General features: G+C 68.9%; 58 protein-coding genes (2 of these 58 cut by a window edge). 26 read left to right on the top strand and 32 right to left on the bottom strand.

Annotated features, from left to right (window positions below):
• On the bottom strand, positions 1–289 hold the 5' end (the start) of the coding sequence (locus NOCYR_RS13635; protein ID WP_148280630.1) for a GDSL-type esterase/lipase family protein. 1,010 nt of this gene lie to the left of the window's left edge; only the first 289 of its 1,299 coding nucleotides appear in the window; its start codon is at positions 287–289; its stop codon lies off the left edge, out of view.
• 778 nt (positions 290–1,067) lie between these two features.
• Here NOCYR_RS13635 and NOCYR_RS13640 point away from each other — a divergent pair.
• Positions 1,068–2,036 (top strand): hypothetical protein, encoded by a 969-nt coding sequence (locus NOCYR_RS13640; RefSeq protein ID WP_048833333.1) that lies wholly within the window; start codon positions 1,068–1,070, stop codon positions 2,034–2,036.
• Here NOCYR_RS13640 and NOCYR_RS13645 read toward each other — a convergent pair whose 3' ends face one another.
• Together NOCYR_RS13645 and NOCYR_RS13650 are read right to left on the bottom strand one after the other, a co-directional pair.
• Entirely contained in the window at positions 2,037–2,504 is a 468-nt protein-coding gene (locus NOCYR_RS13645; protein ID WP_014350965.1) for a YybH family protein, read from the bottom strand. It lies immediately after the preceding gene.
• Positions 2,505–2,514: 10 nt separating this feature from the next.
• Positions 2,515–3,099, bottom strand: a complete 585-nt coding sequence (locus NOCYR_RS13650; protein ID WP_014350966.1) for an NADPH-dependent FMN reductase — start codon at positions 3,097–3,099, stop codon at positions 2,515–2,517.
• A gap of 127 nt (positions 3,100–3,226) precedes the next feature.
• Between NOCYR_RS13650 and sigJ the strand changes: the two genes are divergently transcribed.
• Positions 3,227–4,117, top strand: coding sequence for an RNA polymerase sigma factor SigJ (sigJ, locus tag NOCYR_RS13655; RefSeq protein ID WP_014350967.1), 891 nt, complete (start codon positions 3,227–3,229; stop codon positions 4,115–4,117).
• A 126-nt stretch (positions 4,118–4,243) separates the two neighbouring features.
• Here sigJ and NOCYR_RS13660 read toward each other — a convergent pair whose 3' ends face one another.
• A complete protein-coding gene (locus NOCYR_RS13660; protein WP_048833334.1) occupies positions 4,244–4,510 on the bottom strand; it encodes a hypothetical protein in 267 nt (88 codons plus the stop codon).
• A gap of 389 nt (positions 4,511–4,899) precedes the next feature.
• On the opposite strand from NOCYR_RS13660, the gene NOCYR_RS13665 reads away from it, so the two are divergent.
• The 4 genes from NOCYR_RS13665 to NOCYR_RS13680 all read left to right on the top strand — a co-directional run bounded on the left by NOCYR_RS13665 (position 4,900) and on the right by NOCYR_RS13680 (position 8,883).
• A complete protein-coding gene (locus tag NOCYR_RS13665; protein ID WP_014350969.1) occupies positions 4,900–5,559 on the top strand; it encodes an HdeD family acid-resistance protein in 660 nt (219 codons plus the stop codon).
• Positions 5,560–5,609: 50 nt separating this feature from the next.
• Positions 5,610–7,088, top strand: a complete 1,479-nt coding sequence (locus tag NOCYR_RS13670) for a S8 family serine peptidase (RefSeq protein WP_014350970.1) — start codon at positions 5,610–5,612, stop codon at positions 7,086–7,088.
• Positions 7,089–7,197: 109 nt separating this feature from the next.
• Positions 7,198–7,743 carry a hypothetical protein gene (locus NOCYR_RS13675; RefSeq protein ID WP_014350971.1) on the top strand — a complete coding sequence of 182 codons (546 nt, stop codon included), beginning with the start codon at positions 7,198–7,200 and terminating at the stop codon, positions 7,741–7,743.
• Positions 7,744–7,842: 99 nt separating this feature from the next.
• Entirely contained in the window at positions 7,843–8,883 is a 1,041-nt protein-coding gene (locus NOCYR_RS13680) for an NAD(P)-dependent alcohol dehydrogenase (protein WP_014350972.1), read from the top strand.
• A gap of 57 nt (positions 8,884–8,940) precedes the next feature.
• On the opposite strand, the gene katG is transcribed toward NOCYR_RS13680, so the two are convergent.
• From katG to glpK (NOCYR_RS13735), 11 genes are all read right to left on the bottom strand, one after another.
• Entirely contained in the window at positions 8,941–11,166 is a 2,226-nt protein-coding gene (gene katG / locus NOCYR_RS13685; RefSeq protein ID WP_048833335.1) for a catalase/peroxidase HPI, read from the bottom strand.
• Between the two features lie 36 nt (positions 11,167–11,202).
• Positions 11,203–11,643, bottom strand: a complete 441-nt coding sequence (locus tag NOCYR_RS13690; protein WP_014350974.1) for a Fur family transcriptional regulator — start codon at positions 11,641–11,643, stop codon at positions 11,203–11,205.
• A 583-nt stretch (positions 11,644–12,226) separates the two neighbouring features.
• On the bottom strand, positions 12,227–12,658 hold the full coding sequence (locus tag NOCYR_RS13695; protein WP_014350975.1) for a hypothetical protein: 432 nt from the start codon (positions 12,656–12,658) through the stop codon (positions 12,227–12,229).
• 137 nt (positions 12,659–12,795) lie between these two features.
• A complete protein-coding gene (locus NOCYR_RS13700) occupies positions 12,796–13,035 on the bottom strand; it encodes a hypothetical protein (RefSeq protein WP_014350976.1) in 240 nt (79 codons plus the stop codon).
• Positions 13,032–13,688 (bottom strand): RNA polymerase sigma factor, encoded by a 657-nt coding sequence (locus NOCYR_RS13705; RefSeq protein ID WP_014350977.1) that lies wholly within the window; start codon positions 13,686–13,688, stop codon positions 13,032–13,034. Before NOCYR_RS13705 ends, NOCYR_RS13700 begins: the two co-directional genes overlap by 4 nt.
• The gene (locus tag NOCYR_RS13710; RefSeq protein WP_048833336.1) at positions 13,685–13,918 is read right to left on the bottom strand and encodes a hypothetical protein; all 234 of its coding nucleotides are present in this window, start codon (positions 13,916–13,918) and stop codon (positions 13,685–13,687) included. Before NOCYR_RS13710 ends, NOCYR_RS13705 begins: the two co-directional genes overlap by 4 nt.
• A gap of 83 nt (positions 13,919–14,001) precedes the next feature.
• The gene (locus tag NOCYR_RS13715) at positions 14,002–16,392 is read right to left on the bottom strand and encodes an ATP-binding cassette domain-containing protein (RefSeq protein ID WP_014350979.1); all 2,391 of its coding nucleotides are present in this window, start codon (positions 16,390–16,392) and stop codon (positions 14,002–14,004) included.
• 145 nt (positions 16,393–16,537) lie between these two features.
• Positions 16,538–16,948 (bottom strand): VOC family protein, encoded by a 411-nt coding sequence (locus tag NOCYR_RS13720; protein WP_014350980.1) that lies wholly within the window; start codon positions 16,946–16,948, stop codon positions 16,538–16,540.
• A 5-nt stretch (positions 16,949–16,953) separates the two neighbouring features.
• Positions 16,954–17,400 (bottom strand): helix-turn-helix transcriptional regulator, encoded by a 447-nt coding sequence (locus NOCYR_RS13725; protein ID WP_014350981.1) that lies wholly within the window; start codon positions 17,398–17,400, stop codon positions 16,954–16,956.
• 174 nt (positions 17,401–17,574) lie between these two features.
• Positions 17,575–19,311, bottom strand: coding sequence for a glycerol-3-phosphate dehydrogenase/oxidase (locus NOCYR_RS13730; protein WP_014350982.1), 1,737 nt, complete (start codon positions 19,309–19,311; stop codon positions 17,575–17,577).
• Positions 19,312–19,337: 26 nt separating this feature from the next.
• Positions 19,338–20,849 carry a glycerol kinase GlpK gene (gene glpK / locus NOCYR_RS13735; RefSeq protein ID WP_014350983.1) on the bottom strand — a complete coding sequence of 504 codons (1,512 nt, stop codon included), beginning with the start codon at positions 20,847–20,849 and terminating at the stop codon, positions 19,338–19,340.
• 127 nt (positions 20,850–20,976) lie between these two features.
• Between glpK (NOCYR_RS13735) and NOCYR_RS13740 the strand changes: the two genes are divergently transcribed.
• Both NOCYR_RS13740 and glpK (NOCYR_RS13745) read left to right on the top strand, forming a co-directional pair.
• Positions 20,977–21,738, top strand: a complete 762-nt coding sequence (locus NOCYR_RS13740; RefSeq protein ID WP_014350984.1) for an IclR family transcriptional regulator — start codon at positions 20,977–20,979, stop codon at positions 21,736–21,738.
• A complete protein-coding gene (gene glpK / locus NOCYR_RS13745; RefSeq protein WP_014350985.1) occupies positions 21,735–23,252 on the top strand; it encodes a glycerol kinase GlpK in 1,518 nt (505 codons plus the stop codon). Before NOCYR_RS13740 ends, glpK (NOCYR_RS13745) begins: the two co-directional genes overlap by 4 nt.
• On the opposite strand, the gene NOCYR_RS13750 is transcribed toward glpK (NOCYR_RS13745), so the two are convergent.
• Positions 23,249–24,376, bottom strand: a complete 1,128-nt coding sequence (locus NOCYR_RS13750; RefSeq protein WP_014350986.1) for an esterase/lipase family protein — start codon at positions 24,374–24,376, stop codon at positions 23,249–23,251. The genes glpK (NOCYR_RS13745) and NOCYR_RS13750 overlap by 4 nt on opposite strands.
• Before the next feature lie 249 nt (positions 24,377–24,625).
• Here NOCYR_RS13750 and NOCYR_RS13755 point away from each other — a divergent pair, with 249 nt between their 5' ends.
• The 3 genes from NOCYR_RS13755 to NOCYR_RS13765 all read left to right on the top strand — a co-directional run bounded on the left by NOCYR_RS13755 (position 24,626) and on the right by NOCYR_RS13765 (position 27,469).
• Entirely contained in the window at positions 24,626–25,840 is a 1,215-nt protein-coding gene (locus tag NOCYR_RS13755; protein ID WP_014350987.1) for a cytochrome P450, read from the top strand.
• Between the two features lie 329 nt (positions 25,841–26,169).
• Entirely contained in the window at positions 26,170–26,898 is a 729-nt protein-coding gene (locus tag NOCYR_RS13760; RefSeq protein WP_148280631.1) for a hypothetical protein, read from the top strand.
• A gap of 28 nt (positions 26,899–26,926) precedes the next feature.
• Positions 26,927–27,469 (top strand): hypothetical protein, encoded by a 543-nt coding sequence (locus tag NOCYR_RS13765; protein ID WP_148280632.1) that lies wholly within the window; start codon positions 26,927–26,929, stop codon positions 27,467–27,469.
• Between the two features lie 123 nt (positions 27,470–27,592).
• On the opposite strand, the gene NOCYR_RS30790 is transcribed toward NOCYR_RS13765, so the two are convergent.
• The 3 genes from NOCYR_RS30790 to NOCYR_RS13780 form a co-directional block, all read right to left on the bottom strand.
• Complete coding sequence (locus NOCYR_RS30790; RefSeq protein ID WP_014350990.1) at positions 27,593–27,844, bottom strand: DivIVA domain-containing protein; 252 nt, start codon at positions 27,842–27,844, stop codon at positions 27,593–27,595.
• A 153-nt stretch (positions 27,845–27,997) separates the two neighbouring features.
• Positions 27,998–29,065, bottom strand: a complete 1,068-nt coding sequence (locus tag NOCYR_RS13775; protein WP_014350991.1) for a DNA glycosylase AlkZ-like family protein — start codon at positions 29,063–29,065, stop codon at positions 27,998–28,000.
• 9 nt (positions 29,066–29,074) lie between these two features.
• On the bottom strand, positions 29,075–29,638 hold the full coding sequence (locus NOCYR_RS13780) for a TetR/AcrR family transcriptional regulator (RefSeq protein ID WP_048833337.1): 564 nt from the start codon (positions 29,636–29,638) through the stop codon (positions 29,075–29,077).
• A 245-nt stretch (positions 29,639–29,883) separates the two neighbouring features.
• Here NOCYR_RS13780 and NOCYR_RS13785 point away from each other — a divergent pair, with 245 nt between their 5' ends.
• A complete protein-coding gene (locus NOCYR_RS13785; protein ID WP_014350993.1) occupies positions 29,884–30,504 on the top strand; it encodes a TetR/AcrR family transcriptional regulator in 621 nt (206 codons plus the stop codon).
• A 24-nt stretch (positions 30,505–30,528) separates the two neighbouring features.
• On the top strand, positions 30,529–31,176 hold the full coding sequence (locus NOCYR_RS13790) for an enoyl-CoA hydratase-related protein (RefSeq protein WP_014350994.1): 648 nt from the start codon (positions 30,529–30,531) through the stop codon (positions 31,174–31,176).
• Between the two features lie 113 nt (positions 31,177–31,289).
• Here the strand turns inward: NOCYR_RS13790 and NOCYR_RS13795 are convergent, their stop codons facing one another.
• The 5 genes from NOCYR_RS13795 to NOCYR_RS13815 form a co-directional block, all read right to left on the bottom strand.
• Positions 31,290–31,940: a LysE family translocator gene (locus tag NOCYR_RS13795; RefSeq protein WP_014350995.1), complete on the bottom strand. Its 651-nt coding sequence runs from the start codon at positions 31,938–31,940 to the stop codon at positions 31,290–31,292.
• 79 nt (positions 31,941–32,019) lie between these two features.
• Entirely contained in the window at positions 32,020–32,892 is an 873-nt protein-coding gene (locus NOCYR_RS13800) for a heme ABC transporter ATP-binding protein (RefSeq protein WP_014350996.1), read from the bottom strand.
• A gap of 88 nt (positions 32,893–32,980) precedes the next feature.
• Entirely contained in the window at positions 32,981–34,060 is a 1,080-nt protein-coding gene (locus NOCYR_RS13805) for a FecCD family ABC transporter permease (RefSeq protein WP_014350997.1), read from the bottom strand.
• A complete protein-coding gene (locus tag NOCYR_RS13810) occupies positions 34,057–35,094 on the bottom strand; it encodes a heme/hemin ABC transporter substrate-binding protein (RefSeq protein WP_014350998.1) in 1,038 nt (345 codons plus the stop codon). Before NOCYR_RS13810 ends, NOCYR_RS13805 begins: the two co-directional genes overlap by 4 nt.
• 103 nt (positions 35,095–35,197) lie before the next feature.
• Positions 35,198–36,172 carry an aldo/keto reductase gene (locus tag NOCYR_RS13815; protein WP_014350999.1) on the bottom strand — a complete coding sequence of 325 codons (975 nt, stop codon included), beginning with the start codon at positions 36,170–36,172 and terminating at the stop codon, positions 35,198–35,200.
• Between the two features lie 256 nt (positions 36,173–36,428).
• Between NOCYR_RS13815 and NOCYR_RS13820 the strand changes: the two genes are divergently transcribed.
• The 5 genes from NOCYR_RS13820 (at position 36,429) to mshC (ending at position 40,985) form a co-directional block, all read left to right on the top strand.
• Entirely contained in the window at positions 36,429–37,364 is a 936-nt protein-coding gene (locus NOCYR_RS13820) for an undecaprenyl-diphosphate phosphatase (RefSeq protein ID WP_014351000.1), read from the top strand.
• Between the two features lie 16 nt (positions 37,365–37,380).
• The gene (locus NOCYR_RS13825) at positions 37,381–38,115 is read left to right on the top strand and encodes a histidine phosphatase family protein (protein ID WP_014351001.1); all 735 of its coding nucleotides are present in this window, start codon (positions 37,381–37,383) and stop codon (positions 38,113–38,115) included.
• An 87-nt stretch (positions 38,116–38,202) separates the two neighbouring features.
• A complete protein-coding gene (locus NOCYR_RS13830; protein ID WP_014351002.1) occupies positions 38,203–38,787 on the top strand; it encodes a DUF3090 domain-containing protein in 585 nt (194 codons plus the stop codon).
• A 3-nt stretch (positions 38,788–38,790) separates the two neighbouring features.
• The gene (locus NOCYR_RS13835) at positions 38,791–39,591 is read left to right on the top strand and encodes an SCO1664 family protein (RefSeq protein ID WP_014351003.1); all 801 of its coding nucleotides are present in this window, start codon (positions 38,791–38,793) and stop codon (positions 39,589–39,591) included.
• A 155-nt stretch (positions 39,592–39,746) separates the two neighbouring features.
• Complete coding sequence (mshC, locus tag NOCYR_RS13840; protein WP_048833339.1) at positions 39,747–40,985, top strand: cysteine--1-D-myo-inosityl 2-amino-2-deoxy-alpha-D-glucopyranoside ligase; 1,239 nt, start codon at positions 39,747–39,749, stop codon at positions 40,983–40,985.
• A 25-nt stretch (positions 40,986–41,010) separates the two neighbouring features.
• On the opposite strand, the gene NOCYR_RS27925 is transcribed toward mshC, so the two are convergent.
• On the bottom strand, positions 41,011–41,424 hold the full coding sequence (locus NOCYR_RS27925) for a nitroreductase/quinone reductase family protein (protein WP_081505397.1): 414 nt from the start codon (positions 41,422–41,424) through the stop codon (positions 41,011–41,013).
• A 184-nt stretch (positions 41,425–41,608) separates the two neighbouring features.
• Between NOCYR_RS27925 and NOCYR_RS13850 the strand changes: the two genes are divergently transcribed.
• The 4 genes from NOCYR_RS13850 (at position 41,609) to NOCYR_RS13865 (ending at position 45,237) form a co-directional block, all read left to right on the top strand.
• Positions 41,609–42,898, top strand: coding sequence for a hypothetical protein (locus tag NOCYR_RS13850; protein WP_048833340.1), 1,290 nt, complete (start codon positions 41,609–41,611; stop codon positions 42,896–42,898).
• Entirely contained in the window at positions 42,895–43,497 is a 603-nt protein-coding gene (locus NOCYR_RS13855; protein ID WP_014351007.1) for a 2'-5' RNA ligase family protein, read from the top strand. Before NOCYR_RS13850 ends, NOCYR_RS13855 begins: the two co-directional genes overlap by 4 nt.
• A gap of 213 nt (positions 43,498–43,710) precedes the next feature.
• The gene (locus NOCYR_RS13860) at positions 43,711–44,001 is read left to right on the top strand and encodes a hypothetical protein (RefSeq protein WP_048833341.1); all 291 of its coding nucleotides are present in this window, start codon (positions 43,711–43,713) and stop codon (positions 43,999–44,001) included.
• Positions 44,002–44,349: 348 nt separating this feature from the next.
• Positions 44,350–45,237 (top strand): MBL fold metallo-hydrolase, encoded by an 888-nt coding sequence (locus NOCYR_RS13865; RefSeq protein WP_231856080.1) that lies wholly within the window; start codon positions 44,350–44,352, stop codon positions 45,235–45,237.
• 167 nt (positions 45,238–45,404) lie between these two features.
• On the opposite strand, the gene NOCYR_RS13870 is transcribed toward NOCYR_RS13865, so the two are convergent.
• The 6 genes from NOCYR_RS13870 to NOCYR_RS13895 all read right to left on the bottom strand — a co-directional run bounded on the left by NOCYR_RS13870 (position 45,405) and on the right by NOCYR_RS13895 (position 51,978).
• On the bottom strand, positions 45,405–46,427 hold the full coding sequence (locus tag NOCYR_RS13870) for a fused (3R)-hydroxyacyl-ACP dehydratase subunits HadA/HadB (protein ID WP_014351010.1): 1,023 nt from the start codon (positions 46,425–46,427) through the stop codon (positions 45,405–45,407).
• Between the two features lie 98 nt (positions 46,428–46,525).
• The gene (locus NOCYR_RS13875; RefSeq protein ID WP_014351011.1) at positions 46,526–47,689 is read right to left on the bottom strand and encodes a hypothetical protein; all 1,164 of its coding nucleotides are present in this window, start codon (positions 47,687–47,689) and stop codon (positions 46,526–46,528) included.
• Between the two features lie 86 nt (positions 47,690–47,775).
• The gene (locus NOCYR_RS13880; protein WP_014351012.1) at positions 47,776–48,762 is read right to left on the bottom strand and encodes a BtrH N-terminal domain-containing protein; all 987 of its coding nucleotides are present in this window, start codon (positions 48,760–48,762) and stop codon (positions 47,776–47,778) included.
• 116 nt (positions 48,763–48,878) lie between these two features.
• A complete protein-coding gene (locus NOCYR_RS13885; RefSeq protein ID WP_014351013.1) occupies positions 48,879–51,044 on the bottom strand; it encodes an MMPL family transporter in 2,166 nt (721 codons plus the stop codon).
• A gap of 22 nt (positions 51,045–51,066) precedes the next feature.
• The gene (locus NOCYR_RS13890; protein WP_014351014.1) at positions 51,067–51,621 is read right to left on the bottom strand and encodes a hypothetical protein; all 555 of its coding nucleotides are present in this window, start codon (positions 51,619–51,621) and stop codon (positions 51,067–51,069) included.
• Between the two features lie 6 nt (positions 51,622–51,627).
• Positions 51,628–51,978 (bottom strand): hypothetical protein, encoded by a 351-nt coding sequence (locus NOCYR_RS13895; RefSeq protein WP_014351015.1) that lies wholly within the window; start codon positions 51,976–51,978, stop codon positions 51,628–51,630.
• Between the two features lie 160 nt (positions 51,979–52,138).
• Between NOCYR_RS13895 and NOCYR_RS13900 the strand changes: the two genes are divergently transcribed.
• Genes NOCYR_RS13900 through NOCYR_RS13910 form a run of 3 tightly spaced genes read left to right on the top strand, consistent with a single transcriptional unit; the run spans position 52,139 to position 54,509 of the window.
• The gene (locus tag NOCYR_RS13900; protein ID WP_048833343.1) at positions 52,139–53,170 is read left to right on the top strand and encodes a YncE family protein; all 1,032 of its coding nucleotides are present in this window, start codon (positions 52,139–52,141) and stop codon (positions 53,168–53,170) included.
• Entirely contained in the window at positions 53,170–53,421 is a 252-nt protein-coding gene (locus NOCYR_RS13905; RefSeq protein ID WP_014351017.1) for a DUF5703 family protein, read from the top strand. The genes NOCYR_RS13900 and NOCYR_RS13905 overlap by 1 nt, the downstream gene beginning before the upstream one ends.
• Before the next feature lie 8 nt (positions 53,422–53,429).
• Positions 53,430–54,509: a quinone-dependent dihydroorotate dehydrogenase gene (locus NOCYR_RS13910; RefSeq protein WP_048834162.1), complete on the top strand. Its 1,080-nt coding sequence runs from the start codon at positions 53,430–53,432 to the stop codon at positions 54,507–54,509.
• 10 nt (positions 54,510–54,519) lie between these two features.
• Here NOCYR_RS13910 and NOCYR_RS13915 read toward each other — a convergent pair whose 3' ends face one another.
• On the bottom strand, positions 54,520–54,885 hold the full coding sequence (locus NOCYR_RS13915; RefSeq protein WP_014351019.1) for a hypothetical protein: 366 nt from the start codon (positions 54,883–54,885) through the stop codon (positions 54,520–54,522).
• Between the two features lie 351 nt (positions 54,886–55,236).
• Here NOCYR_RS13915 and NOCYR_RS13920 point away from each other — a divergent pair, with 351 nt between their 5' ends.
• Positions 55,237–56,334: the 5' portion of a PfkB family carbohydrate kinase gene (locus NOCYR_RS13920; RefSeq protein ID WP_014351020.1), read on the top strand. 384 nt of this gene lie beyond the right edge of the window; the window shows 1,098 of its 1,482 coding nt (coding positions 1–1,098); it begins with the start codon at positions 55,237–55,239; the stop codon falls past the right edge of the window.

Here is a 56,334-nt window from a genome sequence, read left to right on the forward strand (position 1 = left end):
CATGACCGACCTCCATCGGCACCGGCCGTGTCCGGTTCGTCAGATGAATACGCACCACCGAACCACCGCGATGCGGCGTGATCACCACCCGATAGGTCTGATTCGACACCGACAGCTGCGGGATCAGACTGGGATCCGCGGCGCCGAAGGAATCCGACGGTGCGGCCATCCAACTACCCACCCACGGCGAATCGCCACACGCCGCGGCTCCGGCAGGTGCCACGGTCACCCCCGTCGACAGCGACCCTGCCAGCACCGCGACACCGACTGCCGTCCACCACTTTCGCATCAACTGTTCCTCGCAGCGGGAAGTAGTTACCGCGAGGAACAGTAACTATTACGGTGATTTCTCGGGCATATATGCCGAAATTCCCGCGAACGCTGTGGATCCGACGGTGCGGCGGCCGAGCGCGGACCCGCGATCGAATCGACGGTGGAACCTGCCCTCAGGCACCGATTCCGGAATCCGCGACGGAATCCGGATGGGCCGGCTCAGGCATGCCCACCCGGTCAGCGGTGGGGTGGAAGGAATCCGGCGCAGCGGACTGCGCGGTTGACCCAGCACGAGAGAAGCCGTGAACCGCGACACATCGCCCAGCGCCCCAGTGATGCAGCCACCCCCGGCCGGTGAACGTTCGTCGGCAAATAGACCGCGAACGCCGTCGCGATTCTGGGACAGGCGTACCAGCGACCCCAGTTTTTCGTAGTCCGCCGACGGGGAGTCCGGCACTGCGAGTTGCTCTTGACCCGGCGTCGGTGCCCGGCTGTCCTCACCCACCCTGACCGCCGATAATGTTCACTTATCGGCGGTCAGGACACGATCGATTTCAAGCCGCTCCAACGGATTGCGTTGCGTGTCATAACGTCACAACCAACGAAACCAACGCTACGATTTGCCGGTGGCGAACGTATGCAACTACCCGGGCTGTGCGCGACCGATCACCAAAGCCAATGGGCCGGGGAGGCCCTCGGAATACTGCGACCTTCCCGAGCACACGCGATGGCGGGCGTGGCGGGAACGTCAACGACAACAACAAGAATCGACCACACCGGGGGATAACGTCACTGTGACGGCGCCGGGTCCGGCGACGGCAGCGCGGGTGCGCGCGGATGAGCTGCTCGAACAGTTCCGTGGCCTGGCACAACAATTGGGCACCACCCTCAACGCCGCGGTCGCCGAACTCGCCACCCTGGCCGACCCCTCGGTTGCCGAGGCGCAGATCCAGCAGATCCAGGCCGACGCCGCCCGCCGTATCGCCGAAGCCGAAGTGGCCGCCGCCGACGCCGAACAGGCCCGCCGCCGCGCCGACGAGCAGCGAGCGCGCGCCGAAGAAGCCGCCGAGGACGCCGCCGCGGCAGCAGAAGCGGCCGAGGCACGCATCGCCGCCGCCGAAGCCGACGCGACCCGGGCGCGCACAGCCCGCGACGATGCGCTGCGTGAGGTCGAAGCCATAACCAAACAAGCCGCCGCCGACGTCTTCGCTGCCCGCAACGCCGCCGAGACCGAGATCCGCACGGCGCGCGCCGACGCCGCCACCGATATCGCCCGCGCCCGCGACCAGGCCGCCGAAGACATCGAACGCGTCCGCGCCGACGCCGCCGCCCAGGTCGAGCGGATCCGCCGCGAATCCGCGCAACAGGTCAGCGCCGCTGCCGCCGAACGCGACCTCGCCGTGCAGCGTGCCGCCGACGCCGAACGCGCCGTCGAACGCGCCGAACGCCTGGCCACCGAACGTGGCCAGGCCGTCGCCGAAGCCCGCGACGACCTCACCCAGCTGCGCACCGAACTCGACCACGCCCGAACCGAACTCGCCGACCTGCGCCGCAGCGCGGCCGCCGAGGCCGAAGCCCGCCGCGCGGAAACCGCCGCCGCCGTGGCCGAAGCACGCCGCGACGCCGCCGAACGCCTCGCCGCCCTCGACGAGACCCGCGCCCAGGTACTGGCCCGCGCCGAACGCGCCGAACGCCACCTCGACCAGCTGCTCGCCGAACGCCGCACCGCCCGGCCCGACGCCGACCCGCAACCGCGGCAGTGATCAGGGTTCGAGATCGACCACGCCGCGGCCACCGGCGATGTCGAGCGGCACCGAAACCTGGTCGTGCGCGATCAACCACACGCCGTCGACCCGGCGCATGCCGTAGCTGACCCGGACCCACATGCCATCGGTGGCGGCACCGTGGGTGAGCGTTCCGTGCAGCCGGGCGAAGGCGTGCCCGAAAGCCACCTCGTCGCCGATGGTGAATCGCAGTTCGCGCATCTCGTAGCGCACCGTGTCGAACACGGAGAACACGCGCTTCCAGTTGTCGAGTTTGGCCGCGATCCCGGCGTGTTGGAGTGGCGGTTCGATGTCGAAGGACACGACGTCGCGGGTGTAGCAGCGGGCGATGGTGTCGAGATCCTTGGCGTGCAACGCCTCGATCAGGGTGTCGATACGGCGGCGGATCTCCGCGTGCGCGGTTACGTCGCGATCGGTGGGGGCAGGGGAGACCTCCGATGAACTCATGGCCGGCTCCTCAGGCTTCGACGAGTGCGGTGTCGGCATGCGTGCGCAGCGGGGCGAGCGCGTTGCTCCAGGCCACCACTTGATCGAGAGTCTTGTCCAGGGCGGCGACCTGCTGCTCGCCTGGGGTGAAGGTGGTGTGGTCGGTGAAATCGGTGTGCAGCGAGAGCGCGACCTGATAGCCGACATCGGCCATGCCGAGGGTGCCGCAGACGGTGCGCAGCTGCACCACAGAACGCGCGCCGCCGCTCACGCCGTAGGAGACGAACCCGACCGCCTTGTTCGCCCATTCCGCGCACAGGTGGTCGATCGCGTTCTTCAGCACTCCGGGAACGCCGCCGTTGTATTCCGGGGTGACGATCACGAACCCGTCGAACGGCGCGACCCGCTCGGCCCAGGCGCGGGTGTGCTCGTGCGGCGAGGGCCCGAACAGCGGCGGGGCGGGCTCGTCGAGGTGCGGCAGCGGGTGCTCGCGCAGGTCGATGAGGTCGAATTCGGCGTCGTCGCGCCGGGATGCGGTGTCGAGCACCCACTGGGCGACCTGCGCGCCGTTGCGGTTGGGTCGGGTGCTGCCGAGGATGATGCCGATCGTGGTCATATGCGGGACTCCTGCGTCGGTGGACGGTGTCACCAGTTCCGACGACACAGCCCATTCCGATGTCAGCACCTGACATTCCGGTGCGCTGATTCGTCGAGTTCAATGACACCCGAACCGAAGGAGCATCATGGCCGACCCGCACCTGCCCGCGGTGATCAGCGAACGCCGGCAACTGATCAACCTCGCCTACCGGCTGCTCGGCTCGCTGGCCGAAGCCGAGGACGTGGTGCAGGAAACCTACACGCGCTGGTATGCCCTGACCGAATCGCAGCGGCAGGACATCGCCGCGCCAGGCGCGTGGTTGACCACGGTCGCCAGCCGCATCTGCCTGGATCTGCTCGGCTCGGCCCGCGCCCGCCGGGAACGGTATGTGGGCGAATGGCTTCCCGAGCCGGTCCCGGGACGCTCGGAATTCTTCGGTGCACCGGCCCCGGCCGATCCCGCCGACCGGGTCACCCTCGACGAGTCGATCAGCATGGCGTTCCTGGTGGTGCTCGATTCCATGACCCCGGCCGAACGGGTGGCGTTCGTGCTGCACGATGTGTTCCGGTATTCCTTCGCCGAGGTCGCCGAAATCGTCGGCCGCACCCCCGCGGCGTGCCGTCAACTCGCCTCCAGTGCCCGCCGCCGCGTCGACAGCTCACGACGTCCGTCGAGCACCGAACACGCCGAGGTGGTGCGCGATTTCCGGCGCGCCTGGGAGGCCGGCGATATCGAGGCGTTGATCGGGCTGCTCGACCCGCAGGCGATCGCCACCGCCGACAGCGGCGGCCGGGCCCTGGCTTTCCGCGAACCGATCGTCGGCGGCGAGCAGATCGCTCACCTCTGGACCGTGATCGCCGCCCGCAACCCGAACCTCACCCTGCTCGAACGCACCGTCAACGGACAACCCGGCCTGATCGCCGAAAGCGACGGCACCGTCGTCTCCGTCTACGCCTTCGACATCGCCGACGGCCGCATCACCCACATCTGGGCGATCCGCAACCCGGAAAAACTGCGGCCCTGGATCTCGAACTAGCTCATCCGGTGTGAGCGGCAGGCCGTGGAGGAAGCCGAGGATGTGCCCGGCCACGTCGCCGGCCTGCTCGACCGGCGGCAGACCGGGGTGGTCTTCGAGTCGGCGCGGACCAGTCGGTCGTCGGGGCTACCCTTGCTCGCCGCGGCAGCGAAAGCCTCCGTTGCGGCGATCGGCCGCGATCGCGCAACCGAACGCGGCGCCAATGGAACCACCGGCGAGTGCTCCCGCCAGCAAGCATCCACCGATGAGCGCGCCCAGGAACAACGGGTCGTCGCCGAAGGTCGCCGATAGCACCAAGGCGGGCGCCATGTAGTAGGCGGCGACAGGGGAGAGCAGGAGTGCGCCGACCAGGCCGCCGATGACGGCGCCGAGGGTCACGGGCGAAGCCTTCACTCCCACAGCGTAGCCCGCCGTGCCGACACAACAAGGACGTTCGGCCGCGCCGCCCCCGACAGGAAAAGCGCGGCGCGCATGTATCCGATTCGGCACCGAAACGGCTCGTCGGTCCCGGCCCAACCTCCGCACCGGCCTCCGCTGCTAGCCCGCTGACGGCCGACGACGGCATGCGACGGAGGGCGTAGATGCCCAGAGCGAGCATCAGCACCCCTTCGATGGTGTGCACGATGTTGCCGAAGGTGTCCACGGACATCATGTGCAGCACGGTGGCCGCCGACAATGCCCCTCGCAGCGACACCGGTGCGCCCTGAGCGCTGATCGTGTCCTGACCGGGCGATTGTGGCAATCGTTCGGCAAACGGCAGGGGTTGGCCATATCATGTCGCTATGCCCACCTACGAGGATTCGGGTCCGGTGTCGGTGTTGGGTCGCGGTGTGCGGCAGACGGTCCTGGTTGTCGGCATCTGCTCGGTGCTGCTCGGGGTCGCGATCATGATGTGGCCGGGCAAGACGGTGGCGACCCTGGCCACGCTGGCGGGGGTGTATCTGCTGCTGAACGCGGTGCTGCAACTGAGCATCGCCTTCGGCTCCCGGTTGGGTCGTTTTCCCCGCGTACTGATGTTTCTCGCGGGCGTGGTGTCGGCGGTTCTCGCCCTGCTGGCCTTCCGCAGCGGGGATTGGGTGCTGCTGGTGGCGATGTGGCTCGGCGTCGCATGGGCGGTGCGCGGAGTGGTGCATGCGATCGCCGCGGTCTGGGACGACGAGGACACCCCCGGACGTGGTGTGCAGGAGATGATCGGGCTCGCGACATTGATCGCCGGGATCGTCGTCGCGATCGTGCCGTTCGATTCCGCCGACATCCTGGCCGCCACCGCCGGTTGCTGCATGATCGCTCTGGGCATCACCGAAATCCTCACCGCCCGAAAGGCTCCCGCCGAACAACCGCCACAACCCGAGCCCACCCCACCCCGGCCCGCGCCGCCGCGGCCCACCGTCGACACCACCATCGTCATGCCACCCGGCAGCGGACACGCCCTAGGACGCTGAAACGCCGAAGCGCTGGCGGCGCGGCCATCCAGTCGGGTTGACTTGCTCGCATGGGATCACCAGATCAGCGTCGGAACTCGCTCGGCCCGACCGGCTTCCGGCCGCCCAGAACCCCGGCCGAACTCGTCGTCGTCACCCACGGCGCCACCACCGCCATCGACCGCGCCGCCCTACGCGAGAACGCCGCGGTCGAATCGCATCTGACGCAGCTGCTGCCGAGCGCGGCGCTGTCGCGAGTGTTCGGGCCCGCACGCAGACTCGAACACCGCCTGGCCGGCACCCCAGCCGAACCCGACGGCGCGCAACTGCTGAACTACTTCACCGTCACCGGCCTCGCCGAAGACCTGGAGTCCGAAGCCGACCGGCTGCGCGCCGACGACACCGTCGCCACCGCCTACGTGAAACCGCCCGCCGAACCACCACTGGCCCCGCCGCTGACCGGTGCCGTCGCCGACGTCGCCGCCCGCGCCCTCACCGAACCACCCGCCGTGACACCGGATTTCCTGGCCCGCCAGGGATACCTCGGTGCCGCACCCGACGGCGTCAACGCCCAGTGGGCCTGGACCCAGCCCGGTGGCCGCGGCACCGGAGTCCGCGTCATCGACATCGAAGGCGCCTGGCGGTTCACCCACGAAGACCTGCTCGACAACCAAGGCGGCGTCATCGGCGGCAGCCCGTCACCGGATCTGGGGTGGCGCAATCACGGCACCGCCGTCGCCGGACAGATCAGCGGCGACGTCAACGGATTCGGCATCACCGGCATCGCACCGGAAGCCGGCATCCGCGCGGTCTCGGTATTCGGCGGCGGCGGATCCGCTGCGGCGATCCGCTCGGCCGCCGACGCACTCAGCGCCGGCGACCTCCTGCTGATCGAATTGCACCGCCCCGGACCGCGATTCAACTACTCCGGACGCCCCGACCAGCGCGGCTACATCGCCATCGAATGGTGGCCCGACGACTGGGCCGCCATCCGCTACGCCGTCGGCCGCGGCGTGGTGGTCGTGGAAGCTGCCGGCAACGGCGGCGAAGACCTCGACGCCGCACTCTACGACCGCAAACCCGCCGAATTCCCGTCCACCTGGCGCAACCCGTTCCGCGGCGGAGCAGGCGACTCGGGGGCGATCGTGGTGGGCGCGGGCGCACCACCGCCGGGCACCCACGGCCGCGACCACGGTCCCGCACGTTCGCGACTGGACTTCTCCAACTACGGCTCCCGCCTCGACGCCCAAGGCTGGGGGCGTGAGGTCACCACCACCGGCTACGGCGACCTGCAAGGCGGCGACGACGAAGACCTCTGGTACTCCGACACCTTCAGCGGAACCTCGAGCGCCTCACCCATCGTCGTCGGCGCCATCGCCTGCTACCAGGGCATCCTCACCGCAGGCCCCGGCCGCAGCACCCCCGACCAGATCCGGACCCGGTTGCGCGGCACCGGAAGCGCGCAAACCGATGCACCCGGGCGGCCGGTGAGCCAGCGGATCGGGAACCTGCCCGATGTGCGCGCGATGCTCGGCAGCACAGACACCTGATTCGCTCGTGGGGGCCGGCCGGGCGCCCGGCCCCCACACACCACCCGCCGAACGCGCCACCCCGCCAGCATTACCCGCCTGATCAGGCCCGTTCCGATACCCTGCGCACATGGCGACCAGTGCAACCTTGCGGATCTCCCGCCTGCGCGCGCTCATCGAGCACCCCAACACCGGCGACGGCGAACGCGCCACCGCCCAACGCATGCTCGATCGCATCCTCACCAGAACCGGCACCGAACCCGTCGTCGGCGACCGCACCTACGGCAACCGCCACCACCGCGTCGGCCGCCACGCCGACCTGCACCGCATCGCCGACATGATCCGCGACGACATCGTCCTGGCCCGCGCCACCTTCGCACCCCGCCCCGCCCACCCCGGCGAACCCGCCCTGCGTGACCCCATCGGCGACGCCCCACCTCAGATCACCTACACCGTCGACACACCCCACCACGGCTGCATCGACATCACCATCGACAACGTCCCACCCGAATGGGGTTGGGTGCGCGAGGACGGCATCGACCTCATCAGCCCCGCCCTGCAAGCCCTCGCCGACGAACTCGCCGACCTCATGAACGGCTACAACCACGACGGCAGCGACATCGACAAACGCTTCTTCGGCCGCGTCCGCATCCCCGACCTCACCCTGGTCTGGTAACCACCGCAGGTTGCGCGGCCGCCGTGCGGCGATTCGCCCGACAGCCGGCACGCCCGCATGCGATCGTGGAGACAACCAGCATCGAACGGAGGACGTGCGATGAAGGCTCTCCAATACGCGACCGTCGGCGCCGAGCCCGAAGTTCGCGACATCCCCACACCCGAACCCGGGCCCGGGCAAGTCCTGCTGAAAATCACCGCCGCCGGCGTCTGCCATTCCGACGACTTCGTCATGTCACTACCCGCCGACGCCCTCACCTTCCCGCTGCCGCTCACCCTCGGCCACGAAGGCGCGGGCACTGTCGCCGCCCTCGGCGCCGGCGTCAGCGGGCTCGAACTGGGGGAGTCGGTCGTCGTCTACGGCCCCTGGGGCTGCGGCACCTGCCGGCAGTGCTCCCAAGGCGCCGAGAACTACTGCTCCCGCGCCGCCGAACTCGGCATCTACCCACCCGGCCTCGGCGCACCCGGCGCCATCGCCGAATACATGATCGTCGACTCCGCACGCCACCTGGTGCCCATCGGCGATCTCGACCCGGTCGCCACCGTGCCCCTCACCGACGCCGGCCTCACCCCGTACCACGCCATCAAACGATCACTACCGAAACTGGTCCCCGGCAGCTATGCGGTCGTCATCGGCAGCGGCGGCCTCGGCCACGTCGCCATCCAACTGCTGCGCCACCTCGCACCGGCCCGGGTCATCGCCCTCGACGTCAACGACGACAAACTCGCCTTCGCCCGATCCGTCGGCGCCCACGAAGCAGTCCTGTCCGACGCCGCGGCCGCCGACAACGTCCGCGCCATCACCGGGCCGGACGGGGCGAGCCTGGTCCTGGACTTCGTCGGCTACCAACCCACCGTCGACACCGCCATGGCCGTCGCCGGCGTCGGCGCCGACGTCACCATCGTCGGCCTCGGCGACGGGCAATCGGCCGCCCGCGTCGGCTTCGGCATCAGCCCCTACGAAGCCGCCGTCACCGCCCCCTACTGGGGCAGCCGAGCCGAACTGATCGAACTCATCGACCTCGCCCACGCCGGGGTCCTCGACATCGCCGTCGAACGCTTCACCCTCGACGACGCACCACAGGCCTACCGCCGACTCGCCGACGGAACCCTGCGCGGCCGCGCCGTCATCGTGCCCTGAACCGCCAGGGCGGGGGGAGTCGGCGACCGGCCCGAACGACCGGCCGCCGACCACCCATCACTTCACGTCGAAGCGATCGGCGTTCATCACCTTGTTCCACGCCGCCACGAAATCGGTGGCGAACTTCTCCTTCGCGTCATCGGTGGCATACACCTCCGCCAACGCCCGCAACTGCGAATTCGACCCAAACACCAGATCCACCCGGCTCGCGGTCCACTTCGGTGCACCCGTGACCCGGTCCTTACCGACATAGGTGCCGTCATCGGCGGCCGAGGCCTCCCACTTCGTGCCCATATCCAGCAGATTCACGAAGAAATCGTTGGTCAGCAGACCCGCCGCCGAACTCAGCACACCCAACTGCGACTGCTGATAGTTCGCGCCAAGCATGCGCAACCCGCCGACCAACACCGTCATCTCCGGCGCCGTCAAACCCAGCAGATTCGCCTTATCGATCAACAGATGCTCCGCCGAGAGCAGATTGCCCTTGCCGTAATAGTTGCGGAACCCATCAGCACTGGGCTCGAGCACCGCGAACGACTCGACATCGGTCTGCTCCTGGGTGGCATCGGTGCGCCCCGGCGTGAACGGCACCGTCACCGCAACCCCGGCGTTCTGGGCCGCCAACTCGATCGCCGCACCGCCACCCAGCACCACCAGATCGGCGAACGACACCTTCTTGTTGCCGCCCTGGGCGGCATTGAACGACTCCTGAATCCCTTCGAGCACGCGCACCACCTGCGCCAACTCATCGGGCTCGTTGACCTCCCAGCCACGCTGCGGCTGCAACCGGATCCGCCCGCCATTGGCACCACCACGCTTATCGGTGCCACGGAACGACGACGCCGCCGCCCACGCCGTCGACACCAACTGCGCCACCGACAGCCCCGACGACAAGATCTGCGACTTCAACGTCGCGATATCCTCGGCGTCGATCAACTCGTGATCGACCTCCGGCACCGGGTCCTGCCACAACTGCGGCTCCGGAACCCACGGACCCAGATACCGCGACACCGGACCCATATCGCGGTGCAGCAGCTTGTACCAGGCCTTGGCGAACTCCTCGGTCAGCTCCTCCGGATGCTCCAACCAGCGGCGCGTGATCTGCTCGTACACCGGATCCATCCGCAACGACAGATCCGTCGTCAACATCACCGGCGGATGCGACTTCGACGAATCATGAGCATCCGGCACCGCATCCGCGGACGCACCATCCTTCGGAATCCACTGCCACGCACCGGCCGGGCTCTTGGTCATCTCCCACTCATGGCCGTAGAGCGTCTCCAGGAAACTGTTGTCCCAGCGGGTCGGGGTCGGCGTCCACGTACCCTCCAGACCACTGGTGATCGCATCCGCGCCCACACCCGTGCCGAAGGTGCTCTTCCAGCCCAGACCCTGATCCTCGAGCGGCGCCGCCTCCGGCTCCGGACCCACATGCCCCTCCGCCGGACCCGCACCATGGGTCTTACCAAAGGTGTGACCACCCACGATCAGCGCCGCGGTCTCCACATCGTTCATCGCCATTCGGCCGAAGGTCTCGCGGATATCGCGCGCGGCCGCCACCGGATCCGGGACCCCGTTGGGGCCCTCGGGGTTCACATAGATCAGGCCCATCTGCACCGCCGCATACGGTTTGGCCAGCTGCCGGTCACCGCTGTAGCGCTCATCGCCGAGCCAGGTGTCCTCCGGACCCCAGAACACCTGATCCGGCTCCCAGATGTCCTCGCGGCCGAACGCGAAACCGAAGGTCGGCAAACCCATCGACTCCAACGCGCAGTTGCCGGCGAACACCAGCAGGTCCGCCCACGACAACTTGCGGCCGTACTTCTGCTTGATCGGCCACAGCAACCGCCGCGCCTTGTCCAGGCTGGCGTTGTCAGGCCAGCTGTTGAGGGGAGCGAACCGCTGCGCGCCCTCACCGCCGCCACCGCGGCCATCGGCGATCCGGTAGGTGCCGGCCGCATGCCAGCTCATCCGGATGAACAGCGGGCCGTAGTGGCCGAAATCGGCCGGCCACCAATCCTGCGAGGTCGTCATGACCTCGAAGACATCACGTTTGACCGCCTCCACATCCAATGACGCGAACTCGCGGGCGTAGTCGAAATCGGGGCCGAACGGATTCGACAACTCCGAATGCTGGTGCAGCACCTGCAGATCCACCTGATCCGGCCACCAGTCACGATTGGACCGCGGCCGGCTCGCCTTCGGGGTGGGCGAGGGGATTACCGGGTTCTCGCTCTCACTGACACTGGCAGTGTTCTCACTGGTAGGTGGCTTGTCAGACACGACGTTCCTTTCGAGGAGGGGTGAATCGGGCTGTGATCACCCGGGGGAGGGCATGGACTGCGACGAACATTCGGGGCACACACCCCAGTAGATGACCTCGGCTTCGTCGAGGACGAAACCGTTGTCGTCGGAAGCGGTCAGGCATGGCGCTTCGCCGACAGCGCACTCCACATCGGCGATCGCGCCGCAGCGACGGCACACGACATGATGATGGTTGTCACCGACCCGCGTCTCATACCGCGCGACCGACCCCATCGGCTGAATCCGGCGCACCAAACCCGCCGCCGTCAACGCGCGCAGCACGTCATAGACCGCCTGATGCGACACCGCGCCCAACGTCTGGCGCACCAACCCCAGAATCGAGTCGGTATCGGAATGCGGATGGTCGTGCACGGCCGACAGCACCGCCACTCGCGGCGCCGTCACACGCAGTGCAGCACCACGGAGCATGCGCTCGAAGTCCGAGGTGGTGGACACGTTCAGAAGTATTACTCATTCAAGTGGGTGCTGGGAGGGGTTTGCGAGACCGGGCGCGATTGAGGTCAGGGGACAGCCGAAACCGCCGATTAGTTGACATAATGTTGATTATCGGTAGAAATACGGCGCCGGTGGAAGTGGTGGGTTCTCGCTCCAGATGTGTGCAGAGTATGCCGCTGAGGGTCGGTGACCTCCGAAGTTCGCCGCCGAGAAGGTCATGGCCCGGCGCGGCGTCTGTAGCAGTCGCATGTTTGCAGTCGCTGTCATCGTGTTCATTCCTGACTTGCGCCAGCGTTATGTCAGGTCGAAGCTTTCGCGCGGTCCACCCGGATGTTCGTCGCTGAACTTGTCGGACGACGACGCGAGATCGAGCGCCCCTCGGCATGGTGTGCCGAGATGCGTGAGGTGCTCCCTGGGGCGGCTCGCGGTTACTGGGCAGTGGTGCTGATCGGTGGGTTGGGGCGCAATTCGGGCATGACCCGGTGTGGTCCGCTCCCCTGTCCAGTCGAAACCCCTTCCTCTATTCGTCACAGTGACGAATAGAGGAAGGGGTTTCCTCTGCGTTACTCGCGGCTGCCGGGGTTCACTGTCGGGTGGGCAGTCCGTTCGGGTACGCCCATGCCAGGCGGGTCAAAACCAAGGCCGCGGCCATGAGTCCGAAGTCGCGCAGGGCGATGTCGCCGTAGCCGCCGACGATCAGCAGGTTGATGATGATGCCGCCGAGCCAGGCCGCGACGAGCGGTGCGCCGAGGCGCGGGAGTACGAGGACGGCGATGCCGGCGACGATTTCGATGACGCCGACGATGTTCATCGCGGTGTGCGCGTCGCCGGGAACGATGTCGTTGACGAATCCGGCCAGATAGCGGGTCCAGTCGTCGGTGAGGACGTTGGCGAATTTGTCGAGGCCGAACAGGATGGGCAGGACACCGAAGCCGAGCCGCAAGGCCCAGAACGCTTGGTAACCGGGTTCGGCGAGGCCGGCGGTGTGCTGGGTGCTGGTGGCGTGCACAGTCATTCGTTTCTCCTACTAACAATGTGAGGGGCGCCGGCCCAGTGAGGTGCGCTCGCGATGCTGCCGAGCGGGACCGGTTCACACTGTTAGTGGCGGCAACCGGGCGAGTCTTACCCACGGGCAGCGAAGTTTTCGCGTCGCTACTGCCGTGGCTCGTGGCTCGCGTCGAGTAGCTCACGCAAGGTTGCGGCTTCTTCGGCGCAGGCGCCGCAACCGGCTAGGTGCACACGCATGGCGAGGTCGTCGTAGTGCGGGTCGGCGAGGCAATGTTCGACGTATTCGTCGATGCGGTCGAAGCATTCGTCACAGGACAGATAGGGGCTGGTGTCGGCCAGCAGCCCGGCGAGGATGTCGGCGCCGGGGGTGTGCGGATCGGTCATGAGATGCTCCGATCGGTGCGGGTTTCGAGATGTCCGCCGGCGATGAGGGCGGTGCGCAACCTGCGACGGGCGTCGTGCAGGGTTTTGTAGAGGGCGTTGCGGGTGCTGCCGAGCCGTTCGGCGAGCACGTCGATCGGGACCTGCTCGACGACCAGTGCCAGCAGGATGCGCCGCTGGTGCGGGGTGAGATCGCGGGCGATGGCGGCGGCTACCGCACAGCCGAGTTCGGTGGCGGCGAATACTGCCTCGGGGGTTGGCGATCGGTCCGCGACCGAGGTCAAGGCTTCGGGTAGCAGGATTTCGCGGTGCCGCCAGGCTTGCCGGCGGACGGCGACTCCGGCGTGGTGGACGCCGAATTTGTAGGCCCAGGTGGTGAATCGGCTGCGGCCCTGGAAGGTGGGCAGTTGCCGGAGGACGGCGATCACGGCGTCGTCGGCGCATTGCTGGGCGAGGTCTTCGAGTTCGCCGGCGCCCGCGCCGGGCAGCAGGTCGCGTAGCCGCCAGATCTGGTGGCGGGTGGCGCGCAGCAGGACCTCGCGCAGCCGGGCTGTCGCGTGGTGTCCGGCGGGGCCGTCGTCGGTCAGGTCCGCCAGCCATTGCTGGTCGGTGTGCGGGCGGGTGGCGTCGGCGGTGGTGGGGTTGACGGTGCTCACGGCGGGGTCTCGATTCCGGGCAGAGGCGCGAGGATGCGCACCGCCAGTTCGGGTGCGCATCCTCGGTCGACGAGCTGTGCGAGCGCGAGCAGGTCGAAGGCCGGATCGGATGCCACGGCTTCAGCCAACCACGGCGGGAATCCCGACGCCATCAGCCAGCGTCTGCGCCAGTCCCGGATGTCGGTCGTGGCGGGTGGTGGCTCGGTGTGTGGGCGCGTAGGAGTGACCATGCCCTATTGGTGTCGTTGGGTCGCCGTTTCTTACCCGCCGCCCGCCGCGCTGGTCGATGGTCGCGCGACGGGCGGCGGGTGGTTCAGGCGCCGACGTATTCGGCGAGGTGTTCGCCGGTGAGGGTGGAGCGGTCGGCGACGAGGTCGGCGGGGGTGCCTTCGAAAACGACCTTGCCGCCGTCGTGGCCGGCGCCGGGGCCGAGGTCGATGATCCAGTCGGCGTGGGCCATGACGGCTTGGTGGTGTTCGATGACGATGACGGTTTTGCCGGCGTCGACGAGCCGGTCGAGCAGGCCGAGCAGGTTTTCCACGTCGGCCAGGTGCAGGCCGGTGGTGGGTTCGTCGAGGATGTAGACCCCGCCCTTCTCCCCCATGTGGGTGGCCAGCTTGAGGCGTTGGCGTTCGCCGCCGGACAGGGTGGTCAGTGGTTGTCCGATGGTGAGGTAGCCGAGGCCGACGTCGGCGAGGCGTTGCAGGATCTTGTGCGCGGCGGGGGTGCGGGCCTCCCCTGCGCCGAAGAACTCCTCGGCCTCGGTGACGGGCATGGCGAGGACTTCGCTGATGTCGCGGCCGCCGAGTTTGTAGTCGAGCACTTCGGCGAGGAAACGCTTGCCCTCGCATTCCTCGCAGGGGGTTTCCATGGTGGCCATCATGCCGAGGTCGGTGTAGATGACGCCGGCGCCGTTGCAGGCGGGGCAGGCGCCCTCGGAGTTGGCCGAGAACAGAGCGGGTTTGACGCCGTTGGCTTTGGCGAAGGCTTTGCGGATGGGGTCGAGCAGGCCGGTGTAGGTGGCGGGGTTGGAGCGGCGCGAGCCCTTGATGGCGCCTTGGTCGACGACGACGACGCCGTCGCGTTTGGCGAGGTTGCCGTGGATGAGCGAGCTCTTGCCGGAGCCTGCGACACCGGTGACGACGGTGAGGACGCCGGTAGGGATGTCGACGTCGACGTCGACGAGGTTGTTCTGGTTCGCGCCGCGGATCTCGAGGGCGCCGTCGGCTTTGCGTACCGTCTTCTTGAGTGCGGCGCGGTAGCCGAGGTGGCGTCCGGTGAGAGTGTCGCTGGCGCGCAGGCCGTCGATATCGCCTTCGTAGCAGACGGTTCCGCCGCCGGTGCCCGCGCCGGGGCCGAGGTCGATGACGTGGTCGGCGATGGCGATGGCTTCGGGTTTGTGTTCGACGACGAGCACGGTGTTGCCTTTGTCGCGCAGCCGCAGCAGCAGGTCGTTCATGCGCTGGATGTCGTGCGGGTGCAGGCCGATGGTGGGTTCGTCGAAGACGTAGGTGACGTCGGTGAGGGCGGAGCCGAGGTGGCGGATCATCTTGGTGCGCTGGGCTTCACCACCGGAGAGGGTGCCTGCGGGCCGGTCCAGCGACAGGTAGCCGAGGCCGATTTCGACGAAGCCTTCGAGGGTGTGGCGCAGGGTGGTGAGCAGCGGTGCGACCGAGGGTTCGTCGAGGTCGCGGACCCAGTCGGCGAGGTCGCTGATCTGCATGGCGCAGGCGTCGGCGATGCTGATGCCGTTGATCTTGGAGGAGCGGGCGGCTTCGCTGAGGCGGGTGCCGTCGCATTCGGGGCAGGTGGTGAAGGTGATGGCGCGGTCGACGAAGGCGCGGATGTGGGGTTGCATCGCTTCGCGGTCCTTGGACAGGAACGATTTCTGGATGCGTGGGATGAGGCCTTCGTAGGTGACGTTGACGTTGTCGACCTTGATGCGGGTGGGTTCTTTGTAGAGCAGGTCGTTGAGTTCGCGTTTGGTGTACTTGCGGATGGGCTTGTCGGGGTCGAGGAAGCCCGAGCCCATGAAGATGCGCCCGTACCAGCCGTCCATGCTGTAGCCGGGGATGGTGAGGGCGCCTTCGCGCAGGGATTTGCTGTCGTTGTAGAGCTGGGTGAGGTCGAAGTCGGAGACCTTGCCCATGCCTTCGCAGCGTGGGCACATGCCGCCGGTGATGCTGAAGCTGCGGCGCTCTTTGACGGTGTGGCCGGCTTTTTCGATGGTGACCGCGCCTGCGCCGCTGATGGAGGCGACGTTGAAGGAGAACGCTTGGGGTGAGCCGATGTGCGGTTGTCCGAGTCGGCTGAAGAGGATGCGCAGCAAGGCATTGGCGTCGGTGGCGGTGCCGACGGTGGAGCGGACGTTGGCGCCCATGCGTTCCTGGTCGACGATGATGGCGGTGGTGAGGCCGTCGAGGGCGTCGACGTCGGGGCGGGCGAGGTTGGGCATGAACCCTTGGACGAAGGCGCTGTAGGTTTCGTTGATCATCCGCTGGGATTCGGCGGCGATGGTGGAGAAGACCAGGGAGCTCTTGCCGGAGCCGGAGACGCCGGTGAAGACGGTGAGGCGGCGTTTGGGGATGTCGACGCTGATGTCTTTGAGGTTGTTCTCGCGGGCGCCTTGGACGCGGATGGTGTCGTGGCTGTCGGCCAGGGGCAGGGCGGCCGGTGCGGTGTCCTTGGTCTTGGCCGGGCTCATGGTGGGTTCTCCATCGGTTGTGGTGCGGGCTGTCGGGTCTTGTGCGCGATGTTATTCGGCGGGCGGGGTGGTGCGCGGGCGAACGGGTCCCCGCCGGCGGTGGTGGGGACCGGTCGCGGTGGTGGTTTGCCGGTGGGTGGCTGGGTCAGGCGGCCTGTTGGATGCGCAGCAGGTTGCCCGAGGGGTCGCGGAAGGCGCAGTCGCGGACGCCGTAGGGCTGGTCGGTGGGTTCTTGGACGACTTCGGCGTCGCCGGCTTGCAGGCGTTCGAAGGTGCCGTCGACGTCTTTGCTGGCGAGCACGATGCTGGCGTAGGTGCCTTTGGCCATCATTTCGGCGATGGTGGCGCGTTCGTCGTCGGTGAGGCCGGGGCTGGCTTCGGGTGGGTAGAGGACGATGGCGGTGTCGTTTTGGTCGGGCGGCCCGACGGTGATCCAGTGCAGGCCGTTGTAGCCGACGTCGTTGCGGACTTCGAAGCCGAGGATGTCGCGGTAGAAGGCGATCGAGGCTTCGTGGTCGGTGTGCGGCAGGAAGCTGGCGCTGATGGTGATATCCATGCTGATCAGGCTAATTGCGCGTCGGCGGGCTGCGCTTCTCGATTCCTGATCGGTCTGGTGACCTGTTTGGCGACGCAGGAGGGCATGCCCGCGGTGGCTTCGGCGGCTTCGCGGCGGTAGACGCTGGGTGGCATGCCGACCAGTTCGGTGAAGCGGGTGCTGAAGGTGCCAAGGGATTGACAGCCGACAGCGAAGCACACCTCGGTGACGCTGAGTTCCCCGACGCGCAGCAGCGCCATGGCGCGTTCGATGCGGCGGGTCATCAGGTAGGAGTACGGGGATTCGCCGTAGGCCTGTTTGAACTGGCGGCTGAGGTGGCCTGCGGACATGTGGGCGTCGCGGGCGAGGGCTTCGACGTCGAGGGGTTGGGCGTATTCGCGGTCGATGCGGTCGCGGACGCGTCGGAGCCGGGCCAGGTCGCGCAGGTGTTGCTCGGTGGCGGGTGTGCTCACTCTGGTGATGCTGCCATGTGTTGGCGGTACTGCCCAGCTTCGTGCGGTGCGTGCTGGGTGGACGTGGCGCCGATCCGTCGGCCGAACCGCCCGTCACCGGGTGTGGCGACAGATGCGCCGGATCGCACCGCACACACCCCTCCCCCTGCGTGCGGTGCAGTAGGCGTGCGCGGGTCAGGCGCCGACGGGTGTGGCCGGGGTGTCGCGGGAGTCGGGGGCGGTGCGGCGGATGGCGTCGGCGGTGGCGTCGTCGGGTTGGTGCTGGGCGCGTAGTTCGGCGGCGACGCGGCTGGTGTAGCACTCGATTTCGCGGGCGATGTCGGTGTCGTCCCAGCCGAGGTGGGGTGCGGCCAGCGCGGCGGCTTCGGCGGCGACGGCGGTGCCGCGGTCGAGGGTTTCGATGGACAGGTGGGTGCGGCGGGTGAGGATGTCGTCGAGGTGCAGGGCGCCTTCGTGGGTGACGGCGTAGACGATTTCGGCGCGCAGGTAGGCGGTCGTGCCGAGGGGGCGGGCCAGCTGCGGGTCGGTGGTGATGAGGTCGCGGATTTCGGTGATGGCGCTGCCGTAGCGGCCGAGCAGGTGGTCGATGGTGGCCGGGGGTAGCTGCAGGTCGTCGGCGAGGCGGGCGCGTGCGAGTGACAGTTCGGTGTAGCCGTGGGCGCCGACGAGCGGGACCTGGTGGGTACGGGTGGGGCCGATGCGCTGGGGCAGGCCGGCGATGGCGGCGTCGACGGCGTCGGCGGCCATGACGCGGTAGGTGGTGTATTTGCCGCCGGCGACGAGGACGAGTCCGGGCACGGGGGTGATGACGGCGTGTTCGCGGGAGAGGGTGGTGGTCTGGTCGGTGTTGCCGGCGAGCAGGGGCCGCAGGCCGGTGTAGACGCCGACGATGTCGTCGTGGCCGATGGGGTTGTCCAGCAGCCGGTTGGCCTGGTCGAGGATGTAGTCGATGTCGGTGCGGGTGGCGGCGGGGTGGGCCAGGTCGTGGTCCCAGGGGGTGTCGGTGGTGCCGATGACCCAGTGCTGGTCGCTCCACGGGCACGGGATGACGAACAGCAGGCTCTTGTCGGTTTCGGTGATGAGTCCGGTGGTGGCGTCGATGCAGTCGCGGGGGACGACGATGTGCACGCCTTTGGAGGTGCGGATCCGGAATTGCGGGGTGGCGTCGAGCATGGCTTGGATCTCGTCGGTCCAGGGGCCTGCGGCGTTGATGACGCGGGTGGCGCGGATGTCGAAGCGTTGCCCGGTTTCGAGGTCTTCGACGGTGGCGCCGGTGATGCGTTCGCCGTCGCGGAGGAAGTCGATGACGCGGGTGCTGGAGGCGCACAGGGCGCCGTGGGTGGCGGCGGTGCGGGCCAGCATCATGGTGTGGCGGGCGTCGTCGATCTGGCCTTCGTAGAAGCTGATGCCGCCGCGGATGCGGGCGCCGGCGCCGGGGAACCGGTCACGGGTGGCGTGGCGGCCGAGGTGGCGGTGGTGGGCGGGGACGCCGCGGCCCGCGCCGAGGATGTCGTAGACGCCGATACCTGCGCCGGCCCAGGCGCGGTCGAGCACGGGTCGTTCGAGCGGGTAGAGGAATTCGACGGGTTTGGCCAGGTGTGGGGCGAGGGTGTCGAGGATGAGGGAGCGTTCGCGCAGCGCTTCGAAGACGAGGCCGAAGTTGAGTTGTTTGAGGTAGCGCAGGCCGCCGTGGATGAGTTTGGAGGAGCGGCTGGAGGTGCCGGAGGCGTAGTCGCGGGCTTCGACGAGGCCGACGCGCAGTCCGCGGGTGACGGCGTCGAGGGCGGTGCCTGCGCCGACGACGCCCGCGCCGATGACCAGGACGTCGAGTTCGGTGGTGGCCATGGTGTGCAGGGCGTGGGCGCGGGTGGTGGGGTTGAGTGGGCGTGGTGCGAGTGGGTGGCCGGTCATCAGGTGTCCTTGTGATCGTGGGGTGGTCAGGGGGTGGCCCAGTCGAGGGTGCGGCCGAGGGCTTTGGTCCAGCCGCGATAGCCGTGGGCGCGTTGGTGTTCGGTCCAGGTGGGTTGCCAGCGGGTGTCTTCGCGCCAGTGCCGGCGTAGTTCGTCGGTGTCGTGCCAGTAGCAGGTGGCCAGGCCCGCGGCGTAGGCGGCGCCGAGGGCGGTGGTTTCGGTGATGACGGGGCGGCTGACGGGGACGCCGAGGATGTCGGCTTGGATCTGCATGCACAGGTTGTTGGCGGTGACGCCGCCGTCGACGCGCAGCACTTGCAGGGCGACGCCGGAGTCGTCGGTCATGGCGTCGATGACGTCGCGGGTTTGGTAGCAGATGGCTTCGAGGGTGGCGCGGGCGATGTGGGCGTTGGTGGCGTAGCGGGTGAGGCCGACGATGGCGCCGCGGGCGTCGGAGCGCCAGTGCGGTGCGAACAGTCCGGAGAAGGCGGGCACGAAGTAGACGCCGCCGTTGTCGGCGACTTCGGCGGCGAGGGATTCGCTGTGGGCGGCGCCGGAGATGATGCCGAGTTGGTCGCGCAGCCATTGCACGGCGGATCCGGTGACGGCGATGGAGCCTTCTAGGGCGTAGACGGGTGATTGGTCGCCGAGTTGGTAGCAGACGGTGGTGAGCAGGCCGTTGGTGGAGCGCACGGGGGTGGTGCCGGTATTGAGGAGCAGGAAGTTGCCGGTGCCGTAGGTGTTTTTGGCTTGGCCGGGTTCGAAGCAGACCTGGCCGATCATGGCGGCCTGCTGGTCCCCCACCGCGGCGGTGATGGGGACGGCGGCGGCGAAGGGGCCGTCGGGGCTGGTGTGGCCGTAGTGGGTGGGGTGGGCGGAGGCGGTGATGGCGGGCAGCATGGCGCGTGGGATGTCGAACAGGGTGAGAAGTTCGTCGTCCCAGTCGAGGGTGTCGAGGTCCATGAGCATGGTGCGGGCGGCGTTGGTGACGTCGGTGCGGTGGATGCCGCCGCGGGTGCCGCCGGTGAGGTTCCACAGCAGCCAGGTGTCGATGGTGCCGAACAGGGCGTCGCCGCGTTCGGCGGCGGCGCGCAGACCCGGTTGGGTGTCGAGCAGCCAGCGGATCTTGCCGCCGGAGAAGTAGGTGGCCGGTGGTAGTCCGGTGCGGTGGCGGATGAGTGGGCCTGCGGTGGCGTCGAGTTCGGCGGCGATGCGGTCGGTGCGGGTGTCTTGCCAGACGATGGCGTTGTGCAGGGGGCGGCCGGTGGTGCGGTCCCAGATGACGGTGGTTTCGCGTTGGTTGGTGACGCCGATGGCGGCCAGGTCGCGGGCGCGCAGTCCGTGGCGGCCCAGGGCGGTTTGGATGACCGCGCAGCTGCGTTCCCAGATTTCGACGGGGTTGTGTTCGACCCAGCCGGGGCGCGGCAGGATCTGCTCGTGTTCGAGCTGGTGGCCGGCGATGACGGTTGCGGTGTGGTCGAAGATCAGGAATCGGGTGCTGGTGGTGCCTTGGTCGAGGGCGCCGATGAGGTCGGTCATCTGTTCTTCCGTTGTCGGGCTCGCTGCCCGTCGCAGGAGCGGCCACTGCCGAACCTAGGAACCGCCGACGCCGCCGACAACGGGGTGCGTTCGACAATGTCGAACGATTCGCGGCTACGGTAGGTGGGTGCCCGGTTCCATTCAGTCGATCGAACGTGCCGCCGCGATCATGGCCTTGGTGGCGCAGGCGCCGTTCGGGATCGGGGTGAGCGAGGTGGCGGGCGCGTTGGGGCTGCCCAAGGCGACCGTCCACGGGTTGCTGCGGACGCTGCACGGGGTGGGATATGTGGAGCAGGATTCGCGCAGCGGGAAATACCGGATGGGTGCGGGTCCCTCCGGTGCTGGTATGGACACCAATGTGTTGCGCTCGTATGCGATGAACTGGGCCGACACGTTGGCGGCGCGGTCGGGGGAATCGGTGCGGATGGGTGCGGTGCACGACGACGGCGTGCAGATCGTGCACCACGTGTTCCGCCCGGATCCGTCGCCGCAGCGGCTGCGGGTCGGTGTGGTGTTGCCGTTGCATGCCACCGCACTGGGCAAAGTGCTGCTCGCCTACACCCCCGGACTCGCCGAACGCGGCGACGAACTCACCGCTTTCACTCGCCGCACCATCACCGCGCCGCGTGCGCTGCACGCCCAGATCGCGCAGGTGCGGGCGCAGGGGTTCGCCACCGATATCGGTGAATTCGCGGCCGAGCGGGCCTCGGTCGCGGCACCGGTGCGTGATCCCGGTGGGCGGGTGGTCGGCGCGATCGGTGTGGTCGGCGCGGTGGACCGGGTGAGCAGTGCGGCGGTGGTGGGGCCGGGGCTGGTGGAGTTGGTGCGGTCGGCGGCGTCGGCGATCTCGGGCGATATCGCCGCCGACCGGGCGCGGGTGCGGCGGTGAGAGCGGCGGGGCGGGCCAGCAACCGGTTCGTGCTGGCGGTCGATCAGGGCACCACCTCGAGCCGCGCCATCGTCTACGACGCGGCGGGGCAGTTGGTGTCGGTGGTGCAGCGTGAGCATCGTCAGCTGTATCCGGCGGCCGGGCGGGTCGAACACGACGCGGCCGAGGTGCGCCGCCATGTCGAGGCGTTGATCGGGCGCGCGATCGGTGCGGCCGGGATCGCCGCCGGGCAGGTGGTGGGGATCGGGATCGCCAACCAGCGGGAGACGACGCTGCTGTGGGATCGGCGCACCGGCCGCCCGGTCGGCAATGCCATCGTCTGGCAGGACACCCGGACCGACGATCTGGTCGCCGAATTGGCCGCACGCCCCGACGCCGCCGAGGTGAGCCGGCTGTCCGGGCTGCCGCTGCTGGGCTATTTCGCCGCCCCGCGCATCCGCTGGTTGCTCAACCGCGACGAACGCCTGCGCGACGACGCCGAACGCGGCCACATCCTGTTCGGCACCATGGATTCCTGGCTGATCTGGAACCTCACCGGCGGCGCGCACGTCACCGATGTGAGCAACGCCGGGCGCACCCTGCTGATGAACCTGCACACCCTGGACTGGGATGCCCGGCTGCTCGAGTTCTTCGGCATCCCGCGCGCGATGCTGCCCGACATCCGCTCCAGCGCCGAGATCTACGGCCACACCGTCATCGAGCCGGCCGGGATCCCGATCGCGGCCGCGCTCGGCGATCAGCAGGCGGCACTGGTCGGGCAGACCTGTTTCGCGGCCGGGGAAACCAAATGCACCTACGGCACCGGCGCGTTCCTGTTGTCGAATACCGGGACCGCGCCGGTGTTTTCCCGGCACGGGCTGCTGACCACCGTCGGGTTCCGCCTCGGTGCCGAACCCGCCCACTACGCGCTGGAAGGGTCGATCGCCTCCACCGGTTCGCTGGTGCAGTGGCTGCGCGACCGGCTCGGGCTCATCGACGCCGCGCCCGAGATCGAAACCCTCGCCGCCACCGTCGCCGACAACGGCGGCTGCTCGGTGGTGCCGGCGTTCTCCGGGTTGTTCGCACCGCGCTGGCAGGCCGAAGCGCGCGGGGTGATCACCGGACTGACCTCCTACATCACTCGCGGACACCTGGCGCGGGCGGTGCTGGAGGCCACCGCATGGCAGACCCGGGAAGTGGTCGAGGCGTTGAACGCCGACACCGGGCAACCGGTGACCGAGCTGCGCGTCGACGGCGGGATGACCTCGAACAATCTGCTGATGCAGCAGATCAGCGACGCGCTCGGGATACCGGTGCAGCGGCCGCTGTTCGCCGAAACCGTCTCCCTCGGTGCGGCCTACGCGGCGGGGCTGGCGGTCGGCTTGTGGCCGGACCTGGACGGATTGCGCCGCAACCGCCACATCGCCGGACGCTGGCTACCCACCGTGTCGGCCGCCGACCGCGACCGCGGCTACCGGCAGTGGAGCCGGGCCGCCGCGCTGAGCTACCACGGGACCGGCGACACCGGCAGCTAGAGGCTGCCGCCCCCACCGACCAGCCACGGATTGAACGTGCACACCAGATCCGGGTGCGCGGCGGGATCGAGGGCCCGCAACACCATCGACGTCGCGCGCGGGGAATACATCATCGTCAGGTGATCGGACAGGTCCTGTTCGCAGCCGTCCTGCACGGTCAGGTTGGTGACGGTGGCGTCCGGGCCTGCCCGCAGGAACGTCAGATCGTAGGGGTTGACGATTTCGTCCCACCGCGAGCCGATGACGGTGTAGTCGACGCCCGCCGCGGTGTCGCCGCCGGCGTTGAGCGCGGTCAGAAACGGTGAGCCGATGACCTGTTCGATATTGGCCGGGCCGACGAACAGCTGGTTGAACCCGAGGATGTCGACACCTAGATCGTTGATGGCGCGCCCGAGGGCGGCGATGCCGAGCAGGCTGGTGCCGTGATGGGTGGCGCCGAGGGTGACCAGTTTCGTCACCTTCTGGTTGCCGCCGTCGAACTTCACATAGTGGTTCGACACGGTGCCACCTTGGGAGTGGGCGACGATATCGACCGACTGCGCGCCCGTCTCCCCCAGTACCCGGTCCACGAAATCGGCCAGCTGGCGCGATGATTGCGTCATCGGCCCGACCGCGTTGCGTCCCGGCAGCAGCGGGCCCAGACCACCGCCGTCGAGCACCCCGGCCTGCCCGTAGTTGAGGGCGAACACACAGAAACCGGCGCGCGCCAGCCGCGGGGACAGGTAGGCGAAATTGTCGTAGGCGTTCATCCACGACCCGTGCATCAACACCACCGGACGCGGATGCTCAGCGGTGGGGCGGCAATTCCAGTCATTGGCGCCCGGCGGCGCCGCATTCGGATGCAGTAGACCGTAAGCGAACGCGGCCAGCGCGGCCGTCATCTCCGGGCCCGGCCCCGCCGCGACGGTCGACCGGCTGGGCACCGTGCCCGCGCTGCCGGTCGACGTGACCGCCGCGAGGCCGGGGTGCGGTGTGGCCTGATTGATCTGGTCGGCCAGTAGCTGTTCGGTGAACGGCACCTGCGGACCAGCCTGGACCTGCCCCGATACCGTGCCCGCCGCCATGATCGCCGCGCCCGCCAGGACCGCCGCCGCTCGTGCGGCGCGTCGTACTTCCCAACCCATGTCTGCCCTCTCACGCACTCCCGGCCATCGCGCACCGGATCTGATTCGAAACTCGTGGCGACGCTAGGAGTTCCGGTGACCGGCGCGGATCGCATTCGCGGCGAATCCGAGCATTCCCACCGCAACACCGGGCGCGGATTGGAGAAAAGTACAACCCGATGAGAGCAGGTGGTTCGAGCGCCGGTGGGCGCCTGATCCGGCCGGTACGCTCGTCGGTGAGCTCGCACGTGACCAACCAGGGGGCCGTTCATGAGCGTCGAGACCACCGCCGACATCGTCGGACAGGTTTTGCTGAAGCTCGCCGAACCCGAAGGCCGCGCCGACCCCTACCCGCTGTATGAGCGGTTGCGGGCCTGCGGACCAGCGGTGCCGGCTCCCGACGGGACCCTCGTGGTCACCGGCTACCGGCTGGTGTCGGCGCTGGCACGCGATCACCGGCTGCGCAAACGACCCGAGACCTCGTTGACCGCCAACGGATTCCCACACTGGCGGCAGCGACCCGGATTGCGGTTGATCTTCGGCAGCATGCTGGTGGCCAACCCACCCGAACACACCAGGCTGCGGCGACTGGTGTCCGGCGCGTTCACCAACCGCCGCGTCGCCGGGATGCGGGCGGCGATCGAGGGCCTGGTCAGCGGGTTGCTCGACCGGATGGAAGCCGCCGACGGTCCCGTGGACTTCATCGACGAGTTCGCATTCCCGTTGCCGGTCACCGTGATCGGTGAACTGCTCGGCATCCCCGAATCCGACCGCATGCGCTTCCAGCCACTGGTGCGCGACTGGACCATGGTGCTGGACCGCCTCGACGAACCCACCGTCGCCGCCGCCGACACCGCGGCCGACACCATCATCGACTACCTCGGCGAGCTGATTGCGCGCCGCCGCCGCGAACCCGCCGACGACCTGCTGTCCGCACTCGCCACCCCCGACGGACTGCCCGACGACGAACTGATCACCATGGCCGCGCTGCTGTTCGCCGCCGGCTTCGAAACCACCACCGGCCTGCTCGCCAACGGACTCCTCGCCCTGCTCGACCACCCCGACCAAGCCGACCAGCTGCGGCAACACCCCGAGCTCGCCGGCTCCGCGGTCGAAGAACTCCTGCGCTACAACTCGCCGGTGCAGCTGCTCACCTCCCGCACCGCACCCGAAGCGATGAACGTCGGCGGACTGGAACTGGCCGCAGGCCAACGCGTCATCATGCTGCTCGGCGCCGCCAACCATGACCCCGAAATCTTCGACGACCCCGCCCGGCTGCGCCTGGACCGCGACGGCGAACCACCCCTATCCTTCGGTGGCGGCATCCACTACTGCCTCGGCGCTCCCCTGGCCCGCCTCGAAGCCCAGATCGCCTTCCCCGCCCTGCTACGACGCTTCCCCGGACTGGCCCTCGCCGCCGACCCCGCGCCGCGCGACGGGCTCGCACTGCACGGGCTCGTGCGCATGCCCATCCACCTGCGATAACCCGTGCGGCACGCGTCCGCCGGGCCGCCGGCCACTGGATGGGCGCCGAGGCCTCCTTCGTCGAGGTGGTGTCGGCGTTCGGTCTGGCGGCGACGTCGGCGGCCTCAGACACCACACTCGCCCGAGGCACCGGGAGCAGCTCACGACAACGGGCCAGTTCTTCGGCCGGTCCGGCTGGCAGATGCGTGGCAGCAGACTCGCCGAAACCGTCGATTACCACAGCGCACTGACCGTGCTCGCCGCCCTCGTCCGCCGCACCGGTCGGATACCTGCACAGGCAGCGCTGAACTCGGCTGCCACACTGGAACGACACCAGGTGGGAGGCCGAGATGGACGTTGCGTCAGCGGAATCGGCGCCGGCGACCGCATGGGCGCAAGAGCGGCGGCGTCTACCCGGCGTGAGCTGGGAGACGCTCGAGGCGCACCTGTTCACCGGCCATCCGCACATCCAGCTGCTGCTGCGGGTCCGGGGACGGGTCCTGCCATGGCGTGGCGGCTGGTATTGCGCCGCCGCGATCACCGCCCTGGCCGCCGGTGTGATCGCCTTCTGGCTCGGCTCCGCACACCCGTATTCCGCATGGATCATCGCGGGCCTGCTGATGGGCGTGTGCGCCGGATTGCAGATCACCGGATGGGTGCGTGCCTGGCGGGGCTACGGCACCGGCGCCGATGCACTCTGGGGCGCCGTCGTGTTCACCATCGGCTTCCTCCCGGCGTTCGGGATCGGGATGCTCGAGAGCCGGATCTGGAACTCGGCCACCGACGACCCCGCCCCCACCCCCGTGTTCTACCTGACGCTGGCCGCCGTGGCCCTGGGCTTCACCGGCCTGCACGGCTCCTCCCTCACCCCCAGCCCCGGCACCCGCCGCTACCAACGAGCCCTCGACGCCGTAGCCGCCCTCCCCGACGCCGAGCGCGAACGCCTCACCACCGACCTCGCCACCGCACTGCGCATCCTGCGCGAACACCGCATCATCACCCCCACCGAATACCGCGCCGCCCGCGCCGCACCCCTGGGCGGCCTCGTCACCACCCTCACTAACCGCTCCCCGACATGACCGCCCCGAGCTCCCCCGAGAGGTGACCATGACCGCCGACCGCAACGATCAGGCACGCGCGACTCGGATCGGATTGGGGCGCAGGCGCGGCTGGGCCGGTCTCGTCGCCGGGATCGGCGCACTCGGACTGCTCGAGGCGGCGGTCCTGCACTTCCTCGCCCATGCCTTCCTGCCCACCGGGATCGCCACCGCGGTCGACCTCGTCGCCGCCGCGTTGACCGTGCTGGTGATCGTCGCGCTCGCCTCACCCCTGTGGGGTTGGCTACGGGTCGACGCCACAGGGGTGCGGCTGCGGTTCGGCTGGCTCGCCGCCATCGACATTCCCGCCGCGGCGATCGCCGATGTTCGTGAGCAGCCCACCGACATCCGCAACCCCGTCACGCTCGGCCTGGACTTCGACTCCGACACGGGCCTGTTGACGGTGGTGCGTGCACCTTCCTCGCCGCTGATCCGCATCACGTTGACCACCGAGATAGGCGCCCGCACCCAAGGATGGCGGCGGGTCCAGGCGCGGGCGGTCCTGGCCAGCGTCGACAACATCGATGCGCTCGACGAGTACATGCGGCGATAGTTTCACCGGGCTCGGCGGCCGTCGGTTGTATCACCGGTCCCGGGGCGGTGACGCCACCGGATGGGCCCCGCGCGACCTCGATCGGATCGCCGACGATGCGACGAGACCGTCGCCGAAACACTGCTATCGGGTGAGGGTTTTCTCCACCAGGTCCAAGAAGGCGTCGACTTCGCGTTCGTCGTAGCCGCGGTGCCCGAATCGCGGCCGCCGGAACGTGATCTCGCGGACCTCGGCCGCGGTCAACCGGTCGGCGCCGCGCAAGGTGGCTTCGACCCGGTCGAGGAAGTCGTCGACATCGTCTTCGCGATAGCCGCGGGCACCGAACGGCGGCTTGCTGAACGTGACCGCGCGGACGTCGTCTGCGCTGAGACCCATCGTTGCCTCCTCCACCCGGCTGATCGGTCCATTGTCGCCGCATCAGCGCCGGCTCGCGGCGCGAACGAGGTGAACGGCGCCACTGTCACCCACAGAGCGGCACGAACGAGGTAGTCGGCGTTGCTGTCCCACAAAGGCGGTGCTGGGTCGTCGCTACTCACGATGATCGAACACGACCTCGAGTTTCGCCGAACCCGAGGCGTCGGCCAGCACCTCGGCGGCACGCTCGATCCGCCGCCGCACACCAGCGCTCAGCGCCTCGAACCCGGTCACCGTGACCAGGTTCTCGCCACGGCGATAACGCCAGATGCCCACCACCTCACCAGCGTCGAGCACTGCGCCGGGTGCCGACACCGGCCGCCACACCAGCCTGCGGTAGGCCGTCTCGGGCACCAGCAGCGTTCGGTCGATCTGCCGCAGATACGGGTCGTGCGGCGGGACGAGGACCGTGCCCGAGGCCGGCGGTGCGGACAGCAGGTCGTCGACGAGGGCGCTGGGCAGGCTGTAGCGGCGCCCGTCGACGGTGACCGGCACCAGATCGGCCGCCTTCCACACGCTGGTCACATCGACCGGTTCGACCCCCAGCCATTCGGCGAACACGGCGCGCGTGGTCGGACCGTTGACGCGGAAGAAGGTGTCGAGCAGGGTCGCGCGCGGCTGCCGCGGACGCTCGCGCGGATGCGCCGGAGCGGGCCACAAGACGGTGCCGCGCCGCTCATCCGCGCCCACCAGGATCTGGGCCCGACACCCGGCGGTGCGGAACAATCCATCGGGCACATGCCGCGCCTGGCAGCGTTCACACCACCGCACCAACTCATCCGGGACACGTTCGGTGACGCGAGTGCTGGCCTCGGACTTGGAAATCGGGCCGGTGACCACAGCGCGCAAAGCATCGGCCACGGCGTCGACCGCTTCGACCGCGTCCGCGCCACCGGAGTCGGTGGGCAACGGTGTATTCGCGGCAGTGACGAAATCCAGGCGATCGAGGCGATGCACATGCGGCGCGCCCCGCACCGACCACATCGCCACCAGCGGCCCGTCCGGTCCGATGGCTACGGGCGCGGATCGAGCCCGTAGTGACCGCAGCGCCCCCTCGGGTCGACCGTCCTGGACACCGAGCAGCAACAGAACGTCCAGCTCCATACCGTCGGCGCCGAAGCCGTGGCGATACCAACGGTGACCCAGCCACCGCTGCCGGTCGACGACGAGCGCGCCCGCCATCACTCCACTCTAAGAGCCGGCACCCACCCGGCGGGCGTGGGTGTAGATCAGGCGCGCGTATTCGGTGAGCAACCGGTCCAGGCCGATGGGCTGCTCACCGGTGGCGGTCTGCTGGAAACCGATCAGCATCGCCATCCCCAGCTCGGTGACCACCGCGGCGGTATCGTCATCGCCCACCACACCCTTGATCGCCTTGTGCACGGTGCGCCTGCGGGATTCGTCGACCCGCTTGACCGCCAGATTCACCGATTCGTCATTGGCCGCCCACGCGCGGATCGCGGCTTCGGCGGCGTGATGCAAGCCCAGCGCCAGATCCGACATGGCGCGAACATCGTCGTCGGGGTGGCCCTGGTTGAAGTTGAGGGTGCGCAGGATGAGGACCTGGCGGTTCTCCCAATGGTCCAGCAGAGCGTCGACGAAACCCTGCCAACTACCGAAATGATGGTAGAAGGAGCCGCTGGTGACACCGAGGCGCCGGCACAGCACGCCGATGTTGAGATGTTTGAAGCCGAGTTCGGCGAGCACTTCCAGTCCGGTGTGGAAGTACTGCTCCTTGGTGACCACTCGTGACATACGGCGCCGTTCTATTGGTATGGGCTGGTGGAAGGACCGAACGGTACCCCATCGTGTCGTCGGCTGGCCCGAGGGTAGCCGAGTCCCGACTCCTATTACAGAGTGTCACCGGGTATCAGTTACTTCCTGAGACATTAAGCGCGGGAAGGGAACCGGGTGCGCAGCATCCGATCTCCGTTCAGAAAACTGGCACGACCTGCTACCGCGTCTGTATAACAGAGCAAGTGCTCTGTTATGGTGGTGGCATGCCCCGCCCACGGATTCACGACCCCGACGCCGTCCTCGACGCAGCCACCCACCTGGCTGCGACCTCGGGCCCGGCCGCGGTCACCATCCGGGCCGTCGCCGCCGCGACCGGGGTCTCCAACGGCGCGATCTACCACAGCTTCGGCTCCCGCGCGCAACTGCTGGCTCGCGCCTGGTTACGCGCCGCGCACCGATTCCTCGAGATGCAGAACGCGCAGGTCGACGCCGTCCTCCCGGCCACCCCGCAGCCCGGCTCCCCCGCCTGCGTGGACGCCGTCGTCGCCGCCGCGGCCACACCCGCGCTCTTCGCCCGCGAACACCCCGACTCCTCGGCGCTGCTGCTGACCATTTCCCGCGACCAACTCCTCGGCGACGACCTGCCCGAGGCGCTCGCCGACGAACTCGCCGGCACCGACCGCGCCCTGGTCGGGTTGATGATCCGGCTGGCGCAGGCGATGTGGGAGCGCCGCGACGCCCGCGCGGTCGCCGTCATCACCACCTGCCTCGTCGATCTGCCCACCGCGATCCTGTTGCGCCGCGACCAGATCGACTCACCCCACGCCCAGCACCAACTCCGTGCGGCGGTACGCGCCGTCCTCGACGTCGGACCACCCGACTAGACCCGGAAAGAACAAGGAGCCCCCATGCCCAGCCTCGACTACCACGACAAGATCGCCGTCCTCGACCTCGGCGACGGCGAAAACCGTTTCTCCCCCGCCTTCCTCGACGAACTGAACACCCACCTCGACACCGTCCTCGCCGACGGCGCGCACGCCCTCATCACCACCGCGAGCGCCAAGTTCTACTCCAACGGCCTCGACCTGGACTGGCTCTCGGCCAACGGCGACCGCGCCGACTGGTACGTCGGCCGTGTTCACCAGCTCTTCGCCCGGGTCCTCACCCTCGGCCTGCCCACCGTCGCCGCCATGCCCGGCCACGCATTCGGCGCCGGCGCCATGCTCGCCATCGCCCACGACTACCGCATCATGCGCGCCGACCGCGGCTACTTCTGCTTCCCCGAAGTCGACATCCGCATCCCCTTCACCCCCGGCATGGCGGCACTGATCCAAGCCAAACTCACCCCGCAGACCGCCGTGGCATCGATGACGACCGGACGCCGCTGGGGCGGCGTGGACGCCGCCGCAGCAGGCATCGTCGACACCACCGCACCCGAAGGCGAATTGGTCTCCGCCGCCATCGAACTCCTGACCCCGCTGGGAGCCAAGGATCCGGGCACTCTGGCCGCCATCAAACAGACCATGTTCGCCCCGGCCGTCGCCGCGCTCACGTAGCCTAGGCCAGGTCCCTCGACGTTCCGGCCGGATACTACGGCGACCCCGTTATGCAGGGCGGGTGCGTGTTCGATGGTCAGGAACCCGTGGTACCAGCGGGCGCACCCCGAATCTCACGCAGCCGCCCTGTTACCGGTGAACGCCAGCGAGGTGCCGATACCGATCATGACGACGCCGCCGGTCGCACCGACCGCCGCCAACCGCTGTAGCGAGCGCCCGAACCAGGTGCGGGCTGCCACCGCGGCCAAGGCCCAAATCGAGTCGAAGATCAGGCCGAATACCGGGATACACAGTCCCAGCAGCATCATTTGCACGGGCACGGCACCGGCCGAGGTGGTCACGAATTGCGGCAGCAGCGCTGCCAGGAAGACGATGGATTTCGGGTTTGCGAAGCCGACGACGAATCCGTCACGCAGCGCGGTCATCATCGTGCGCCGCTGCGATGGCATTGCGGCAGAGACGGTCGCGACCATGTCGTGCCGGTGCCGGATCGCCTGAATGCCCAGCCAGATCAGATAGCCGGCACCGGCGAGCTTGATCGCCGTGAACACCGTCGCCGATGTCGTCACTATCGCGCCCAGACCCACCGCGACGGCAACGACTTGCACATAGACGCCGGCGGCGTTGCCCGCAACAGTGAGCAGCGCGGCCCGCCGCCCGACCGTGATGGCACGTCCGATGGTGAACAACACGCTCGGTCCCGGGACGACGACGAGGACGAACGCCAATCCGGCAAAGGCGATCAGGCTGTGGAGCGGCACCATCCTTCGAGAGTAGAGGTGAAGTGCCGCAAGGGCTCCCGAGTTCCAGCGGATGTCCGCACCGGAGACCCGTACTGGCCGGCTACCCGACGCCCCCACCCCGCGCTGGTAGCACCAGCTGCGCGCCCGTCACCGGATGGTCGAGCACTTCGACCGGGTACTGGTAGACGCGGGTCAGCAGGTCGGTGGTGAGGACCTCGCGGGGTGGGCCGTCGGCGGCGATGCGGCCGTTGTCGAGGACGGCGACCCGGTCGGCGTAGGCGGCGGCGACGCCGAGATCGTGCAGGACCACCACCACCGCGGCCCCGGCTTCGGCACGCTGGTCGGCCAGGCGTAGCACCGCTTCCTGGTGGCCGAGGTCGAGGGCGGCGGTGGGTTCGTCCAGCAACAGGGTCGCGGTGTCCTGGGCCAGGACCCGGGCCAACGCCACACGGGCCCGCTCACCACCGGACAGGGTGGGAAACGCCTGCTCGGACAGGTGGGTGACGTCGGTGGCGGCCATCGAGGCGGCGATGATCTCGTCGTCGCGTTCACGCAATGCCGTGCGCTGCCAGGGCGCACGGCCCATCGCCACCACCGCACCCGCGGAGAACGGGAACCCGACGGTGTGGCTTTGCGGCAGGACCGCGCGGCGGCGCGCCATGTCCAGGGGCGTCCATTCGGTGACGGCGCGGCCGTCGAGCTCCACACTGCCTTCGGTGGGTTCCAGCTCGCCGGCCAGCACCGCCAGCAACGTCGACTTGCCCGCGCCGTTGGGGCCAACCAGCGCCACGACTTCGCCTGCGGCGACCTCGAAATCGACGTCGGCGAGCACGCGTCGCGGTTTCGCGCCGCCGCCGCGCCGCTCGACACTCACCCCACGCGCCCGCAATGTCACGGTGCCGGGCGCGGGCGTCGACGGCAGTTCGTGCGCCCGCGACAGCACGGCTTCCCAACTGTTCTTCAACCCCGTCACGCGATCACCGCCAGCGGCGAGTCGTCGATGCGGCACGATGCACCGGCCTCGTGCGCCTGCGGACCGACTCCGCCCTGAACCCGCCGGCTCATGCCCACCCTCCCGAACGCGCGCGGGTGCGGCGCAGCAACCAGAAGAAGAACGGCCCGCCGATCAGCGAGGTGAGCATGCCCAGCGGGAGGTCGGCATTGTCGACCAGGGAACGTGCGGCGACGTCGGCGGCCAGCAGCACGACCGCGCCGATCACCGCGCTCAGCGGGATCAGCACCCGATGGCCGGGTCCGACCAGCATCCGCACCAGGTGCGGCACGATCAACCCGACGAACAGGATGATGCCGCTGAACGCCACACCCGCGGTGGTCAGGATCGCCACCATCACGATGACGTTGCGCCGCAATCGCTCCACATCGACACCGAGATGCCGGGCCGCCGATTCACCCAGCGCGAGCAGGTCCAGTTTCGGTGCCACCACGATCGCCGCGCCCACGCCGGCGACGGTGAGCGCGGCCACCACCCACACCGCCGACCAGGTGGCGCCGTTGAGGCTGCCCAGCTGCCAGAACACGATCTGATCGCGTGCCGCCGGCGAGGCGACGAACAGCAGGAACGCGATCAGGCCGCTGGCGAAGGCATTGATGGCGACGCCGGTGAGCACCAGGGTCACCACTTCGGTGCGGCCGTTGGACCGGGCCAGCAGATACACCAGCGCCGTGGTCGCCAACCCGGCCACGAACGCGGCCGCGGCCACCGACCAGGCCGCCACGAACGCCCCGCCGAGCACGATGACGGTGCCCGCGCCGACCGCCGCACCGGCCGACACTCCGATGACGCCGGGTTCGGCCAGCGGGTTGGCGAACACGCCCTGCAACAATGCACCCGCTGTCGCCAGAGCGGCGCCGACCAGGATGGCGAGCATCACCCGCGGGAACCGCACCTCCCACAGCGTCACCTCACCGGCCGGATGGGCGGGCAGCGGACCCCAGTCCAGGCCGATGCGATGCAGCACCGATCCGGCGACCTCACCAATGCTGGTGGGCACCTGCCCGATCGCCGCCGACGCCAACGCCAGCACGATCAGCGCCGCGACCGCCGCAACAAACACCAGCGTCGTGCGCGACCAGCGGGGCGTGGTGGGCCGTCGTTCGGCGAGTTTCACCTGCTCGCTCATGCTCCTGCCGGACCGTAGACGGCTTCGCTGAGCGCCTCGATGACGCGGCCGGTATTGGGGCCGAAGCTCAACAGCACCGCATCCGACATGTCGACGATCCGTTGGTTACGTCCCGCCGGGGTCTGCGCGATACCGGGGATCTTGGCCACGCCCTCGACCCCGCCCACCGATTTCAGGCCGTCGGTCATCACCAGCAGCACATCCGGCGCCGCGGTGATCATCGCTTCGCTGGTGATCGCGGTGAACGGTTCGGTCACTCCGGCTTCGGTGCCTGCGTCGCGGCCGCCGATCGCGGCGATGAGCGCATCCGCGCCCGAACCGGGGCCGGCGAGCATGGTGATGGCGGTCGACCGCAAATACAGGAACGCGATCTTCAGCGGCGGATTCTGCGCAGGCACCGCGGCGGAGGCGGCGGCGATCTCGTCGCGGGTGCGCTGGGCCAGCGCCTGCCCGCGGTCGGGGACGCCGAGCGCGGCGGCCACGGCCTCGATCTGCGGCACGACGCCGTCCATGGTGCGCTGCGGATCGAAGTAGACGACCGTGACGCCGGTGGCGCGCAACTGTTCCCGCACCGCCGGGGAGGCGCTGGTGGTGTCGGTGAGGAACACCGTGGGCCGCAGCGCAAGGATCGATTCGACGTTCAGTGAGCCGTTGCCGCCGGTGATGTTGGGCAGGTCGGCCACTTCCGGGAACACTCCGGCGGTGGAGCGGCCGACGAGGTTGTCGCCCAGTCCTAGCGCCCACACCGTCTGCATGAGGGTGCCGTAGCGGTCGGCGGCGAGGATGCGGTCGGCGGAGGTGACGGTGACCTCGGTGCCGTCGAAGGAACGCACCGTGGCCGGCAGCGCCGGGGTCGGTTCCGGGCCGATCGGGACCGGCGCCGCGTCGGCCAGCTGCGCGGTGGCCGGGCCACGGTGGCCGTCGACGGAGCCCTGGCCACTCGCACCGCACCCGGTCGACACCACCAGCACTCCGAGAGCGAGCGCGGCGAGCACGGCGCGGACCCACCCGGATCGGACACGGTCATACCTCATGTAGGCAAGCCTAACGGGCACCCCTCGGCGCGCGACGATCTCGGTCCGCCCGCCGCGGTCTCGAAACCGGTGTCACACCGGCCATCCAGCATCGCGGTGTGGCCTAGTCCGTGCGCGCGCTCACATCGTCGAGGGCCGCGGCGATGGCGCGCGGCAACTCGAGGGTTTCGGCGGCCAGCACCCCGGTCAGCTGGCCGATATCGCGGGCGCCGACGAACATGCTCGCCACACCCGGCCGGTCGCGGATCCAGGCCAGCGCCACCGCCAGCGGTGAGGTCGCCAACCCGTCGGCGGCGGTGACCAGGGCGTCGACCACGCGGGTGGCGCGCTCGTCGAGGCGGCCGCGGATCTCGGCGGCGGTGGCCTCGTCGGCGCCGCGGGAGTCGGCCGGCACGCCGTCACGGTATTTGCCGGTGAGGATGCCGCCGGCCAGCGGCGCGGTGGCGATCATCCCGACACCGTGATGGGCGGCCGCGGGCACGGTGTCGTCCTCGGCCGTACGCGCCAGCAGCGAATACGGGGTCTGGGTGACGGTGATCGGCGCCATCGCGGCCAGGCTCGCCAGCTGCCAGGCGGTGAACCCGCGAACCCCCGCGTACCGCACCCGCCCCGAACGCAGCGCCAACTCGACAGTGGCCGCCACCTCCTCGAGCGGGGTGCGCGGATCCCAGGCTGCGATATGCCAGATGTCGAGATGGTCGGTGCCCAGTTCGAGCAGGGTTCGATCCAGTTGCCGCAGCAGGGTGCGGCGCGAGGTGTCCACCCCGATGCCCGGGACCTGCGGCATCGGCGGTGTGCCGTCGGCGGCGGGCGGGACGGGACGCGGATGCAGGCCCGCGCAGCCGCTGAGCACCAGATCGTCGCGGGAGACCAGATCGCCGAGCAGATCGGCCAGGATCCGCTGGGCGGCGCCGCCGGCGTAGACCGGGGAGGTGTCGACGAGGGTGCCGCCGGCCTCGACGAACGCCATCAACTGCACCGCTGCCTGGTCGGCATCGGTGCGGGTGCCCCAGGTGTGGGTGGCCAATCCGATCCGCGAGACCCGCAGGCCGCTGCGACCGACCGTCCGCTGTTCCATCACCGTGTCCGCGCATTCGTCACGGCGCCAAGCGTAGAGCCTGATTCGCCGGTGCGGCCGCTCTCGTTTACCGGGTCGCGCGTCGTGTGGGCCACACCGCAGCCCGCCCAACCCCGTCCGGCGCCGTCGAGGTCAACACGGTACTGTCGCTGCGAGATAGCGGTCCGAACGCCGGGGTCACCCGCCGATGAGCCAATCATCCTCTCGGAACGGACATTTCGGCGGCAGTACAGGAGGGTGAGTGATAGGCGAGTCGATGACCTGGCTCCAGGCGATAGTGCTCGGCCTGGTGCAGGGGCTGACGGAATTCCTGCCGATCTCCTCCTCGGGACACCTGCGGATCGTGTCGTCGGTGTTTTTCGGCGACGACGCGGGCGCCTCCTTCACCGCCGTCACCCAGCTCGGCACCGAGGCCGCGGTGCTGGTGTTCTTCGCCAAGGACATCTGGCGCATCGTGAAGGTCTGGTGTTCCACGGTGTTCGCCAAACTCACCCAGCGTTCCCGCGAGACGGTGCCGCTGAGCGAGCAGGTCACCACCAAACTGCCCGTCGTCACCGGATCCGGGCCGCTGGGCTACGACCCCGACGCCGACGCCCAACGCGAACTCGACTACCGCATCGGCTGGTATGTGATCATCGCCACCATCCCCATCGGTGTGCTCGGGTTCCTGTTCAAAGACCTCATCCGCACCGGCGCCCGCAACCTGTGGCTGGTGTCGTTCATGCTGATCGCGTTCGCGCTGGTGATCGCCGCCGCCGAATACTACGGCCGCAAGACCCGCCCGATCGAGCAGCTCACCACCCGCGACGGACTGATCATGGGCCTTGCCCAGTGCCTGGCGCTGATCCCGGGCGTGTCCCGATCCGGCGCCACCTCCAGCGCGGGCCTGTTCCTCGGTCTCGAACGCGAGGCCGCGGTCCGGTTCTCGTTCCTGCTGGCCATCCCCGCCGTCACCGCCTCGGGCCTGTTCAGCCTGCCCGACGCCTTCGAACCCGCCGGTGAGGGCCTCAATGCCAGCGGGGCGCAGCTGCTGGTGGCCACCCTGATCGCCTTCGTCGCCGGCTACGCGTCGGTGGCGTGGCTGCTGCGGTTCGTCGGCAACCACAGCTTCTACTGGTTCGTCGGCTACCGCATCGTGCTCGGGCTGGTCGTGATGGGCCTGCTCGCGGGCGGGGTGGTGTCGGCGACATGATCGCTAGGCTGGCGCCATGACGGTGATCCTGCTGCGCCACGGTGTGTCGACCTCCAACACCGCGCACACACTGGCCGGCCGCAGCCCCGGCGTCGAACTCACCGACCGCGGCGCTGAACAAGCCCGCCAGGTCGCCGAACGCCTGGGCGGACTGCCCATCCAGGCGATCGTGATCTCGCCGATGCTGCGCTGCCAGCGCACCGTCGCCCCGCTGGCCGAGAAGACCGGCCTCGAACCGGTCGTGGAGGCCCGCCTGGCCGAGGTCGACTACGGCGACTGGACCGGACGCCCCATCGCCGAACTGCTCACCGAACCGCTGTGGAAGGTCGTGCAACGACACGCCTCGGGCGCGGTGTTCCCCGGCGGGGAAGGCCTCGCCGATGTGCAGACCCGCGCGGTCGCCGCGATCCGCGAACACGACCGCACCCTGGCCGAGGAACACGGCGGGGACGTGCTGTGGGTGGCCTGCACCCACGGCGACGTCATCAAATCCGTGCTCGCCGACGCGCTCGGGCTGCACCTGGACGGCTTCCAGCGCATCGTGGTCGAACCGGCCTCGATCAGCGTGGTCCGCTACACCCCGACCGCGCCGTATGTGACCCGGATCAACGACACCGGCCCCGATCTCGACGGCCTGGTCCCCGCGCCCGCGCAAAACTCCGCACAGTCGGGCCCGGTGCCCGGGGGTGAGATCGGCGCGGCCGGGAACACGGATAATGGGAATGCGCGGCCCAGCGATTCCCCGTCATGAGTAGTCGGCCGAACCGGGCCATCGCGGCCGCGTCGACCCCGACACCGGCGCCGCGGGCCGAACATGATCACGTATCAGGAGGTGCATGTGTCACGAGCAATCCATGTATTCCGCACCCCCGAACGTTTCGTCGCCGGAACCGTCGGTGAACCGGGCGATCGCGCGTTCTACCTGCAAGCCGTGCAAGAGCCGCGCGTGGTCAGCGTGCTGCTGGAAAAGCAGCAGGTGAAGGTGCTCGCCGACCGCATGGGTCTGCTGCTGGACGAGGTGGCGCGCCGCTTCGGCGCCGAGGTGCCGCCGCAAGCCGACGACGTCAGCGACAACGCGCCCCTGGTCACCCCGATCGACGCCGAATTCCGCGTCGGCACCATGGGCCTGGGCTGGGACGCCGACGCCGGCGCGGTCGTGGTGGAACTGCTCGCGATCACCGAAACCGAGGTCGACGAATCGGTGGTGCTCGACGACACCGAAGAAGGCCCCGACGCGGTGCGGGTGTTCCTCACCCCGATGCAGGCGCGCGAGTTCGCGCTGCGCTCGGCGCGGGTGATCGCGGCCGGGCGCCCGCCGTGCCCGCTGTGCGGGGAGCCGCTGTCGGCGCGCGGGCACATGTGCGTGCGCACCAACGGCTACAAACGCGGCGACATCTTCGGCGCCACCGAGCTGGAGGAGTGAGCCGTGCCCGCGGCAGGTGACGAGTTCACCACCGGCGAGCTGACGGTGATCGGGCGCGTGACCACCGCGAGCAACCTCACCCTCGTCTGCGATATCGGCGACGGCGAGACGCCACTGCGGGTGGTGTACAAGCCGGTGCGCGGGGAACAGCCGCTGTGGGATTTTCCCGACGGCACCCTCGCCGGCCGCGAAGTGGCCTCCTATCTGATCTCCGAGGCGCTGGGCTGGTCGGTCATCCCCGAGACGATCCTGCGCGAGGGCCCGTTCGGGCCGGGCATGGTGCAGCGCTGGATCACCGCCGCCGACAACCACACCGACCGCGGTCACCGCCTCGATCTGGTCGATTTGTGCCCGCCCGGCGCGGTCCCCGACGGGTTCTGTGAGGTGCTGCGCGCACTCGACCCCGAAGGCAACGAGGTCGCACTCATCCACGCCGACGATCCGCGCCTGCACCGGATGGCGGTACTGGATGTGCTGCTCAACAACGCCGACCGCAAGGGCGGGCACGCGCTGGAAGGCATCGACGGCCAGGTCTACGGCGTCGACCACGGCATCTGCCTGCACAGCGAGCACAAACTGCGCACCGTGCTGTGGGGGTGGGCCGGACAACCCATCGACGAAGCCCTGCTCACCGATATCGAGGCCTTCACCGACGCACTGCCCGGTGAACTCGCCGACGCGCTGTCGGCGCATATCACCGACGCCGAGATAGATGCGTTGCTCGACCGCGCGAAGCGGCTGCTCGACCAGCCGACGATGCCGCTGCCGGTGACCGCGCGCCCGATTCCCTGGCCGGCGTTCTGAGACCCGCGCGCGGCATCCGGTCTGCCTGAGCCAAACCCTTGACAACGCCGCGACGCCGGTTCCGTGCAGGTCGGCGACCGCGTATCGCATGCCGTGTCACACATGTGTGCCGGGGTGCGCGCCGGCGGCCTCCACCACACCTTTACCCTCGAAGAATGCAGTCCTGGTCCGATACCCCGATCCCGACGGTCCCCGGAGCAGGACCCCCGTTGCGGTTGTACGACACCGCCGACCGGCAGGTGCGCCCGGTGACCCCCGGCGCCACCGCCACCATGTACGTCTGCGGCATCACCCCCTACGACGCCACCCACCTCGGCCACGCCGCCACCTACCTCAGCTTCGACCTGATCAACCGGATCTGGCGCGACGGCGGCCACCAGGTGCACTACGTGCAGAACGTCACCGATGTCGACGACCCGCTGTTCGAACGCGCCGCCCGCGACGGCGTCGACTGGCGCGAGCTGGGCACCAGCGAGATCGAGCTGTACCGCGAGGACATGACCGCGCTGCGGATCATCCCGCCCCGCGACTACATCGGCGCCATCGAATCGGTCGACGAGGTCGTGGAGTTCGTCGGCAAACTGCTCGCCTCCGGCGCCGCCTACACCGTCGACGATCCCGAATTCCCCGACATCTACTTCCGCGCCGACGCCACCGAACAGTTCGGCTACGAATCCGGCTACGACCGCGCCACCATGGAACGGTTGTTCGCCGAACGCGGCGGCGACCCCGACCGACCCGGCAAACGCGACACCATCGACGCGCTGCTGTGGCGCGCGGCCCGCCCCGATGAACCGTCGTGGCCGTCTCCGTTCGGCCCCGGCCGACCCGGCTGGCATATCGAATGTGCCGCGATCGCGGTCAACCGGCTGGGCACCGAGTTCGACATCCAGGGCGGCGGCAGCGACCTGATCTACCCGCACCACGAATACTCCGCCGCCCACGCCGAGGCCTTGGTCGCCGGACGCCGTTTCGCCCGCCACTACGTCCACGCCGGCCTGATCGGTTTGGACGGGGAGAAGATGTCCAAATCGCGCGGCAACCTCGTGCTGGTGTCGAAACTGCGCCGCGCCGGAGTCGACCCGGCCGCGATCCGCCTGGGCCTACTGGCCGGCCACTACCGCCAGGACCGCATGTGGACCGACACCGTCCTCGACGAGGCCGTCGCACGCCTGGACCGCTGGCGCCGCGCCACCGCCGTGCCCGCCGCCGGCGACGCCACCGACACCATCGCCCGCCTGCGTCAACACCTCGCCGACGACCTCGACACCCCCAAAGCGCTCGCCGCGATCGACAACTGGGCCGACGAAGCCCTCACCTACGGCGGCACCGACACCGACGCACCCGGCGCCATCGCGACCGCGGTCGACGCGTTGCTGGGCGTGCGGCTCTGACCCTCGAGCTACCCCGGTGCGCCGGTCAGCGCGCTGAGGAGTTGGTGTCGATGCGCACCAGCACCTGTTCGGTGCCGTCCATCGCGAACCGGCTCGCCGCCGAGCGCACATAGTCGTTGAACCGTTCCAACTGCTGCGGCGTCAGCGGCTCGACCGACGCGATCCCGCTACGCCACCGCAACCCGGTCCGCAGCCGCACCCGCGGATCGGCCTCGATATTGCGCACCCAATCCGCTCGCCGCCCATGCACCGACACCAGCAACATCTGCGTGCCTTCGGTGATGCCGCGCGCCAGCGGTTTACGCCGCGGCTGCCCGGAGTGCCGTCCGGTGGTTTCCAGCACCACCCAGAACGGGACGACCGGCGCCAGGAATTTCGCGCCGGGCCCGGACAACCGCCAAAAGCGCAGGACCCCAGGGGGTCTCGTGGACTGCGTCATCGGTTCACCCTAGCCAGGTGCGGTTCACCAGGGAACGGTTTCCACGCCGCCGCTGCGATTTGCGTGCGATCAACCATGGTCGGTCACACTTATGCAGGTTGACGCGGGTCCCCGGCAGCCGCTCGCGCGGTACAGTCGCTCAGCAGCTGTTTCCGCAGTTCGAACCTGAGTCAGGGGTGGGTCGATGGTGAGGGCGAGAGCATGGACCGGGTTCGAGGCGGTCGCGCTCCAGGAAGCGATGCGACGATCGGTGCGCGATTTCGCCGGCTTGTTGGGCGTGGAGACGACGACCGTCAACAACTGGCGCGTCGGGCTGAGCAACGTCACGCCACGTTCCAGTACGCAATCGATACTCGATACGACGTTAGCGCAACGGGCCACCCCAGAAGATCGCGAACGGTTCGAAAGGATTGTCGCGGAGGGCGAATCAGCGTGGCGCAACCGGAACCGGCCGCCGCAGGATTCACCTTCGAACGGAACGAAATACGCTGATGACGATCGTGCCGAACTGCTGACAGTGCTCAACCGTGTGCAGAAGCTCAGCCGTTCCGTCGACTCGGACGTCGTCGACCAGATGCACAGCAGCACGCTGGGTGTCATCGAAGGGTACGAAACCGCCGAACCGGTAGACCTTCTGCCATGGCTGCGCAAGCAACGGGCTTGGCTGGAGTCGTTGATCGATGAGTGCGGTGACCCATTCCAGCGCATCCGCCTCTTCGAGATCGCCGGTCAGACCTCGGGTCTGCTCGGCTACATCGCGGCCAGCTGTGGGAGCTTCGCGGTCGCGCGCGCCTATTGCCTGGAGTCCTACCAGCTGAGTTGCTACGCCACTGATCCTGCCCTGATGGCGTGGGCGCGCGGCATGCAAAGCTTCTGCGAGTACTACGCCGGCCGCTACCCGGAAGCGCTTCGGTTCGCCGAAGCCGGTGTCGTCGCGGCGGCAGGAGGGCCCCAGAGTATTCGCCTGATCGTCAACGGTGTCGCGCGGGCGAAAGGAAAGCTCGGTGATGTCGAAGGTGTTCGCCGCGCCGTCGATGAGGCATACCAGCTTCTGTCGCGCACCGATGCGGGGCCTTTCCAGCGTTCCAGTATTTCACTCGACGGCTATAGCACCGCCCAACTCGCAGGCAACGCAGCGACCGCCTACTTGTCCCTGGCCATGCCGGACGAGGTCGAGCGATATGGCAGGCTCGCATTGAGCGAGATGCCGGCCGAGCAGTCGCCATGGGGCCGGGCGCTGGTGCAGCTCGACATCGCGCGAGCGCATGTGCTGAGTACGAATGGTGACTTCGACGCAGCGATGGCAATCATGGGCCAAATACTCGATCAAACGAAAGGCCCTTTCATGACGCCGGTGCGGTGTCGCGCCACGGAGTTCGTCGACGACGCAGCCGCACGATGGGGCGAGCTGCCGCAGCTGCGCGAGATCCGGGCGCAGGTGGTCGAACGCACCGAGGCCGGGCGGGCGTCGTGAGTGAGCTACAACTGCGCGAGGGCCAGGATGGTCCGCTCGGCCACTACTGGTTTCTCACCTTCGAACACGCGACCGACCTGCACATCGCAACAACCGAATGCCAGCGCACGCTGGATAGCAGCCGTTTCGCGGCGACTCCGACCGATGGCCTGCACCTCACCCTGGACCGGATATCTCGCAATGGGAGTAGTACCGCCCAACAACGGAGGCGGATCGCCACGGCGGCCGAAATCGCCTGCGCGCGGCAGAAGCCATTCGTCCTGACATTCGAGCGGCTGGTGAATATTCGCGCGGCCATCGGATTTCTCGTCTCGCCCGATGAGCGAATACACGAGCTACGCGATGCGCTCCGTACCGCCACCACATCCGTACTTCCCGATGCGCCCGTCAAGGACTCCTCCGCTGCCCCGCACGTCACCATCGCCTACCCCATCTATGAAGGATTGACTGCCGAAGCCATCGCGGCCGTCGACGCGAACGCGTCGAGTGCCCGCCGGGTGAAGGCGAGCATTGCCGAAGTCGCCATGGTGGCACTCGAGCGGCGTGGTCACGGGTACCGCTGGGAGACGATCGCTCGGATTCCGCTCACCGGCGAATAGCGGGCACGCGAGAACACGAACACTGCGCGAACACCACGCCCACGGCACGCCGTTCCAGTCGAACTCACTCCACGACAGAGTTGAAGCCACATCCGGTAGCGGGCGACGCCGTCGTACACGAGGCGGCGCACCGCCCCTCGAGAGCCAGGGACGGTGGCGAAAGCCCCGCTACCGGATCGCCCGACTCGATAACACACCAGGGAGTGACCATCCATGTTCGCGCTCGGTTGGATCGACCCGTCATCACCTACGCCTGATTGGGATGCGGCGCAGATCCGTCGGCTAGCGCGACGGCTGGGTTATCCGGTGTGCTGGGCGGATTCACCGTGGTTGGGACTGGTCGAGCAGATCGAATCCTGCGTCGCGGAAATCGTGATCGTGCCCTCGTCCGCACACATCGACGCCATCACGCTGAATCGGGTCATGGCCATCGCCGACGTCGAATGCGCGGCGCCACGGACGTCGTTCGCGCGCTGGACGATCATCGGGGGACGGCGGCGGTGAGCACTACGCAACTGGGATTGGTCATTGCGATCGGTCTCCCATTCACGGTCTTGATCCTGGTGATCTGGTGGCCGAGCGACTACGACGATCCACCGTGACAGGGCGATCCTTGTCCGGGCGTCCCGGACGTGATCTTCTTACCGCATGTGCAACGAGGTGCGGCGGTTGTTGAGCAGGCGGGGCATGTTGGGTGGGGTGGTCGGGGGTGGGGTTCTGGTTGCGTTGGGCGCGGGGGCGGCGAGAGGGGTGGAGTCGCGGACGGTGGTTGGGCGGCGGCGGTTTTTCGGGGATGACGTTGTCGATGCGGTGAGTGGGGCGGTGCGGGCGGATCGGGTGGTGATATCGTGGGTGGGGTGTGCGACGTATGCGGTGGCGTTCGCGGGGACGGTGGTGTTGCTGGATGCGTGGGTGCCGCGGTTGAGCAGTGCGGGGTATGTGCCGGCTACGGCGCAGGATCTGGCGGATCTGGCGCCGGCGGCGGTGTTGATCGGGCACGGGCATTTCGATCATGCCGGGGACGCGGGGCGGATCGCGCAGGCCAGTGGGGCGGTCGTGCACGGTACCGCCGAGCATTGCGCGACGATCCGGGCGCAGGTTCCGGATCCGGCGTTCGGGACCGTCGCGCTCGGTGACGCGGGCACCGCGCCCGGGCAGGTGCACGAATTCCGGATCGGCGATATCGAGGTGACCGCGGTGCGGCATCTGCATTCGGGGCCGACGGCGCCCGATCCGGTGAACGGGTCGCGGCCGTTCTTCCCGGTGCCGGATCTGTGCGCGATCGCCCAGCACCCGCCGACGCTCGAGGATCTGCGTGTCGGCCTGCCGCGGTTGCGGGACGAGGAGGGCGGCTGCCTGCTGTATCAGCTACGCGCCCACGGTTTCTCGCTGGTGTGGCACGATTCGGCCGGCCCGCTCACCGAGAAGGCGCCGCACGTGTTCGACGTGTTTGCCGGGCTCGCCCCGACCGATGTGCAGATCGGCGCCATCCAAGGTTTCAACCAGCTCACCAACGGCCTGCGCGATCCCCGCACCTACATCGACGCCATCCGCCCGAAGCTTTTCGTCCCGGCCCACCACGACAATTGGCTGCCCGGCTTCACCGCCCCCGCCGCCACCTACGATCAGCCGTTGCGCGCCGAACTGGACCGGATTCCGGCCGGGCATCGACCCGAGCTGCGCGCACTACTCGACCCTGGCGACTACATCGCTCCCGGCAGGCTCACGTTCGCCCTCTGAACCCGGCGTCGCAACATTATTTCCGGCCGACAGGCGCGACGCCGGTTGGTCCTGGACCCCGCCAGGTTCAACCAGCCACGACATCATCGAGGTAGTCGGCCGGTACGAGCCGAAAACGCCGCGAAGTTCGCGCGCCAGTGCCCTCGACATGTGGGCGAATAGCCCTCTCAGGCCAGCCGCACATCCGCGGTGGCGAGCCCGAACACCTTGCGTCCGCCCGATTTCGCGACGATGACGACCACCGCGGTCCTGGTCTCGGGGTCGAGGGATTTGATGCGGCCGGTGAACTCCACCGTGCCCGCCGAATCGGCTTCGATGATCGCGTAATTCGACAGCCGCACGCCGTAGCGGATGAGTGCGCCCGGGTCGCCCAGCCATCCGGTGACGAAGCCCGCGCCCAGGCCCATGGTGAGCATGCCGTGGGCGATCACGTCCGGTAGGCCGGCGAGGGCGGCGACGTCCTCGTGCCAGTGGATGGGGTTGGCGTCACCGGAGACGCCGGCGTAGTTCACCAGATCGCCGCGGGTGAGTGTCACCGAGCGGGCGGGCAGTTCGTCGCCGACGGTGACGGTGTCGAAGCGGGGTTCGGTGCGCGGGGTGCGGGTGCGCGAGATCGGCGAAAGGCGCGTGCCGGGCTCCGGTTCGGGCACCGAATCGGCCGCCGTGGATGCGCGGACGGTGGTGTCGAGGCCGCTCATGACGACGCGCTCGATGCGGTCGCTGATATCGGCGCTGACGTCCTCACCGGTGATGCCCACGACGGTGGTGTGCATGATCTGCACGATGTCACCGGTCTGGTCGAGGAAGGTATTGGTGATGGTGAGCAGGTCCTTGCCGGCGATGCGGCGCACCGAGGACAACTCGACATCGCTGACCAGCCGGTCGCCGGTGCGGACCGGTTTGTACATCTCGAAGACCTGATCGGTCTGCACGAACATGTCGAACCCGGTCATCACCGTCTCGAGCAGCCTGCGGTTGGCCAGCATCGCGGCGGTGGACAGGAACGTGGTGGGCGCGAGCAGACCGGTGTATCCGAGGTCGGCGGCGGCGTCTTCGCTCCAGTGCGCCGGGTGGAAGTCCTGGACGGCGCGCGCGTATTCGCGGATCTTCTCCCGGCCCACCTCGTAGTAGTCGTCGGCGCGGTAGCGATGCCCCACCAGCCCGGCCACGTCGAATGCCGCTTCCACCACTGTCCTCCTCCAACCGGACGTCACCGGCACACGTAATCGCCGCTGCCGGTACCGAATTCCCGACCGAAACCCACCCTCTCACACCGAGGGTGGCCGGTTCAGCGGTGGCCGCCGGAGTGATCGTGGGCGCAGGTGTCGGTGCGGCGGCCGTCGGCGCTGACCGCCTGCCCGGCGCCGTGTCCTTCCAGTGCGGCGAACGGCCCGCAGTGGTGGGCGGTGATCCACACGTGCACCATCGGATTGCCCGCCCCCGGGTTCACCGAGTTGGGTGGGCAGTTGCCTGCTTCGTCGGTGACACCGGCGACGACGGGCCCGTTGTCGCCGCGTTTCCAGCACAGATTGTCGTGCACGTGCCACTGCATCAGCGGCCCACCGAAATCCACCAGCTCGGGGTCGTCGATCTTCTTGTCCTTGGCGATGTACATCGCCGAGACCAGGGTGCGCTGGTCGCCGTCGACGCGGTAGACCAGTGACTCCGGGTAGGCGGGGTCGAGGAACCGGTCGTCACGGATATAGGCGCCATTGATGTAGTGCTCGTGGCCGGTGGACGCATCGCCGATGGAGCGGAAACCGAGGGCGCCGATCGTGGTGACGTCGGCGAAGGCCGGCAGCTTGTCCAGGGTGCCGCGGATCAGGGCGGTGGCGCGCTGCTCCTGCGCGGGCGTCACGCCGGGGACTCCGGAGACGTCGATGGGGTTCGCCGGATCCCACGGTCGGGGCCAGGCGGCGCCGGTGTCGTGGTCGTGGCCGCCGTGCCCGTCACCGGCGGCATGGGAGTGGCCGCCGCCGTCGCCGTGGCTGTGCACATGCCCGGCCCCGCCGAGCATGGCCGCGACGGCGAGCACTCCGGCCAGACCGGCTGCGGTCGCCGTCGACGCGGTCGGCAGCGTCGCGCCCGGCCGGACCAGGACGACAGTGGCGCCGGCGATCGCGACCAGACCCAGCAGCGCGCACGTGGTGTCGAGCAGCTGCGGCGCCTCCGCCGCGGTCAGTCCCTCCGGCCACGGCAGCCCGGCGAACCGCGTGTACCCCCAAATCGCGACCGCAACGACGTTCACCCCGATCACCAAGGCAGGCACGACCTTTCGCGCGCTCACTGCTGCCAGCAGACCCGCCGCGCACTGTGCCGCGGCCAGCAGCACCATCAGCCGGGCCAGCGTCGCGTGCTCGGTATGCAGGCCCGCGGCGAACAGATGCAACGCACCCGCCCCGACCGAGGCCACCCCGGCCGCCACCAGCACCCCGTTGCGCCCACCAACCATGTTCGATCTCCTCACCGTTCCCGGCGGACTCTACTGCGCCCGCGCGAGATCGAACTCCCCTGTCGTGTGAGAGAACTCTGTGGATTTCAGGGTTCGAGACCGCTCAGCACGCCCATGGCCTCGTGCTCGAGGCGGGACAGGTCCTCGAGCAGCGCGCCGGCCTGGTCGAGCAATCGCTGAACCCCGGACATGCCTGCCTCCCTGATCAGCGAGGCAACCTCGGTCCACCCGGCGGCGGCCTCGGCGTAGAGCCGGTGCCCGGTGCGCACGCCGGTGCTGTCGAGGATGTCGCAGCATTCGCCGAGGAAGTCGCGGTACAGGTTGCGGAACAGGGCGCCGGCGGTGCCGCCTCGCTCCATCAGCATCGCGGCCTGCGGCAGGTCGCGATGCGGGTCGTCGGTGCGGTCGAGCCAGGTGCGGATCAGCATGGCGGCCTTGGCGATTCCGCGGTAGCCGAGATTGACGATCGGCGGACGCAGGAAGGTCTCGGCGCAGGCGGTGATGGCCGGGACGATCGCGGCACGCACATCGGGCGGGCCGCCGGGGACTGTCAGGGTGAAGCTGCGGTGTGGTGCGGTCATCGGCCCGCGTGCGGCCCGGGCTTCGGCGAGACTGCGCAGACCTGTGGTGACGGCGCCGCCCTGCTGCGCGGTATCGACGAGGTAAGCGTCGTCGGTGTCGTAGCCGTACAGGGCGACGATGTGGCCGCCGAAATGCACCCGCGACCCGAAATAGTCCAGGTAGTAGCTGTCCAGCTGCAACCCGACGGGATATCCGGCGTCGAGGCGGTCCACCACGTCGGCCCATGCCTTGCGCGCCGAGCGGGTTTCGCGGACCTCGAGGTCGAGTGCGAGGGTGCCGGCGAGGTTCCTAGTGAGTTCGAACGGCTTGACCCGCCCGCCGAGGAACGGGAAATCCATGCTCTTGCTGTCCCAGTAGACGAACGACAGCCCGGCACCGAGGCCGAACAGCATCGGCTCGGACAGCTCCAGCCCCTGATGGCGCAGCAGCACACCCAGTGTGGTGGTCTCGCAGTGCTGCATCCCGCGCGCGTCGACACCTTCGACGATCACGTCCTGATGATGAACCCTCCGGTAGCAGGAGGGTCCAGCGGCTCACGGCCCGGCACGTTCCATTCGACAGCCCGACGATGCGCCGGGCCGGTGTGCGATGCCTCCCACCGGACGGTTCAGGCCGGGTCCGCGGCCTTCTCGGCCTGAGCGGTTTCCGCGGCCTGCTCGACGCGGGCGGGTCGGCGCCGATCACGCCAGATGAGTTTCAACAGCGCGGGCGTCAGCAGCATCCGCACCACCGTCGCGTCCAGGATGAGTGCTGCGATCATGCCGTAGGCGATGTATTTCATCAGCACCAGATCGGAGAACCCGAACGCTCCCGTCACGACGATGAGGATCGCCGCCGCCGAGGTGATCACCCCGCCGGTGTGGGCGATGCCGTAGCGGATCGCCTCGGGCGGGTCGGCGCCCTCGGCGCGGGCCTCCGACATCCGCGACAGCAGAAACACCTCGTAGTCGGTGGACAGGCCGAACACCACGGTCACGATCAGCACCAGCACCGCGAACATCAGCGGACCGGGGGTGAAATCGAACAGGTCCGCGCCGTGGCCTTCGACGAAGATCCAGGTCAGGATGCCGAGGGTGGCGCCAAGGCTCAGTGCCGACATCGCCACCGCCTTGATCGCCAGCACCATGGACCGGAACGCCAGATACATCAACGTCAGTGCGGCCGCTACCAGGATCGCCGCCAGTAGCGGCAGGCCTTCGATGAGGCCGTTGATGCTGTCACGTTCCAGGGCGGGTACCCCGGCCACCATCACCTGTACCCCCTCGGGTGCGTCGATGGCACGCAGGGTGGCAATCGCGGTGTCGGCGGCGCGTTCGTCGACCAGACCGGCATTCAGGACGTTGATGCCGTCCTTGGTGGGAGCGGCCGGCTCGAACGGCCCGGTGAGTCCGGGAGTGTGGTTGGCCTGGAAGCGGATATCGCTGAGCTGCTGCGGATCCGCGCCGACCACCACCAGTTTCAGCGGTTCGGTGCGGAAACCGGGGAACAGCTCGTCGAACTTCTCCTGCGCCACCCGCGCCGGGTTGTCGTCGGCGAGATAGCGTTCGCTCAGCCCGCCGAACTCGATGTGACGGAACGGCACGATCAACGCCAGCAGCGCCAGCACGATCGGCACGATCACCAGCCACGGCCGCTTCATCGCCAGCACCGCCAGCCGGGAGAAGAACCCGGCGTCGATCTCGGCGGCGGTCTTGGACTTCGAGAACCGATGCCAGCCCCACAGGTCGATGCGATGCCCGACGATGGCCAGCACCGCGGGCAGCGCCGTCACCGACAGCACCGCCGCCAGCAGCACCGAACTGATGCCGCCGTAGGGCACCGACCGCAACACCCCGTTCGGGTAGATGAGCAGCGCGCCCAGGCTGACGGCGATGATCGCCGCCGAGAACAACACGGTGCGCCCGGCGGTGGCGACGGTGCGGGCCACCGCGTCCTCGACGCTGCGCCCGGCGGCCAGTTCCTCCCGGAACCGGGTGACGGTGAACAGCCCGTAGTCGATGGCCAGGCCCAGGCTCACCAGCGTCACCACGGCGCTGGCGAACACGTTTACCTCGATGTGGTCGGTGAGCAGCCGCATGATGCCCTGGGTGCCCAGGATGGTCATCCCGCCGATCAGCACCGGCAGCAACGCGGCGATCACGCCACCGAACACGAAATACAGCAAGATCGCCACGATCGGCAGCGCGATCAGCTCGGCGCGGTGGATGTCGTCCTGCATGCCGTGGTTGATGCCCTCCACCACCGGTTGCAGCCCGGCCAGCTGGACCGTGGTCCCCGCGGGCCCGGCGCCCGGTTCACCGGCGCGCAGGTCGGATTTGATGGCGGTGTAGTTGTCGACGGTGGCGGTGCCTTCCCCGCGCAAGCCGACGCTGGCGAACGCGTGGGTGCGCGAGTCGTCGGCGAAGCCGCTGGTGAACGCGCTGTCCCAGTAGCTGTCGATCTTGAGGATGCGGTCGGGATGCTCGCCGATCAACCCGGCCAGTTGCGCGGTGACCGCCTCCCGCACCTGCGGGTCGTCGACGGTGCGGCCCTCGGGGGCGGTGTAGAGCAGGATCAGGTCGCTGTCGGTGTCGCGGCCGAAGGTGGCGTCGGCCAGTTTCGACGCGGCGACCGATTCGCTGGATTCGTCGAACCAGCCCTCCTGGGTCAGCCGGCCCGACAGGTCGCGGCCGTAGAAACCGGACAGGGCGACCGCGAGCAGGAACACGGCGAAGACGAGATAGCGGTGGCGGTAGACGAACCGCCCCCACCGTTGCGAGCCAGTGGAGATCATCGGTATCGGAGCGGATGCCGGGTCAGCCGCAGGCCGGGGTGCGGTAGTCGGCCGAGCGCAAGATGCCGCACAGATCGGTGCGCGAGATCTTCCACTTGCCGTCGATATACACGAAATGCACGACGGTGGTGCGGATCTGGGTGCCGGTGCCGTCCTTGTCCAGGCGCATGGTGGCGGTCAGGGTGCCGTCGTGATTGTCGAACACCGGGTCGGTGACGCCGTAGACGGCGTGCGGGTTGTCCTGCAACGCCTTGTACATGTCCGGGATGGCGTCGCGGAACGCCTCACCGTCTTCGATGAGCGCGGTGCGCTCCTCGTCGGGCAGCGCCGGATCCAGCGCCCGCTTGATCTGGGCGTCGAGTTCGGCCGCGGTGGGCAGCACCCGGGCGGCGACCGCGGAGGAGGTGGCGGCCGCCGAGGACGACAGGGCCGCGTTGGCCGCGGAGCGGGCCGCGGCGACGGCATCGTCGTCGACTCCCGAACCACAGGCCGAGGTGGCGGCCAGCGCGGCCAGTGCCGCGGCCGCCAGTGCGGCGCGGACAGGTCGGGCGGCGCGGGAGAAGGGTGTGTAACGCATCACTACCTACATACCATCGATCACGGAGCTTATTCGGCCCAGCAGCGCCCGGACCGTGGTGACGTCGCGGTCGGCGACGGTGGGTTCGGCCTCGGGGACCAGATCACGCACCAATGCGATCACGCTGCGTTCGTCGTCGAGATCGATATCGGTCACCTTGACCTCCGCGACGGCGACCACGTCCTCGGGGGCGGGCACGTCGGTGTCGAGGTCGGCGCGGTAGATCTCGAGGCGCAGGGTGGAGCGGACAGTGCGGAAGGCGAACGGCCGGCCGTCGTCGGTCGTCCCGAATCCGTGAGCAAACGGACCAATCGTTAAGTCGTCGATCGAAAATCCCGAAGGATGTTCTGATTTCAACCGGAACTCCTGACATTGGACGTTGTGCTGGCTCAACCGTAACTCCCCATCACAATTATCCGTCGGAGGCGGTCGCAAACCCCTCCCGCGTGCTCACCGCACCGCCCGTGGTCAGATGGTGTGGTTCGCGGTTGTGTCACAAGGTAGAAGGAGTTCGTGGATGCGCCCACGCGGCTCGGTCCCCGCAATACTGGCAGGTGTGACGGTGCTGGCATTGCTGGCGGGCTGTTCGTCCGAGACCGACCCGGACAAGGTGCCAACCCGTGATCCTGCCACCGCCGCCGTCTCTCCCGAACAGGCCACCACCCCCGCCGGCTCCGTGCAGGCGGTGCCCGCGCCGATCGGCGCACTCGTCGCCGAGGCGCGGACCGGCCGGATCGCCGCCCTGGACGCGCGCCCCGACACGGCCGCGGTCTACCTCATCGACCCGGCGAATCCCGCGCCGGAAGCGACCAAGACCGTCGCGCTGGCGGCTCCCGGCGCCACCGTGGTGCAGGGCGCGCCCGGCGAAGTGCTGATCCCCACGACCGGGCGGGTGCTGCGCGTGGACGTCACCACCGGTGCCGTCACCGAGATCCCCGTCGACGGCGACGCGCGTTCGGTGCACCCGGGTGCCGACGGCGGGCTCATCGTCGGCACCGCCGACGGCCGGGTGCTCTGGCTCGACGCGCAGGGCCGGGTCGGCGACAGCGTGGACGGGCTGATCTCGGCGGATGCGCTGGCCGTGGCCGGTGACCGGGTGGCGGTGCTGGATCGCCGCCAGACCTCGATCACCGAGATCGACCCCGCTGAAGACCACCTCGGGCTGGCGCTGCGTGCCGGTGACGGGGCCACCCACATGATCGGTGACCGGTTCGGGCGCATCGTCGTCACCGACACCGCCGGCGGGGAACTGCTGGTGTACACGACCGGACCGCTCGTGTTGCATCAGCGTTTCCCGGTAAGATCGTCGCCTTACGCACTCGCCTACGACCAACGGTCGGACACCGTCTGGGTGACGTGCACGCAGAGCAACGAAGTCGTCGGTTTCGACCTGTCGACGGGTATACCGGAGGAAGTGGGCCGCTACCCCACCGTCGGGCAACCGAACTCGGTGACCGTCGATGAGCGCAGCGGCGATCTGTTCGTCGGGTCCGCGACCGGTGACGGTCTGCAGCGGATCCGTGCGGACGAGCGGAAGAGAGGGCAGTGATGGCAGCGAGCCGGCGCGCGGCGCTACCGGCCGGCTGGGAAACCAGCACCGACGACTACGAATACGTGCCGCTGCGGCTGCCACCGGATGTGACCAGGGTGACCGCGTCGATGCGGCTGGCGATCCAGGCCGAGTACGGCGGCTGGGAACTGTCGCGGGTGCGCGCCTACACCGACGGCAGCCGCCGAGTCCTGCTGCGGCGCCGCCGCACCCCGCTGAGCAGCCCGGTCACCTCCGGGCCGGGGATGTGAGCTCGATGCTGTACCGATTATTGCTGCGGGTGATGTTCCTGGTTCCGCCCGAGCGCATCCACCATCTCGTCTTCGCCGTCCTGCGCGCGGCCACCGCGTTCCCGCCCTCGCGGTCTGTGCTCGAGCGGCTGCTGGTCAACCACGATCCGATCCTGCGTAGCACCGTGTTCGGGGTCGAATTCCCGGCGCCGCTGGGGTTGGCCGCGGGCTTCGACAAGAACGCCACCGGCGCCGACGCGTGGGGTCCGATGGGTTTCGGGTTCGCCGAGATCGGCACCGTCACCGCGCAGGCCCAGCCCGGGAACCCGGCGCCGCGTCTGTTCCGGCTGCCCGCCGACCGGGCGCTGATCAACCGCATGGGTTTCAACAACGAGGGCGCGGCCGCCGCCGCGGCGCGACTGCATGCCCGGCGCCGCCCGACGGTGCCGATCGGGGCCAATATCGGCAAGACCAAGATCGTCGAACCCGAGCACGCCGCCGAGGACTACGCCACCAGCGCCCGGCTGCTGGGTCCACTGGCCGATTTCGTCGTGGTCAACGTCAGCTCCCCCAACACTCCCGGCCTGCGTGATCTGCAAGCAGTGGAGTCGCTGCGTCCGCTGCTGCGCGCGGTGCTCGACACCGTCGAGGTGCCGGTGCTGGTGAAGATCGCACCGGATCTGTCCGACGACGATATCGACGCCGTCGCCGATCTGGCGGTGGAGCTGGGGCTGGCCGGGATCGTGGCCACCAACACCACCATCGGCCGTGACGGGCTGGCCAGTGACGCGGCCACCGTCGAGCAGATCGGGGCGGGTGGGCTGTCGGGTCCGCCGGTGGCCGATCGTTCCCTCGAGGTGCTGCGCAGGCTGTACGCCCGGGTCGGTGACCGGCTGGTGCTGGTGTCGGTGGGCGGTATCGAAACCGTCGATCAGGCGTGGGAACGCATCCGCGCGGGGGCGAGCTTGTTGCAGGGCTACACCGGATTCATCTACGGCGGGCTGCTGTGGACGCGCCGCATTCATCGGGGGCTGGCGCAGAAGCTGCGCGAGAACGGCTACGCGAGCCTGGCCGAGGCCGTGGGCTCGGAGCACACCGCGCCCGCCTGAGCGGGCGCGGTCAGCTGAGCACGCAGGGCGGGTCGCCCGCGAACCGGACATCGTCGTCCAGGTCCGCGGGCACCGTCGCGCCCTCGAGGATCCGGGCGCTGAGGCGCTTGTAGAGCAGCACCAGGGCGTGTTCCCACAGCAGTCCGAGCAGCCCGGCAAGGTTCGCGCCGTGGGCGAGGGCGGTCTGGTCGTAGACCAGGGCCGGGTCGCTGACGATTTCGTCGAGTTCCATACCGGCGCGGGCCTGTTCGGCGGTCAGCCGCCGATCCGGTAGCCAGCTCAGCCGCCAGGGCGTGGCGTGCTCACCGGGCACACGATGGGCTGTCTCGGGGGTGATATCGCTGGTCATCGACCAGTCGGTGGCGTAGATGGTCACAGCTGCCTCCTGACGAACTCCGGCACCGAGACCGGGCCGGAACTTCTCCGGCGCGGCGTCGCTACCGTCGTGCGGAGCGGGATGGGGGTCGGGCGCTACCGCGAGGGTGTGGATGCGTCCGGGTCCGTCCCGATGCGGCCGGCGGGCTGTGGGTGCCTGCGCCGGCGGCTGCCGATCCTCAGCGTCGTTGTCATCACCAGGGCCTCCCGTCCGTCTGGTGCGGCGCTATCTCACCACCAGTGTGTCATTTGCCGGAAGTGGCGGTCAATTGCCGTTGCGATATGGTAATTGCCGGAATGTCTGGTGGTTAAACCTCGTTCACGATCGGTAAATGCCGAAAGGTGGGACGCCATGGTCCAGCAGGACTCGGGCATGGTCGCCGTGCGCAACATCCTCACGCGCCTGTGCAAGCGGTCGGGTCTGAGCCCGGAACGGTTGCGCACCACCGAGATCGACGTCGGACCGCTGCTGGATCTGCCCGCGGTACGCCGCCACGCCCACCGCACCGGCTTGTCCCCTGAGGAGGCGGTGCTGCCGGTGGTGCGCGATCTGGCCCGTCACCTGCCCGCGACCCACCGTCTGATCACCGATGCCGAATTGTCACTGGGCCTGTTGCGCGAGGACACGCCCGACGGTGTCGATCTGGATCGCCTCTACGCCCAGGATCTCGGCGAGCGCCGCGAATACCTGACCCAGCAGTGGCAGTTGCTGCACGAGGCCGCCGACGCCGACCACATCCCACCCGCACCGACGGTGCGGTCGTTGCGCGCAACCCCCGAACGTCGCGCCTTCAGCGCCCTGGCCGGGCTGTTGACCACCGGACCGGTGTTCGGCTCCCCCGTCGACGCCGGCATCACCGTCACCACCACGGACGCGCACGAGCCGGCGCCGGGTGTGCTGACGGTGATCGGCGACGCGGTCATCGACCACATCTACCGCGTCGACCACGTCCCGGCCGCGGGCACCTCCACCCGTGGCAGTTTCGAAGCTCATCCCGGCGGCAAGGGCCTCAACCGCGCGGTGGCCGCCGCCCGGCTGGGCCTGGATGTGCGGTTGGTGGCCGCCGTCGGTGACGACGAGGCGGGCCGGCAGATCCTGGATTATCTGCGCGCGGAGAACGTCGACACCGAACTGGTGAGCATCGTGCGCGACGCGGCCACCCCGGTGACCTCGGTGATGATCACCGCCACCGGTGTGGCCGCCAGCATCGGCTGCAAGGACGACCGCATCCGTCTCGGCGAACGCGAACTCACCGGCCCGGCCCTCAACGGCGCCCTGGCCGCCTCCGACGCCATCCTGCTGACCTTCGAGCAGCCTTTGCCGGTGATCGAGCAGGTGATGGCGCGGGTGCGGCGGATGCGGCCGCGGCCGCTGCTGATGGTGCATCCGGCGCCGCCGGTGGACGCGCCGCAGCATCTGTATCAGCATCTGGGGGCGGTCGATTACCTG

It is taken from the genome of Nocardia cyriacigeorgica GUH-2, from assembly GCF_000284035.1.
Lineage (GTDB): Bacteria > Actinomycetota > Actinomycetes > Mycobacteriales > Mycobacteriaceae > Nocardia > Nocardia cyriacigeorgica_B.

Excerpts from the sequence above, each read along its gene's own strand:
- NOCYR_RS13645 (WP_014350965.1), bottom strand. The coding sequence starts at position 2,504 with ATGAGTTCATCGGAGGTCTCCCCTGCCCCCACCGATCGCGACGTAACC.
- NOCYR_RS13650 (WP_014350966.1), bottom strand. The coding sequence starts at position 3,099 with ATGACCACGATCGGCATCATCCTCGGCAGCACCCGACCCAACCGCAAC.
- sigJ (WP_014350967.1), top strand. The coding sequence starts at position 3,227 with ATGGCCGACCCGCACCTGCCCGCGGTGATCAGCGAACGCCGGCAACTG.
- NOCYR_RS13665 (WP_014350969.1), top strand. The coding sequence starts at position 4,900 with ATGCCCACCTACGAGGATTCGGGTCCGGTGTCGGTGTTGGGTCGCGGT.
- NOCYR_RS13670 (WP_014350970.1), top strand. The coding sequence starts at position 5,610 with ATGGGATCACCAGATCAGCGTCGGAACTCGCTCGGCCCGACCGGCTTC.
- NOCYR_RS13675 (WP_014350971.1), top strand. The coding sequence starts at position 7,198 with ATGGCGACCAGTGCAACCTTGCGGATCTCCCGCCTGCGCGCGCTCATC.
- NOCYR_RS13680 (WP_014350972.1), top strand. The coding sequence starts at position 7,843 with ATGAAGGCTCTCCAATACGCGACCGTCGGCGCCGAGCCCGAAGTTCGC.
- NOCYR_RS13695 (WP_014350975.1), bottom strand. The coding sequence starts at position 12,658 with ATGACTGTGCACGCCACCAGCACCCAGCACACCGCCGGCCTCGCCGAA.
- NOCYR_RS13700 (WP_014350976.1), bottom strand. The coding sequence starts at position 13,035 with ATGACCGATCCGCACACCCCCGGCGCCGACATCCTCGCCGGGCTGCTG.
- NOCYR_RS13710 (WP_048833336.1), bottom strand. The coding sequence starts at position 13,918 with ATGGTCACTCCTACGCGCCCACACACCGAGCCACCACCCGCCACGACC.
- NOCYR_RS13715 (WP_014350979.1), bottom strand. The coding sequence starts at position 16,392 with ATGAGCCCGGCCAAGACCAAGGACACCGCACCGGCCGCCCTGCCCCTG.
- NOCYR_RS13720 (WP_014350980.1), bottom strand. The coding sequence starts at position 16,948 with ATGGATATCACCATCAGCGCCAGCTTCCTGCCGCACACCGACCACGAA.
- NOCYR_RS13730 (WP_014350982.1), bottom strand. The coding sequence starts at position 19,311 with ATGACCGGCCACCCACTCGCACCACGCCCACTCAACCCCACCACCCGC.
- glpK (WP_014350983.1), bottom strand. The coding sequence starts at position 20,849 with ATGACCGACCTCATCGGCGCCCTCGACCAAGGCACCACCAGCACCCGA.
- NOCYR_RS13750 (WP_014350986.1), bottom strand. The coding sequence starts at position 24,376 with ATGGGTTGGGAAGTACGACGCGCCGCACGAGCGGCGGCGGTCCTGGCG.
- NOCYR_RS13755 (WP_014350987.1), top strand. The coding sequence starts at position 24,626 with ATGAGCGTCGAGACCACCGCCGACATCGTCGGACAGGTTTTGCTGAAG.
- NOCYR_RS13760 (WP_148280631.1), top strand. The coding sequence starts at position 26,170 with ATGGACGTTGCGTCAGCGGAATCGGCGCCGGCGACCGCATGGGCGCAA.
- NOCYR_RS13765 (WP_148280632.1), top strand. The coding sequence starts at position 26,927 with ATGACCGCCGACCGCAACGATCAGGCACGCGCGACTCGGATCGGATTG.
- NOCYR_RS30790 (WP_014350990.1), bottom strand. The coding sequence starts at position 27,844 with ATGGGTCTCAGCGCAGACGACGTCCGCGCGGTCACGTTCAGCAAGCCG.
- NOCYR_RS13775 (WP_014350991.1), bottom strand. The coding sequence starts at position 29,065 with ATGGCGGGCGCGCTCGTCGTCGACCGGCAGCGGTGGCTGGGTCACCGT.
- NOCYR_RS13780 (WP_048833337.1), bottom strand. The coding sequence starts at position 29,638 with ATGTCACGAGTGGTCACCAAGGAGCAGTACTTCCACACCGGACTGGAA.
- NOCYR_RS13785 (WP_014350993.1), top strand. The coding sequence starts at position 29,884 with ATGCCCCGCCCACGGATTCACGACCCCGACGCCGTCCTCGACGCAGCC.
- NOCYR_RS13790 (WP_014350994.1), top strand. The coding sequence starts at position 30,529 with ATGCCCAGCCTCGACTACCACGACAAGATCGCCGTCCTCGACCTCGGC.
- NOCYR_RS13795 (WP_014350995.1), bottom strand. The coding sequence starts at position 31,940 with ATGGTGCCGCTCCACAGCCTGATCGCCTTTGCCGGATTGGCGTTCGTC.
- NOCYR_RS13805 (WP_014350997.1), bottom strand. The coding sequence starts at position 34,060 with ATGAGCGAGCAGGTGAAACTCGCCGAACGACGGCCCACCACGCCCCGC.
- NOCYR_RS13810 (WP_014350998.1), bottom strand. The coding sequence starts at position 35,094 with ATGAGGTATGACCGTGTCCGATCCGGGTGGGTCCGCGCCGTGCTCGCC.
- NOCYR_RS13815 (WP_014350999.1), bottom strand. The coding sequence starts at position 36,172 with ATGGAACAGCGGACGGTCGGTCGCAGCGGCCTGCGGGTCTCGCGGATC.
- NOCYR_RS13820 (WP_014351000.1), top strand. The coding sequence starts at position 36,429 with ATGACCTGGCTCCAGGCGATAGTGCTCGGCCTGGTGCAGGGGCTGACG.
- NOCYR_RS13825 (WP_014351001.1), top strand. The coding sequence starts at position 37,381 with ATGACGGTGATCCTGCTGCGCCACGGTGTGTCGACCTCCAACACCGCG.
- mshC (WP_048833339.1), top strand. The coding sequence starts at position 39,747 with ATGCAGTCCTGGTCCGATACCCCGATCCCGACGGTCCCCGGAGCAGGA.
- NOCYR_RS27925 (WP_081505397.1), bottom strand. The coding sequence starts at position 41,424 with ATGACGCAGTCCACGAGACCCCCTGGGGTCCTGCGCTTTTGGCGGTTG.
- NOCYR_RS13850 (WP_048833340.1), top strand. The coding sequence starts at position 41,609 with ATGGTGAGGGCGAGAGCATGGACCGGGTTCGAGGCGGTCGCGCTCCAG.
- NOCYR_RS13860 (WP_048833341.1), top strand. The coding sequence starts at position 43,711 with ATGTTCGCGCTCGGTTGGATCGACCCGTCATCACCTACGCCTGATTGG.
- NOCYR_RS13875 (WP_014351011.1), bottom strand. The coding sequence starts at position 47,689 with ATGGTTGGTGGGCGCAACGGGGTGCTGGTGGCGGCCGGGGTGGCCTCG.
- NOCYR_RS13885 (WP_014351013.1), bottom strand. The coding sequence starts at position 51,044 with ATGATCTCCACTGGCTCGCAACGGTGGGGGCGGTTCGTCTACCGCCAC.
- NOCYR_RS13890 (WP_014351014.1), bottom strand. The coding sequence starts at position 51,621 with ATGCGTTACACACCCTTCTCCCGCGCCGCCCGACCTGTCCGCGCCGCA.
- NOCYR_RS13900 (WP_048833343.1), top strand. The coding sequence starts at position 52,139 with ATGCGCCCACGCGGCTCGGTCCCCGCAATACTGGCAGGTGTGACGGTG.
- NOCYR_RS13905 (WP_014351017.1), top strand. The coding sequence starts at position 53,170 with ATGGCAGCGAGCCGGCGCGCGGCGCTACCGGCCGGCTGGGAAACCAGC.